This is a genomic window from Streptomyces sp. NPDC091271, from assembly GCF_044757505.1.
Taxonomy (GTDB): Bacteria; Actinomycetota; Actinomycetes; order Streptomycetales; family Streptomycetaceae; genus Streptomyces.
This window is the reverse complement of the sequence record NZ_JBIVVD010000002.1, coordinates 1-54,989: the sequence shown is the minus strand read 5'-3', so window position 1 is coordinate 54,989 and position 54,989 is coordinate 1. Positions and strand designations below refer to the sequence as shown.

The window sequence follows — 54,989 nt, the reverse complement described above, 5'->3', positions numbered from 1 at the left end:
TGAAAATTCGTGAACCCGTCCCAGTGGTTGGTCCCTCTGCAGCGGTGCGGGAAGCCAGAGCGTCGGGTATCAGGTGCAGTGGACCGGACAGGTCGGCGAGGTCCTGCGCGGCGTTGCAGTACGTACACCCTGCGACGGGAAAGGCCAGCGGCCGGGGGATTCGGGGCTGCGTACCATGGTAGGAGAGCGCGGGTGACAGCGGCCAAGAGGGATGCGGCCAGCGGACTGACCGCGCCTGCGTCAAGGTGGTGAACCGCAGTGCGCCAGATCCGTTGGAGTCGCCGGTCGCGATCCACGGTCCGCGCCCGTGCACTGCCGGCCCCGCGGGCGGGCAGTGGGGCGACCAGGCGGGCCAGGACCTTCGCTGCCGCATCGGTGTCTTCCGCGTCCGGGCGCCATTCCCCGGCGTCCAGCCACTGTCGGGCGCGGCCCGACTCTCGGGTCAACGCAAGGACCGGCAGCTGTCGGGCACCGGAGATCGCTGCTGGAGTGTCTCGCCTGCTCGACATAGCGCACGCCCCCTTCGTTCCGTCCCCGCTCTTGCCGCGTGTGTAGCGCGTGAGTCGCGAACACCACATCACATGATCACGCAGATGCCCATACGCACGCGGTTGCCTCAAGTCGGCCTGATCACTACTCGGCTCCGCCGCTCCACCTGCCAACTCGAATGCACAGCTCGACAGATCCAGCGCTCATCAAACAGATGCGGGATTCAGTCAAAAATGTGTCTGAGCGCGATAGTGGGCCCCGGATCCAGCACCGACACCGCTTCCCGAACGGTCATTACGCGGCCGTCTGAGACGCTCCTGACCTGGACCGCCATCACCGATTGGCCAGCGGGTTCCGCCAGATCGAAGTCGACTGAATCCGCATGCGACAGTCAGACTGCAGCTCCCAGCGCGGCGCGTGTGCCTATGGGCGCCACTCGGGCTGATAGTCCGGGTGGCCGGCGTGCGCCTGCGCGAGGTGTCGCACTGCCATGTCGACTGCCATGCGTTGCATGCTGGCCCCGTAGCGATTGAACGTGTCCGGAAGCCCTTCACCCGTCTCGGGTGCCGTGTACTGCTTCAGCAGGCCCCGCGCCGCCTCGACCTCACGCAACACCTGTGCCGGGTCGTGCAGGGCGATGTGTTCGGCGCGGGCGGCGTCCTCGTCGGACCCGCCGACCTCCGGGCCGGCAGTGACCAGAGGTGGGACGTCGTCGTCCAGAGAGGCCGCGGAGTAGACGCCCGTCCCCAATGCCTGCCAACCCTCACCCGTGCCGCCGACGGCAACAGCAGCTGCCTCCTGCTCGTCGAGACGGGCTTGGAGGAAGGCCACCAGATCGGCGGTCATGTAGGGCTCCCGGGCCGGTCGGTGGGTTCCTTGTCGTGCGGGTAGTCTCGGTGCTCGACGTAGGGCGCGGCAAGCAGCCGAAGCTGAAATTCGGCATTCCGGCCGACCGGCCCCGAGGTTCCCAGGTACGGCACCACGGTGTCGTCAAGCAACGCGAGGTGCGCTTCAGCGGCGGCGACGGAGAAGCGGGCGTGCTTGGCGGCGTCCTCGGGTTCGACGCCGAAGCGTTCGGGCTGTGTGACCACCACGTTGCTGGCGAAGCGGGCTTTCTCCAGCTCCTCGTTGAAACGTGCCCGGACAAAAGCCACCAGGTCGGCGGTCATGCGGAGGTCCTTGAGGGGTTGAGCCCGGCCTGCACATGGCTGACCCGCTCCATGCCGACGGTGACCTCGACGCCTAGGTCGGCGTGGATCCGCCGGTAGACGCCGTCCTCCAGTAGCGGAATCTGGATTTCGTCCGATGGGGTTGGCCCAACGAGTGGCGTGAGCGCCTTGCTGCGCTCCTTGATGTGGTCGCACTGGATGGCGCACTGGTCCCCGATAGCGCTCCGGCGGGCGTCCTGCAGGTCACCCCGCAAGTAGCCCAGCCCTTCGCGGGCGACCCGGTTGAGGTGGTCGGTCTCGATCATGCAGGACTCCTAATTGGTCGGTCATCTTCTTCGACTGTCACGGCCGCGTTACCTCTGGCCACAAGAGTGGCCGTTGTGCTGCATGGTGAGCAACTTCAGTGTGCGACGCCCCCCGACCCGCTCTGAGAGCTCAGGCGGGCTTGGTCGAGTCCCCGCATATCGGTACCGAATGTCACTCCTGCACATAATTGGCTCAGACACTACTTACTCTCGTACCACCGCCGAGGAACCAGCCGTGCATGACAACGCCGACGATGACACTTACGAGTGGCTGACCTGCGTATCCATCCCCGACTGCGGGCGGAGGCTATGGATTTCCGAGACCTGCCGATACGTCAGCCGGTCGTGGCAAGACAACGAAGCAGTTCGCCGAACTCCCCGGCCTGTTCTGCCATCTCGACGACACAGTCGCGCTCATGTGTGGAGTCGCATGAGGCGGCGCGGCGACCAGCAGGTCGAAGCGCCGTCCATCGAGGCCTGAGTCTTGTCCCTCACCGCGGCTGGCGGAGTCGCCACCTGCCTTCGAGATATCGAAGATGCCTGGCGAAAGGCAGTCTCGTGCTGAGCATGTGTTCATTGGTCGGATCACAGGCTCAGCCGAAGGCCGCCTACGGGTACGTCAGTCACCAGGCCGAGTGATCAAGCGCGACGGACCGTTCGGACCTCGAGTTCAGCCACAGGCCGACCTGCTGGGGCCTCGTCAGGCTGTTGCGGACACTCGACCTCAGCCTCGACACCAGCGGCACGCAGCCGATGGGCGAGAAGAGTCATCTCGGGCATCGTTCCTGCGAACATGCCGGCCCGGATCTGCTGGAGCGTCCTCTTCGTCTGTGCCAGATCTCCGCCAAGTTCGGCGCGAAGAACCTTCATTACGAGGATCGGACTGGCGAGAGAATCACAGAGTATGAGCCGCGCCTCGCCGTGCTCGGCCAGAAGGCGCCGGCGCAGGTCGTCCGGAACGGAGCTTCCTTCTGGCCCGCACTCGTACGAAGCGTCACCGCAGCCGGAGCAGTGGTAGCCGATGTCCCATTCAAGGCTTTGCCCAACCACTGCCTGAACGCCGACGCACTCCAGCTCCGAGCCGCAGCCCGAACACTGTGCCGGGTACCTGACAGACGCGATCAGCACGACTTGTCCCATCCAATGGCACGACCTTGACGACACAGACTCCCGGACCCTGAGGATGAAAGGCAAGTAACGGCGTACGAGTGCCGGAGTTGATCGGTGGGTTCTCCGCCGAGCGTGCGGGTACACGTGCCCGGTTCGTCATTGAACGCGTTCAGCAGAGCGCGTTAGGGTGGTGTCGAAATACTCGCGGATGCTGGAGCGCGGCGTGCGTGAGCAGTGCGGCATGTCGGGGGTCGAGATGGCGCAACTGCTGGGCAGACGTGAAGCCGACCGGGCGGGGGCTGCGCCGTCGTCGGTATCGATGGCTGTGCTCTGCGTGGTAATTGCCGCGTTGGCGCTGGCGTGGACCGGACGGCTTGCCGGTCTCCCGACGGGCGTCGCCCTGCTCCCTCTCACGCTGGTGGTCGGGGTGCCAACGCTGTTGGGTGCGAGCGCGCTGCTGACGGCCGTACACATCTTGCGACCGTGGCCCTGGGGCATTGGTTCGGGCGGCTCGCAGGGCACGGGAGAAGGTGGTGGTGGGTGGCGATCAGCACAACATGGGGCTTCTGCCCGCCGTCGTGCTGCCCACAGAGCGTAAGGCCCCCCCGGTACTGCGTGCTGAAGGCCCAGCGGGCGCCACAGACCCAACCGTCGCGAACGTCCGCGACGGTGGCGACGGCCCACTGGGCGGTGCGCTCGTCCATGCCGAGGCGGAGGGTACCGGCACAGCCAGCGAGCCGGAGACCGACTCCGGGGAGCAACTCGAACATGCGGAGATGGTCCCAATGAACGGCACTGCGCCACAAGCCGGAAACGACGATCACCTGCTGCCGACTTTTAAGGGGAGTTTCGTGTTCCTGTAGATCAGGCGGCTGCGCGAGCTGGTCCGGTCGGCTCGCCGGCGGCTCGGTGCGACCGGCTGACTTGCGGGTACGCTCGCGCTCCGAGCGGGCTCCGGACTCGGTCCGGAGCCGTGCGATTCCCTGCCGTAGGAGTCACCAGCTGGTGTGCCCCTCGCCGTGGTGGCCGGCGCCGCCTGTGCCGCCCTCGGACCAACTGCTGGAGTCAAGGTCGTGGGCGAGACCGTGGCCGCCGGTGGTGAAGTCGGAGTAGAGGTTACTGAGCTCGCCTAGGAGTTGGCGGGTGAGGGTGTCGACGCCGGTGGTCAGTGCCGCAGCGATTTCCTCGTCGGCGACCGGGGCCCCTCCTGCGGTTGGCGTTGCGGCGAGGGCGGCCATACGGCGGCGGTCGGCGATGCCGCGCAGTCCAGGGTAGGCGGCAGGAGCGAGGCCCGCTGCCTGGGCGAGCAAGGCGAGGGTGAGGTCTCGGTCAGTGGTGGGCCTTGCGGAGTCAACAGGGACCACGCTGTCGAGGCGGGTCAGTAGCGCCTGGCGGCGCGGCAGGTTACGGAGAGAATGTCGTTGCGGGTACGGCCGCTGGCATCGCGCCACCGACGGACACGGACCGCCTTCTGGTCCTCCAGCCGGGAGAGGTACTCGACGGTTAGGGAGCGCGGTGTCCGGCGCAGCCAGTCCCTGGGGCCGAGCGGGGGAGCAGCTGCGCCGAGACCTTGCAGGACATTGCTCAGGCGGCGGTCCTCGATGGGCTGGGTGTCCAGTACCTCGATCAGCCGTCGCCCGACGACGATCCGTCCGGCCAGACACAGATCCGCCAACTCCGAGGCCCGCAGCGCGTACCGAAGCCGGCTTTCGCTTCGTATTCGTATGCGGTGCCTGCCCGGGACTATCGCGAGCAGGAGCAGTTCATCCGCCGTGGCCATGCCTGCCAGGGTAGGCACGGTGGTCCGCGGAAGGGAGAGATCCGCAGGATTCTCAGCGGCCGCCCGTATCTGAAGCGTCCCCCCGGAAGGCCGAGCCCGGCCGCACAGGCCCTTCATCAGCCCTGTGCGGCCTTCACGGCATGCGGACATGGTGGAACTGCCCCTGGAGCCTGCAGCCGGGGGGACGGGATGGTCGGGCCACCGGCGGCGATCGTTGCGCATTCGAGGCCAAGTTCGACGGTTACCGCGCTGCTGTTCACCCCGCCCGAGTAGGCGGCCCCACACTCACTTCCCTGATCTGGTCGCCGCGGCCGGGCAGCTGCCGCACGGCCTGGTCCTCGATGGTGCTATGAGAGCTGCGAGGATGCCTCAGCCCTAAGGTGCCTCAGGCGGCGCAGCTCCCATCGACGAGACGAGACGAGACGGGCGTCGCGGCCATGTGCCGCAGCGGACACTCAGAGGTGGCCGTCCAGGAACTTCCGTACCTCGGCGGTGGTCATAGGCCCCCTGCCATGCGCCACCGCCTCTCCCTCCTTCAGCAGGACGCAGGACGGGGCTCCGGTGATCCCGTATCGCTCGGTCGCGGCCGGACAGCGCTTGATGTCGGCGCGGACGGCCGTCAGGCGGCCCGTGTAGTCGTCGGCGATGCCACCCACGACGAGGTCCATCACCCGGCAGGGCTCGATGGCCTTGGGCCATGTCCCGGTGAAGTATGCGAGGACCGGAACTCTGCTCATCCCGAGGATGAAATCGAACTCCGCGTCCTCACGGGGTCGGTGAACCCGTGTCGTCATGGAAGCTCCTGTCCTCACGTCCGTTGTTACATCCCCATCATCCCTCGCGCGGTGTGTCAGGCCGGCCCGGCCGGTTGTCCGGTTGACCTTTCGAAGGGAGGCACGGGGTCGTCGCAGAACCACAGTGGTCCCCGGCGCGAGCGGCCCGGGCCCCGCCCCTGGTGACTCGGCCTGGCCGCCCCGCCGGGCACCCAGCTGCAACCCGCCGCGCTCCCGTAGGCCAGTTCGTGCCGGCACAGCGCCTCCATGACGTCATGAAAGCTGGTTTCGAGCCATTTGATGGCAACGGAAACGAGGCAGTACTCGTCAGCCGACCCGAAGACCGACCGCCAGCGTCAGTTCAAGGACCCGGTGTGGCGATGCGAGATCCGGAAACAGCGCCCGCAGCTGCGACATCCGGTACCGGACTGTCTGGGGATGGACGAACAACGCAGCCGCCACTTCTTCCCGCCTGCCCTGGTGCAACAGCCATGCCCGCAACGTCTCCTCCAGCCGCCGCGCGGTCGCGACAGGCAAGGTCCGCAACGGTGCGAGGGCTCGGGCGCGCAGGTCCGCGAACGCCTCCACGTCGGCGCTCAGCACCAGCTCAGGCAGGTGGTCCTCGGTGTCGCGAATATCAGAGGAGAGAGAGCGCGCGCGTACGGCTCGTGCGTACGAGGCGGACGCACGAGTCCATGGCCGGGCCGGGCCGACCACGGCGGTGCGGTCGGTCAGCTGCCGCAAGAGATGTGATCGGTCGGCATCGGGGACGAGCAGCACACCGGTGGCGTCCGGCAGATCGTCGAGAACGAGGGTGCTCGGGTCGAGCGCGCGGTAGGCAGGCCGGGCCCGGTCGGCGGGCAGCAGGACCGCGGTCAGCGTAACCGGAGCCTGCCACCCGGCCCGTTGAACAGAGGCCAGCAGCACGTCCGGGCTCGCGCCGGCGAGGAGGTCGCGGGCCAGGTGTTCCAGGTGGCGCTCGTGGGCCCTGCCCCGGGCGGCAAGTTCGTCGGCGTGGCCCGCGGCGCTCGCGGCGGAGAGCTCGTCGATGTAGGCGAAGGTCAGCTCGGCGAACTTGGCGACCTCGGCGGCGGGCAGACCTGCGGGTACGGCACCCGCTGCCAGGCATCGCCAGGCCACGCGGGCGCCGACGCGGTAGGCGCTGAGTAGGGCGTCCATCGAACGGCCGGCGCGCACTTCGCCGCGGCCCAGCTCGTAGGCTGCGTCACCGGCGTCGCCGCCTGTGGCGTTCCCACTCGCGAGGTCCAGGTAGTGCCCCAGGGCGGTGCGGACGGCTCGGCGGATGGTGCCGCCCATGCGGCCCGAAAGGGCATTGGCGTAGGGAGGGACCTCGTCGATGATCGCCTGGACGACCTCGTCGGCGGTGGTCTTCAGCGCGGCCCGAAGTGCGGTGACCGTCGTCTCATTGAGGGCCAGTTCGCTGGCCCTCCGGATTGCATGACTCACGTTTTGTTCCCTGCGAACAATTCAGCCGACCAGATTTACATCCTGCGGTCAGGACTTTACGCCTTGAGGCGCAGCAAGCTGGAGTCATGACGAGTGCAGCCCTCCGCAGCAGGGCGTGGAAACTGCTGGAGATGGTCACGACGCCGCTGCTGCCGTCGGACTACCTCGACCTGGTCAGCCCGCTACGTGCCAGCGCTGACCTGCGTGGGCGCATCGAGGCCGTGCACCCCGAGACAAGTGACGCCGCGACTATCGTGATCAAGCCGGGACGGAGCTGGCGCGGCCACGCAGCCGGTCAGTACGTGCGGATCGGGGTCGACGTCGACGGGGTGCGCCTGTGGCGTGCCTACTCCATCACCTCGCCGACAAACCGCCAGGACGGCCGCTTCACGATCACCGTGAAGGCGATCCCGGACGGCAAGGTCAGCAACCACCTGGTTCGCAGGGCGAAACCGGGCAAGCTGATCCAGCTCGACCAGCCGACCGGTGACTTCGTGCTGCCGCAGGCCAGGCCCGCGAAGGCGCTCTACCTGACGGCCGGCAGCGGCATCACGCCCGTGATGTGCATGCTGCGCGACATCGAGTTCGATGACGTCGTCATGGTCCACTGCGCGCCACAGCCGCAGGACGTGATCTTCCGCAACGAACTGCACGACCTGGTCGCGGAGAAGAAGCTGCGGCTCACCGAGGTGCACACCGACACAGACGGCATGCTCGACATCGCCCGTCTCGACGAACTCGTGCCCGACTGGGCCGAGCGAGAGACCTGGGCCTGCGGGCCTGCGGGCCTGCTCGACGCCGCCGAAGAGCACTGGGCCCAGCGCGGCGTACAAGAGCGCCTGCACACCGAACGCTTTCGCCCCAGCATCGTCGTCGCCGGCGACGGCGGCGAGGTCACGTTCAGCGCCACCGGCAAGGCCGTCGACGCGGACGGCGCCACGCCGTTGCTGGACATCGGCGAGGAAGCCGGCGTGCTCATGCCCTCCGGGTGCCGCATGGGCATTTGCTTCGGCTGCGTTACGCCGCTCAAGGCGGGCGCCGTCCGCGACCTGCGCACCGGCGAGATCACCGAGGCCGAGCCGGGCGTCCTCATCCAGACATGCGTGTCCGCCGCGGCGGGCCCCTGCGACATCGAACGGTAGGAGCACCTTGACCGCCATCGACCCCACCGCCCACCTGACAGCGGAGCAGATCGAAGAGCTTGGCCGCGAGCTGGACGCGATCCGCGACGAGGTGATCGCCAGCCGCGGAGAGAAAGACGCCGCCTACATCCGTAAGGTCATCTCGGCGCAGCGCAAGCTCGAGCTGGTCAGCAGGGGCGTGCTGCTGTTCTCGATCTTCCCGCCCGCGTGGCTGGTCGGCACCGCCGGTCTGTCCGTGGCGAAGATCATGGACAACATGGAGATCGGCCACAACGTCCTGCACGGCCAGTGGGACTGGATGCGAGACCCGAAGATCCACTCCACCACCTGGGAGTGGGATCACGTCTCGCCGTCCGAGCAGTGGAAGCACTCGCACAACGAGTTGCACCACACGTACACCAACGTGATCGGCAAGGACAACGACCTCGGCTACGGCATCATGCGCGTCGACGAAGACCAGAAGTGGCACCCGTTCCACCTCGGCCAGCCGCTGTGGAACTTCATCAACGCCTGCTTCTTCGAGTACGGCATCGCAGCGTACGACCTGGAGCTCGGCAAGAACCTGCAAAAGCGCCGCCGCAAGAACCCGGAGTTCCGTGCACAGGCCAAGGCCGTGGGCCGCAAGATCCGCAAGCAGGTGCTCAAGGACTACGTGATCCACCCGCTGCTGTCGGGCCCGTCGTTCCTCACCACGCTCGCCGCCACGTTCACCGCGAACCTGGTCCGCAACATCTGGTCCCACTCGGTGATCATGTGTGGGCACTTCCCCGAGGGCGTGCAGGTCTTCGAGCGCCGGTCGATCAAGGGCGAGACGCGCGGCCAGTGGTACCTGCGCCAGATGATGGGCTCCGCGAACATCAGCGGCAGCAGGGCCATGCACTTCATGACCGGCAACCTGTCGCACCAGATCGAGCACCACCTGTTCCCGGACCTGCCGAGCAACCGGTACGCAGAGGTCGCGGTGAAGGTGCGCGCGCTGTTCGAAAAGTACGAACTGGAGTACGTCAGCGGGCCGCTGCCCAAGCAGGTGGTCTCCGCTTGGCACAAGGTCTTCCGACTCTCGCTGCCGAACAAGAAGCCCAAGGTCAAGACGCCGGACCGCGAGCAGGAGCTCGTCGCGGCCTGATTCCCGGTATTGGTTCAAGCCGGAATCCTTCCTGTTCGTCGGGATCGGTCCGCGCGACCAGGCACACCATCTCCTCGGCACCGCCGTTCACCGGCAGGTGCGGGGTGTCGGCGGGGATGTGGATGTAGTCGCCCGGGTGCAGGACCACGTGCTCGGTCAGCTCGGGCCCGTGCCAGACCTCGACCTGGCCGGACTGGATGAAGATGGCTGACTCGTGTGCCTCGTGAAGGTGAGGGCGGCCGCGGGTGCCCGCAGACATCACCAGCCGGTGCAGACACAACCGCTCGGCCCCGGCGGACTGCGCACTCACGCCCGCCCCGAACACGCCGCCTTGGACGCCTTGGTAGTGCCCGGTCCGGCCCACGGTGCACTGCTTGAGTGTGTGCCGATGCAGCGCGGTGGCGGACAGCACGGAGGTCGGGTCGACAGTGAGCGCGCGGCCCGCGTGCTGCTGTTGCAGACGCTGCGCGGGGCGCTGGTCCAGGACCGCTTCACCGCCCTGCGCCGCCGGGCAACCGCCGGCCGCAACACCAAGACCCTGGCGGGCTCGACGCCGAGGTGGCAGAAGCCCCGAAGTACACGGTGCCGGCCCTTCTCCCAGAGCGAGTCGAAGCAAGCAACCTGTCTGCGTGCACTGCCTGGAAAGAGGTTATGAGGCCCGTGCCGCCTTTTTGAGGACTTCCATGGTTCCCACGTCGCTGGGGATGGCCCCCAATCGGGTATGCCCAGGTGTCGGCCGGCGGGCAGTCCATCACGCGCCGGGCTGGCCCGAAAGAGGAGTCGCGTGAGCACGGGGCGGTCCAGATTTCTGGGCACTCTCGCGAGCCGAGCTGTCGGAGGCGCCTTGTACCCTGCACTCATCCGACGATCGGATGATCACAGGTACGGAATGCGGGCACGGGGCGGGCATCCAGGGGCGGGAGCGCGGGGATTTCGATGAGTGACGCACATCTGATTCGAAGCCGCAGAACGGGTCTTTCGGCCGGTGTGTGGATCATCGTGGGGGTCGTCCTCGCCGCGATCGGGGCTGTCGGTGGCCGGCTCCAGCACGACGCTCCCGGCCGGAGCGCGGAGCCGCGTACGGAGTTCACCGCGAACAACCCACCCGCCGGTCTGCCCACCGCGCTCACCACCGGCCAGCACCTCCAGTGGTCACGCTGCACCTCGCCGCCCTCCGCGCGCACGGGCTACGACTGCGCTGTCTTGAAGGCCCCCATCGACTACCGGAAACCAGACGGCAGGACGATCGAGGTCGCCTTGATCCGCCACAAGGCCACCGGCCCGAACGCCCGGCGCATCGGCTCGCTCGTCCTCAACTTCGGCGGCCCCGGCATCTCCGGCGTCAGCGGACTGCCCGAATTTCTCAACCAGTACGCGCCGCTCCTCGACCGCTACGACCTGGTCTCCTTCGACCCGCGCGGCGTCGGCGCGACCATCCCCGTGCGCTGCGGGAAGACCGCGGACGACACCGGCTATGACGGGGCCGACGCCTGCGCCGAGCACTCCGGGGCGCTCCTGCCGTACATCGGCACCTCGCACACCGCGCACGACCTCGACCTGATGCGCTACCTCCTCGGCGACGAGCGGCTGCACTACTTCGGCGTCTCGTACGGAACGGCGCTCGGCGCGGTCTACGCCCACCTGTACCCGTCACACGTCGGACGGCTCGTCCTCGAAGCGCCCGTCGATCCGACCGAGGACCGCGACGAAAAGCAGGTGTCGCAGGTCAAGGCGGTCCAGGCGGCGTTCGACCGGTTCGCTGCGCACTGCGCAGCCCGTATCCGCCACTGCCCGACCGGCGACGGGCCCGAGGAGGCCACGCGACGCATGGCAGGTCTGGCCGACCGCCTGAAGAAGAAGCCCGCCCAGGCCGGCGGCGGAAGGAACCTCGACGCCGACGACCTCGCGTACGCAGTCAGCGGCCATCTCGACCTCGGTACAGACGGCTGGTCACCGCTCGCCAAGGCCCTCACCGCGCTGATCGACCACAACGACGGCCGTCCGCTGAGCAAAGGCGCGGACGACATCGGCTCCGCCGACCGTACGGAGACCCCGCGCGACAACAGCCGCGCCGCCCAAACCGCAATCACCTGCGCGGACTCCAGCCTGCGACCCGGCTTCGAACGCCTCGACAGGGACGAGGCCCGCATCAAAGCCGCCTCACCCGTCTTCGGTGCGACATGGTCCACCAGCGTCTACCTCTGTTACGACTGGCCGTTCGACGGCGAGCGCACCACGCCCCAGGTGAACGCCGACGGCGCCGCCCCCGTTCTCGTGGTCGGCGGCACCGGCGACCCGAACACCCCATACCTCGGCGCCCGCCACATGGCCCGCGCCCTGGGCGACGGTGTCGGCGTGCTCCTGACGGCCGAGGAGGAGGGCCACGGCACCTACCCGCAGAACCGCTGTGTCACGGAGACGGTCAACGAATACCTCCGCACGGGCCGCACCCCGGCGCTGGGGACGGTGTGCCGGGGCAGCATGTCCTGAGGCCCGTACGGACCACCACACCGCCCGGCCCGAGACCGCCTTCGGGTGGCACCCGTGACCTCGAAGAGGGTGGGCTGGCCTCGACGAGGACCGAGCCCGCACCCGATCCGCCTGCTGGTCGTCTCGGGTCGGCTCGGGATGACTTGCACCTACACGGGCAGCCCTCGACGACACCGGCTCAGTCCGGGGTGGGCAGATGGACCGAGGCGAGTTTGGCCGGGTCGACGACGATGTGGATGCCGGTGATCCGGCCTTCGGTGACGCTGAAGGCGATGATGGAGAGAGGGCTTCCGTCGGGGCTCCAGGACATGTGGCCGGGGACGCCGTTGACCAGCACGGGTCGTTGGCGGGCAACCTCGCCGGAGAACATGCGGGCGCCGGCGGCGACCCTGGTGGCGCCGAGGGTGACGACCGCACCATCGGAGGTGTCCACGGTCAGCTTCACGTTCGGGTCGAGAACACGCAGGAGCGCTTCGAAGTCGCCGCTGAGGGCGGCGTCGCCGAATGCCTGGACGACCTCTCGGTGCTCGCGACCGGTGCCCGCCGGGCGGTCCGTTGCTTGGACCTTGCGGCGGGCACGGCTGGCGACCATCTTGGTGGCGGCGGTGGATTTGCCCAGGATCTGGCCGATTTCTTGGAACGGGACCGCGAACATGTCATGCAGGACGAACGCCAGGCGTTCGCTCGGGGTGAGCGAGTCGAGCACGACGAGCAGGGCGAGGCCGACCGAATCGGCCATCAGTACCTGTTCGTCGGGCGTGAGGCCGTCGGCGGGCGTCACCACGAGGTCCGCGGACTCCTGCCCGTAGGCGGATTCGGGGTGGACCCGGCGGGATCTCAGGAGGTCGAAGCTGATTCGGCCGACCACGGTGGTCAGCCAGCCGGCCAGATTGCCGATAGTCGACGCGTCCTGGCGGGCGAGACGCATCCAGGCCTCTTGGACCGCGTCCTCGGCATCGGCGTGCGAGCCCAGCACGCGGTACGCGACAGCGTGCAGCCGGTCGCGCTGGGCTTCGAACGCTTCGGCCACGAGGCCGGACGGGTGGGCGGTCACGGCTTTCGCTGCTGACGGAGCGAGACCCGGTTGCCGTCCGGGTCCACCGCCTCGACGCGGACCCCGAACGGGTAGTCCACGGGTTCGGACTCTTCGAAGACGACGCCGCGTCGGCGCATGGCCTCGAAATCCTCTCGCAAGTCCTCGGATTCGAGAATCAGTGGACCGGGCGCGTCCGAGCTGCCCGGCTGTCCCGCGGCCGGCGCATGCGACCACAGGATGATCTGCACTGGGCTGCCGGGCACGCCGACGGTGAGGAAGCGTCCGTCGGGCCCCGGGAAGTCGAGGCGCTTTTCCAGACCGAGTTGCTCTGTGTAGAACTTCAGTGCGCGGTCCTGATCGGTGACGTAGACCGTCACGTACATGATGTTGGTCAGCATCCGGTTCTCGATCCACTCGTAGGTGTGACGACCATTCGTATCCGGTCGTCACACTCATGACGCACGCCGACGGGCGAAGGTAACAGGACGGTCCGCTGCGGCGGACACCGGCGGCTGTGGTGGGGCTCGGCAACACGCGTGCAGCCCGGCACGCCAAGGACGATCACCCAAGGATGAGGAGATCAACTGAGCAGGCTTGGTCCCAACAAGAGTGCCCCTTGAGGAGATCCAAAGAGCGCCACCAAGCGTGGCTGCACAGGGGATCCGCTCCGTCTGCAAGGCTCGGCCGAGTTCGCCCCAGTCCCATATCTACATATCGCCTTTAATGCGGTCGATGTCCACGCGCCCTCAGCTGGTGCGGCAATGTGCCGCAGCTGTGTGCGGGACCTCCAGGCGGCCCCGGAACCGGTGGCAGGCCAGAGAAGCGGACCCTTGCGCGGCTGCCCCGCTGACCTGCCGTGCTCGTGTTTCCCGCAAAGCCGCCGGGCCGGCGGCCCGCGACACTCGGAATGCCAGCAGCCTCACCCTCTCGGCCGGTGCACAGGATGTGGGCTCGCGGTTGTCGGCGTACACCTCGAAGAGCGCAGGCGGATACAGCCGAACGTGCACAGTGGTGGTACCCGAGCCCGTCGCGTTTTGGCTCTGGCGGGCGGGCCTGTCCAGAGGCGAGGCGGGCCGCGGGGGAGGCGAGGTGGCGTCGCTCCGGTGTGCTGCTGGTGCGCCGGGCCGCCTCGCGGTAGGCGTGGGCCGCTGCGTCGTGGTCGCCGAGTTGTTCCAGCGGCCCGCCCGAACGATCAACCCACCCGGCGCCCTCCGCCCAGGCCCAGCCACCTGCACTGGTGCACGTTCGCGCGTACCCGCCTGTGCAGATTGACCCGTACGCCGACACGGGTGCTCGCTCAGCGTGCAGGACCTCTACGAACCGGCTCTGACGGATTCGGCCTGGCCCCGCGTGGTTCCGGCCCGGTATCGCCGCGCCCACACCGCACCGCACCGTTGATGGATCAACCACCCACGGCACCGGAGCCCAACGGAGACTGATCCAGGAAGGTCCTCGACCACCACCGGCAGCTCAGCTTCGCTGCCGCCCCGCGTCAACTCGGTACAAGCACGATCCAGACCTGGCCGGTCGCGAACGTCATCTGCTTGCCGTCCTTGGTGGTGAAGCGGGTCGCTGACTCGGCGGTGTTCCGCTCCCATGCCACGTCGTATGACTTGCCGTCACGTAGGACGTCCGCAGAGCCGGACCCCACGGTCGCGCTGAACGGCGATGTGTTGCCCCCTCGGTCCCGGAAGCGGGAAGGCTGCACGTTCACCTCCTGCAGGATTACCGTTGCTGCTCCGAGCCGGTTCCCGGAGGCCGTACGGGCCGGGGTTTCGTCCATGCTCACCAGCCACTGGTCCCGGTCCGCGGCCCAGGTGAAGGTGAACCGTGCCGACGGGTACGCCACGGTGCGCTCGTTGACGGGGGTGCCGCCCGGAGGCGGCGCGGCGAAGCGGAGCCCGATGTCCTCGGCCGCGTTCACCCCCGTGGAGGCGTGCGGGATCTTCCCCGGGCGCACATACAGATTGTGCGGTGCGGCGCGGTCCCCGCTGCGGAAATAGGCGTCCGGTGCCTTCGACGGTGGCAGCGCGTCGAGGGGGGCCGCTTCGATCAACGGCCGGAGGGCGGACTGCGCGCCCGAGTACGCGAGCGTGGGATCGTCGAACTGCCGGAGCAGCTCCAGGTCCGTTTCGCGGGCGCTGCGTACGGGGCCGAGGACGGGCGGCAGGTCGGAGGAGTAGGCGGCGAGTATGCGACTGAGGCCTGCCTCTACCTGCTCCACGTAGACGATGTCGGCCTTCTCGAGTCCGGTCGGCGGCCGGGCCGCGGCTACGTTGTCGATCTTCACGGCGAGAACCTCGGCGCGTGGCGCGGATGTTGTCTTCTCTCCGCCCGAGCTGCCGCAGGCCGCGGTGATGACGAGCGTGAGCGCGGCGAGTGCGGCGGCGGCCGATCTCTTCGTTCTGGAGGTAGGCATGGCTGCCGCCCCTTTCGAGCCGACTCTGCGGTATCGGATCATGTCTGCTGCGGCGATGACTCTCTCGTCAATCATCACGCAGAAGGCCGGCCGGAGCGCCTCAGGCGCGGTGTCGGACCACTCCGGGCTGCCCGATTCCGCCACAGGCCCCTCCACGCGGCCTGGAACGGAAAATTCGCGAGAACGCGACCGAACGGCCCAGCGCGCGGACCGTGGCCCAGCGCTCACCCGGAGCGCTCCGACGGAGAGCCGCCGTGTCCACGCTCGCCCTGCTCGTCCTGCTGCTCCCGGTCCTCGTCGCCGGCCTGCTTATGGGCGCCCTGGAACACCGTCACCCGGCGGCCGCGACGCCGCTGGTGGTTGCTACGGCCGCGCGGCGCTCATGGGATGTCGGCTGCATGGTGTGAACGTGGGGAAGGCGCCCCACTCCGGAGAGTGGGGCGCCTTCGCTTCCTTCTCGTCAGAGGAGTTGCGTTACGAAATCGTCTACGGCACCGCCCTGATCTCCTTCTCGGAGAGGGCCCCCTCCCATGTGCGCACCTCGTCGATGTCACCGTCGAGGAAGTGGGAACCCACGCCGTCGGCGGCGGAGTCCCGTCCCGCCTGGAGGAAGCGATCGGCTTGCCAGGCGTCGGCCTCCGCGTAGGGTGCGCTGTCGGCGAGCACTCCGTCGACGTACAGCTGCACCTGACCGGCCTTCTCGTCGTACTGGAGCAGCAGGTTCTGCGCCCCGCCCGGTGCCGGTGCGCTGAGCTGTGTGGTGTCCGCGTCCGCAGAGTCGGCGTGGGCGAGGACGGCGCGTCAGGTCTGGTCCGCCGCGTGGAACCGGAAGGGTGAAGGCGTCCGCCTGCCAGCCGGTCTGCGACAGGACGGCCATGTCATGGTCGAGAGCGCCGTGCAGCCGGACCTTCGTGGAGACGGCCCAGCTCTGGCCGGTGTAGAGCGGCGGGATGTCGCTGACGAGGTAGTCGCCGTTGCCGTGGCCGTCGCCGTCGAGCGTGACGCCGGCGCTCCCCGTCTGTCCACTTACCGGGATGTTGCCACCAGGCCCGCCTCATACGCCAGGATCACCAGCTGTACCCGGTCGCGGGCATTGAGCTTGGCGAGCAAGCGGGTCAGGTAGGTCTTGGCGGTGGCGACGCTGATGGAAAGCTCGCCTGCGATCTCCGTATTGGACAGACCCCTGCCGACGAGGGTCAGCACCTCGCGTTCCCGGTCGGTGATGCCGCCGAGCTCCACCCGCCGCGGCGGTGACGCTGCGGGTCGGGCGGTGAACTCTTTGATCAGCCGGCGTGTGACAGCCGGTGCGATCAGAGCGTCCCCGGCTGCAACGATCCGGACTGCGGCGAGGATGTCGTCCAGGGCCATGTCCTTGACGAGGAATCCGGAGGCACCTGCGTGCAGCGCCCCGTAGACGTAGTCGTCGTCGTCGAAGGTCGTCAGGACGACGACGCGTGTGGAGCCGGTGCCCGTCGTGATCAGCCGGGTGGCCTCGATGCCGTCCATGCCAGGCATCCGGAGGTCCATCACCACGACGTCGGGGGCGAGTTCCTCTGTCAGCCGTACCGCTTCCGCGCCGTCTCCTGCCTCGCCCACCACCTCGATGTCCGCGGTGTCGGTGATGACCATCTGCAAGGCGGCGCGGACCAGGGGCTGGTCGTCGGTGAGCACGACACGAATGGTCATCTGGTTCCTGCCTTCGCTTCTGCCGCGGTCCCTGCCGGTACCGGGAGTCTGGCCGCTACCAGGAAGCCGCCCCCCGGACGTGGCCCGGCAGTGAAATCACCGTGCAACAGGGCGGCCCGCTCGCGCATGCCGATCAGACCGTACCCGGTGTCCGTGCTGGTGCCGCCCCCTTTCCCTCGGTCCGAGACCTCGACGGCGAGTTCGTCCGCGCGGTAATCGAGGCGCACCTGGCAGGAATCGGCACCCGAGTGCCGCACGGCATTGGTCACCGACTCCTGGACGATCCGGAACGCCGCGAGGTCGATGTCGGCCGGCAGAGGGCGGCGCCTGCCCTGCCACCGCACCTCCACGCGGACTCCGGCGGCCGTGGTCGTCGCGGCCAGCTGTTCCACGTTCGCCAGGCCGACGGCCGGTCGCAGGGGCGCCGTCGCGTGGCCTTGGCCCTCCTCATCCTGATCGGCCTGGCGCAGCGCGCCGAGCATCCTTCGCAGCCCGGACAGCGTCTCGCGGCCGGCCATCTCCACGGTGAGCATCGCCTCGCGGGCTTTGGCCGGCTGGGTTTCGATGACCCGGGCCGCAGCGCCGGCCTGCAAGGCGATGATGCCGATGCTGTGGGCGACGGTGTCGTGCATCTCGCGGGCAATGCGCAGCCGTTCGGCGGTGACGGCCTCGGCGGCGGCCCGGGAGTGCAACTCCGCGGTGTGGGCACGGGCCTGATGCGACGAATTGCCGATGAGCCAGGCGATGACCACGGTCAGGGCCACGAACGGCTCCTGCGCGACGCTGGAATCGTCGCCCGTGAACAACCGCAGGACGAGGTAGCCGGCGAGTGTGCCGAGCGCTGCGGCGGCCGCGGTGAGCGAGCTCCGACGGGGCCGGGTGGCTGCGATGTAGCAGAGGGCGACATCCACGGCCAGGAATTGCGTGGGCGGGATCTCATCCTGACGCCAGGCCGCCGTCGAGATGACCGTACCGACGATCACCAGACCGTATGCCGCAGAGGTCCTGCGGCGCAGCACCGCGCTGCCGGCCAGGATCAGCGCGAAGGAGACGGCGAGCAGCGCCTGGGCTCCGAGCGAGTCGAGCCCGTCCCGGGGGTAGTTGAGCGAGTACGTCGGCGTTTGCGGCATCGCTACGTACTCGACGATGGGTTGCACTGCTGCCGCATACCACGCCAGTGCCGTCCACAGGCCCGGCGGTATGCGTTTGAGCAGCGGCAAGGGCAGCGGCGGTGAGGCGTACATGCACTGATCGTAGGCACCTGCATCTGACGGCACATCCGACCCTGGCCGTACAACCAGGGTTGACACCCGTTCTCTCCGATTGTCATCGGTGGTCCGATGACGGGCGGGGTCGCCCACCGGCAGCGTTGTCCCCGTGATCGAAGTCAACGAGCTCACGAAGCGATACGGCGGCACGACGGCCGTCAAAGATATGACCTTCACCGTGCGGCCCGGCCAGGTGACCGGGTTTCTCGGTCCGAACGGCGCCGGCAAGAGCACCACGCTGCGGATGATCCTCGGCCTCCACGAGCCCACCAGCGGCACCGTCACCGTCGACGGCCGCCCTTTCCGCGACCGGCCCCGCGGCCTGCGTCATGTCGGCTCCCTTCTCGACGCGCACGATGTGCACGGCGGGCGCAGCGCGGTGGCGCAGCTGTCCGCCCTGGCCCGCAGCAACCGCATCCCTCAGCGCCGGGTGGAGGAGGTTCTGCGCGAGGTCGGCCTCGCCGAGGTCGCCCGACGCCGCATCGGCGGATTCTCGCTCGGCATGAAGCAACGGCTCGGCATCGCTGCCGCCCTGCTCGGCGAACCACCGGTACTGCTCTTCGACGAGCCGCTCAACGGCCTCGACCCGGAAGGCGTGAAGTGGGTGCGTGACCTGTTCAGGCGGCTCGCCGCCGAGGGCCGCACGGTGTTCGTCTCCAGCCATCTCATGTCCGAGATGGAGCACACCGCCGACCAGCTGATCGTCATCGGCCGCGGCGAGCTGATCGCGGCGGAGAGCCTCACGGAGTTCTCCGCGCGTGGCACCCGGCAGCGAGTCACGGTGGGTACGCCCGCCGCTGACGTCCTGAGAGATCTGCTGACGGCCGAGGGCGCGGCCGTGGACACGGCGGGCGACCTGCTTGCTGTGACTGGTATGACCGCGGTCCGGATCGGTGAGATCGCCATGGAGCACCGCATTCCGCTGCATCACCTCAGCACCCGGTCCGCCTCCCTGGAAGAGGCGTTCATGGAGCTCACCGCCGACAGCGTGCAATACCTCGCAGGAGACCCCCAGTGACCACGACATACGCTCCCGTCGGCGGACTTGGCGCCGACGAACCCCGCGCCCGCTTTCACGACCTGGTGGCCGCCGAGTGGATCAAGCTTCGGTCGCTGCGCTCGACCTGGATCGCGTACGGGGCCACGGCCCTGGCCGTCATCGCGTTCAACGCGGGGACCGCCTATGACACCTACAACTACTGGCCGGCGCGGAGCGCGGCGGACCGGGCTGACTACGTCCGGGCCGGGATTCCGCTGCAGGAGGCGTTCACGGCGAACGCTGCCATGGTCATGATGCTCGCCCTCGGCGCCATCGGTGCCGTCGCGATCATCGGCGAGTACAGCACGGGCACCATTCGTACGACGTTCGCGGCCGTTCCCGCCCGTCGTTCGGTGATGGCCGCCAAAACGGTGGTCGTCACGGCGGTCACGACCGTCTTCGGCTCGATCGTCGCGGGGGCCTCGTTCGGCCTGACGCAGGCGATCCTCGACGGCCGGGACGCAGGCGTCTCGACCAGCTACCCGGGTGCCCTGCGTGTCGTAGTGGCATCCGCCCTCCTTGCGCCGGTGTGCGCGGTCGTCGGCATGGCCATCGGCTCCGTCATCAGGCACACCTCGGCCACCATGATCGCCTCGGTGGCGGTCATCCTCGTGCTGCCCCTCGTCTTCACTGACGGCCGCCACTGGTCGGCGGTCGCCGGGCACGCCACGCTCTACCAGGCGTGGTTGCGGCTCGTGGAGGTCGGCTCCCCGCAGACCGACTTTCCGTGGACGACCGGCGGAGCCTGGACCGTCTACGCGGCATGGGCGCTCACCGCAGCCGTGCTCGCCGTCAGCAGCGCACACCGGCGCGACCAGTGAGAGGGCCGGTCGGCCAACGCCCGACTACGGACGCCCGGCGAAGGCGGCAGCTTAGGATGACGGGTTGACAACCGTTGTTCCTCATCGACGACATCGGGGTCACGCAGGGACCGCGGGCCACCAGACAGAAGGGGATCGCTGGGGGAAGACCAGGCCGATCCGGTGTTGAGGAAACGGGCGGTCCGGCTGGAGGAAGTGGTCGGGTCGGCGAGTGTCTGGGACGTTCCCGCGGCGGATTCACCACCAAGATCCACCTTGCCGCCGACGGGTGACGCCGGCCCCTCGCCCTCGTCCTGACACCCGGACACTACGGTGACGGCCCCCAGTTCGACCAAGGGTGTCGGTGGCAGTCACGAGGGGGATGCGCCGCCTCTGCCAGCCGCGGTGGCGCTTCGGACGCAGTCGCGGAGCAGGGCGCGGCGCTGGTCATGTACGTCATCGGGTTCTTGGCTGCTGGCCGCGTATACGTTGCTGACCGGTGACCAGGCCATGGACATGGCGATGACCATGGCCATGATGTCGAACGGGTCACCTGCACGAACCCGCCCGGCGTCCTGGGCCTCGGTGATGGCCCTGAGCTTGCGGTCGTCGTAGTGCTGGTGGGTCTCGACGAGGTGCCCGGCAGGCCGGCGCTCCAGTCGTGTCCAGGTCGCCAGTCGGATGAGGTCGGGGCGGCGCAGGTATTCGTCGTAAAGACGTACAGCCCAGTCCGCGAGATCGTCGGCGTCGATGGGCACGACGTTGGTGATGCGCTCCAGCGAGCTGAGGAAGATCGCGTCGAAGAGTCGTTCCTTATCGCCGAAGTAGGCGTAGAGCTGTGCTTTGTTGGTGCGCGCTGCCGTCACGATGCGTTCGATGCGCGCCCCGGCAATGCCGTGCTGGGCGAACTCTTCGGTGGCGGCGTCCAGGATGCGCTGGTAGGTCGCGGCGCCTCGCGAGGTCTGGGGCTGTTCCGGCATGCCCGCACTCTACCAAACAGAACAGTTGGTTTGCCTTGGCATGCGGTTGCACTTACGCTGCAACAGACAGAACAGTCTGTTTAAGGAGTCAGGCATGCGAACGACCACCGGATGGCAGGCGGCCGGTCCGACGGCGCTGCGGCGCACGTCGCTGGAGCGCCGTGACCTGCGCCCGGATGACATCGCGGTGCAGGTCGACTACTGCGGCGTGTGCCACACCGACCTGCACGCCCTGCGCGCTCACGACCAGCACGCGAAAGTGCCCCTCGTGCCCGGTCACGAATTCACCGGCGTGGTGGCCGCGATCGGCCCCAAGGTGACCACCTTCTCGGTCGGCGACCGCGTCGCGGTGGGCAACATCGTCGACTCCTGCGGCGTGTGCGGTATGTGCGAAGCAGGGCAGGAGAATTTCTGCCGCTCCTTCCCGACTCTGACCTACGGCGGCGCCGACCGGCAGGACGGGTCGACCACCCTGGGCGGCTACTCCCGCGAGTACGTCGTGCGCGACGCCTTCGCCTACCCGCTCCCCTCCGGCCTCGACCCGGCCGCAGCCGCCCCGCTGATGTGCGCCGGAGTCACCGTCTGGGAACCCCTGCGCTCCCTCGGCGTGGGTCCCGGCAGCCGCGTCGCCGTGGCCGGCCTCGGCGGCCTGGGCCACCTCGCGGTCAAGATGGCCCTGGCACTCGGCGCCACCGCGACCGTCATCAGTCGCACCCAGGACAAGCGCGACGACGCCCGCAAGCTCGGTGCTGACGACCTCATCGTGTCCACCGACACTCAGCAGATGGCCACGGCGCGCGACACCTTCGACGTCGTCATCGACACCATCTCAGCCCCTCACGACCTCGCCCCGTATCTGAAGCTGGTGGCGATGGACGGCACCCTCAGCCTCCTCGGGTATCTGGGTCCCGTCACTGTCGAGGCCGCGGACCTGCTCATCGGCCGAAAGAAGCTCAGTTCCGCGGGCAGCGGAGGCCGCCTGGCGACAGCCGAGATGCTGCAATTCTGCGCTGACAACGGCATCGCCGCCGACATCGAGGTACTCCCGTCGTCACAGGTGGACATGGCACTCGACCGCCTCCGGCGAAACGACGTCCGCTACCGCTTCGTGCTCGACATGTCCGACCTGGACTGAGTAGACGTTGGGCCCGGCCGCGGCGTGCGGTCCATACCTCCCTACCTATCGATGGGCGATGGGTTACTATCGAATCTCGATAGAAGGAGATGTGATGGGGAAGTTGACCGTGCTCGCACTACGTGCCGTGATCGTGGTGTTGCTCACCGGTTCCGTGTTCGTGCAGGCGGTACTGGTGCCGCTGCTCGCCCGCGACCTGGACGGACTGGACAAGGATGTTGCGGACCTGCCTCGTATTCCGATCCTGCTCATCGTCGTGCTGGGCATTCTGTGCGCCGAGGTCGTCCTCGCCTGCGTGTGGCAGCTCGTGACGAAGGTTCGCCACGGGACGGTGTTCTCCCCGTCCGCCTTTCGGCAGGTGGACATCGTGACCGGCGCCTTCACGGCAGCTGCGCTCCTGCTGTGGGCGCTCGGTGCCGTCCTGGCTCCGGGTGAAGCCGTCGCGCCAGGCGTCGTCCTCCTGATCGGCGGTGCCGGCCTGGCCGTGCTTGGAGTCGCACTCGTGGTCCTCGTGCTGCGCACGCTGCTTGCCCAGGCTGTCGCACGCGACGTCGAAGCGGCGCAGATGCAAGCCGAGTTGAACGAGGTGATCTGATGCCGATTGCTGTCGACATCGACGTGATGCTGGCCAGGCGAAAGATGTCCGTGGGTGAGCTCGCCGAACGTGTCGGGATCACCCCGGCCAACCTGGCGGTTCTCAAGAACGGGCGCGCCAAGGCAGTGCGCTTCTCGACGCTCGCCGCGCTCTGTGAAGTACTCGACTGCCAGCCGGGGGACCTGCTGCGCTGGGAGGCGTCCGACGAGCCGGACGGACAGCCCACTCCGGACGCTCCGGTCGTGACCTGACAGCCGGACCAGGGGGGCGGCTGAGACGCTGCGCCGACAATGGTTCGCTCCGGCCATTGCCCTCAGCTTCACCTCCGAGGCCAAACGGCTCCGCCATGCCCGTGCCCACCTGCGCCACCTCTTCCCCCTACCTGCCCAGCAGCCCGGCTACAACAAGCGGCTGCGCAAGGCCGCCGGTCTTCTGCGAAGCGTCAACCGGATCCTGGCCTGCGCCTGCACCTGGTCTGCACCCTTCAGGGCCTGCCCATCGCCTTCGCGCTGGCCCCAAGGCCGGCGAACGCGAGACCCTCCTTGACCTCCTGGCTGCCGAATGCGAACTTCTGCGAGAACGCCCCCGACAGACTCTCATCGGCGACAAGAACTACTTCGGTCGTGGCTTCGAACACGAACTGTCCCAGCTTGGACTGCAGTTGCTGCGGCCTGCCCGTAAAGGTGAACGGGAACGGCCTGGCGCAGCACTGTTCAAGCCTCTGCGACAGGTCATCGAATCGATCAACGAGAACTTCAAGGGGCAGCTTGACCTCGAACGGCACCGGGGGCGCACACACGGAGGTGTGACAGCCCGCGTCATGCAACGCATCCTCGCGCTGACCGCCGCGATCCGCCACAACGACGCCACCGGGCCAACCCTACGATCACTGACCCCTTGGAATAGATCATCTAGGGTGGTGCGCCAGCACCAGCCGGGCCACGCTGACCACCTCCGTCGACCGCACCATCGGCGGTGCGTGCGGCGTCTGCCGGTTCTCCTCCTCTTCAGCGGAGGAGAACCGCTGGGTGAGGTGGAGCAGGCTCGGCGGGCAGAGCCGAGCCGCCGCATGTCGGCGAAGTCCTACGAATAGTGCCCTGTCAGCCCTTCAGCGGTTCCTTCGCGGTCTCGGGCAGGACCAGGTAGAAGCAGGCGGATACGAGGCACAGTCCTGCCACGTACCAGGGAAACCCTCCGGCGTTACCGGCTTCCTTGAACCAGGTGCCGACATAGGGAGCCGTGCCGCCGAACAGGGCCACAGTCAGCGAATAGGGAAAGCCGATCCCCGCGGCCCGTACGCGCGCGGGAAAGATCTCGGCGTTCACGGCCGCTGCCACAGAGGTGTAGCCGGTGAGCAGGACCATGCCCGCGCACTGCACCAGAAGCAGGGAGACAAACGTGTCGGTGACTGAGTCGAGCAGGGGAACGACGAGCGCAGCGAAGCCGATCGCGAAGAAGAGCAGGAGCGGCTTGCGGCCGATCCGGTCGGACAGTATGCCCCCCAGGGGCTGGAGCAGCGCGAAGAAGGCGAGGGAGATGGTGCTGACGACAAGCGCGTCCCCCTTGTCGAAGTTCGCGTTCACCTGGGCGAAGGTGGGCAGGTAAGTCGTCCACGTGTAGTAGGCGATGGTGCCACCCGCGGTGATGCCACAGATCAGGAGAGACTCGCGGGGGTGGCGTCGCAGGGCCTCGAAGAGACCGGGGCGGGCACCGTCTCGTTCTTCTGCGGGGCGGGTCTCCTGGGCTCCTCGGCGGATCCAGAGGCCGACGAGGCTGAAGAGCGCGCCGAGCAGGAAAGGAACGCGCCAGCCCCAGTCGTTCATCCGGTCGTTGGCGAGGAGAAGCACGAGAAGAGCCGCGACGCCGGATGCGATGAGCTGGCCGATGGTGGTGGAAATGTACTGGAAGCTGGAGAAGAGTCCGCGCCTGCCAGGACCGGCCGATTCGACGAGAAAGGTCGTCGAGGCGGCGAACTCGCCGCCCACCGACAGTCCCTGGACCAGCCGTGCGATGACGAGAACGATGGGAGCAAGGACGCCGACGTCGTGGTAGGTGGGGGTCAGGGCGACGAGAAGGCTGCCGGCGCCCATCAGCAGAATAGTCGCGGTGAGAGCAGCGCGCCGGCCATGGCGGTCGGCTACGGCTCCCATGATCAGGCCGCCGATGGGCCGCATGAAGAACCCGACGGCGAATACGGCGAAGGTGGCAAGCAGGGGGACCAGGGAGTTGCTCGCGCTCTTTGGAAAGACCTGGTCAGCGATGTAGACGGCGAGGAACGAGTAGGCGTACCAGTCGTACCATTCAACCGCGTTGCCGACGGAGGCGGCGGCCAGCTGACGGGCCGACGAGACTGGTGGCGTTCCTGGGGGCTTGTTGGGACCGTTCGCGACATGATCGGTACTCGTCATGATCCGCTATTCCCCCGACGCAGCGTTTCGCTAACCCGACAAGTCGTGGACGACACGAGGACGAAGCATTTTTCTTGAGTCGACGGGCCGCCTGTCCCAACGCCGTGCAGGTGGCGCCGCGTTCGCCCTCCATCTCCTAGCCGGCAGCGGCCTTCGTTTGAGCCGGGAGTCAGGCGGCGGCCGCGACGCCCATGCCGATGGCGATGAACAGCCAACCGGTAGTCAGCTCCCAGCGGTGCTGGATCTTCGGGCGAGCCAGTAGAGCACGCAGCCGGGTAGCGACGGCTACTACAGCGAACCAGTAGACGATCCCGATCAGGACGTCCAGGAGACCGAGGAAGAAAATCTGCCGCGTCATCGATCCGCCGTCGTTGACGAACTGCGGCAGGATGCTGAGGAAGAACAGTGCTGCCTTGGGATTGAGCACATTGGTGAGAAACCCCTGGGCGAAGCCGGAACACCAGCGCGCGTCGGCGGACCGCGGCTCTGCAGGCGGCGGGTCGTCGTCCTTCGCCCCCCGTGCGGTGGCACGCTCCCGGGCGGCTCGCCGGGCTGCGAGCACTGCCCGAACCCCGAGATAGACCAGGTAGAAGGCGCCCAGGAGCTTGATGGCGTCGTAGATCACCGGGGAGCCGGCGGCGACCACCGCCAGCCCGATGGCAGCGGCGAGCATGTGCACGCACAGTCCTGCCTGGGCGCCCAGTCCCGCCGCCCGCCCCTTGGACGGATGCTCGATCGCCGACCGGAACACCACCAGGAAGTCCGGACCGGGGACGACGTACGCCACAAACACCACCCCGAGGAAGCCCATGAGGTCAACCGACATTCGCTCTCCGTTCATCCACCCCAGGTATTCGAACCGGGGTCGTGCGCTGCTTCGGACAGGTCTCGGTCAGGCCGCGAGGGCTCGAGCGCGCCGATCACAGTTGCGACGGCGTCGTCGAGTATCGCCAGGCCCCGCTCCAACTGCCCGTCCGTCACCGTGAGCGGCGGGTAGGAGCTTCACCACTTCGTCCCTGGGGCCCGCCGTCTCCAGCAGCAGACCCGCCCGGTAGGCGGCGTCGCACACTTCACGGGCCGAGCCCGGGCGTTCGAGGGGCAGCCCCCAGGCCAGGCCACGCCCCGCGGACCGGGGAGCTCGGAGCGGTCGGCCGTTCCGGAGAGGGAGCGGCACACCCGTTCGCGCGGTGCGGCGGTCCTGGACCGGAGTACACGGCCGGACCGGAAGACCTCCAACACCCGGGTGACGGTGACGAACGCCGGGTTGCAGCCCCGAAAGGTGCCGTTGTGCTCGCCGGGCTGCCACACGTCGAACTCGGGGCGCATCAAAGTGAGGGCCATGGGCATCCCGTACCCGCTGATTGCCTTGGGCAGGCAGACGATGTCGGGGTGATACCGGACGTTTCGAGGGAGAAGGGCGGGCCGGTGCGCCCGCCGCCCATCTGGATGTCGTCGACCACCAGCAGGGTGCCATGGGCGCGGGTCCAGGAGGCGAACGCAGTCAGCCAGGCCGGACGCGACTGGTTGACCCCGCCCTCGCCCTGCACGGTCTCCACCACGACGGCGGCAAGCGGTTGGTCGACGGAGGCGGCATCGAGGGACTGGACGAGCCCTGATACGCCCGGGCGGGACACGGGCGCGTCCCGCCCCACCGCGTGACCGCCCCATCCTGAGCCGCCACCTGCCGGCCGCAGTCCCACCGGTGACCGGTGCTGTGTCCACCGACTGGTGGACACGGAGTTCAACCTGTCGAGCCTGTCGGCGCCCGTACCTCGGCGACCAACATGAACACCATGAAAGAGACACGGAAGCAGCACGCGGAGCCGGTCGTCCGCCTCGATTCGGTGAGCAGGCTCTACGGCGCGCCGAAGCATCGGGTCACCGCGCTCGACGATGTGAGCATCGGCCTCGAACAGGGCACCTTCACCGCGGTGATGGGCCCCTCCGGTTCGGGCAAGACCACCCTCCTGCACTGCGCGGCGGTAGGTCGGCTTCCGGGGCACGTAGTGCTCTTCCAGGGCTTCGTCTCGTCGTCGGCGAGGGCGCTGTGAACGCGACGGCGGTTGCGGGTTCCTTCGGCGCGCCGACGATGGGGGGCGTTGCCCACCGGGTTCCTGAGAGCCCAGGCCAGGGCGATCCTGTCCATGGAGGCGTCCCGGTCGTACGCGATGCGTTCGCCGGCGTCAGTGGTCGGCTTGTCGCCGTCTTGCCTCAGCGGCCGACCGTCGAAGTTGGTGCGGGGCTCTCCCGCACCTGTCCCCGCGTCGGGTCAGCGGTCGATGGAGGCCATGTTCGCTTCGTCGTAGGCGCTCGCCCGCGGCCGGCGTGAGGTTGTTCAGGCGCTCCGGCTGGGCCGGGGTGAGCTCGAGGCCGTCGGCCGCGGTGTTCTCCTCGACGCGTGCGACCCGTCGGGTGCCGGGGATGGGGGCGATGCCGTTGCCGCGCGTGAGCAGCCCAGCCAGCGCAGTCTGTGCCGGCGTCGCGCCGTTCTCGCCGCCGATCGCCTGCACCTCGTCGACGACTGCCAGGTTGCGCTGGAAGTTCTCGCCGATGAAGCGCGCGGATCGGTCTTAAGTCAGTCGTCATCGGCGAAGTCGTCCACCGTGCGGATCTGTCCGGTCAGCAGGCCGTGTCCGAGCGGCGAGTAGGGCACGAAGCCGATGCCGAGCTCGCGCAGCAGCGGGAGGATCTCGTCCTCGACGTCGCGAGTGCACAGCGAGTACTCGGTCTGTAGGTGCATCCTGCGAGGGTGAGGCCGGGCTCGGCTGTGTAGGCCAGGAGGATCTGACCCGAGCTGTCCTTCGACGACTACGCCCCGCGATCCGCTCGAGGATCGAGGGCATGAAGAGCATGAACGGCCGGCAGGCTGGCGACCCCGTCGAACTCGCCCGCGCACTGGTCACCATCGTCGGGCAGGACAAGCCTCTGCAGCGCTTCGTCGCTGGCGCGGACGCCATCGAGTTCGCCGAGAATAGGGCGCAGGAGCTCCTTGCCCAAGCCGACGCCTCCCGCGAACTGGGCGGCGCCTTGGACTACGACGACCTCCACGTTTGAGCCGCACCTCGAACGAGGCGAAGGACCGCCACCGGAGCACCTCCATGCCGTGCCGCCGCCACGGGCGGTGTGCTCGGGCTGATTGCTCTCCCGGGGTGAGAACTAAAGATCGTCGCGAAATCGGGTGACTCGGGGGCGGTCGGTAGAGTGCCGGGGGTGCTGGCCATCCGGTCGGTGCCTTCTTGGGGGGATGAGCGAGACGAGGAACATGCCGGAACAAGCGAGCGTGCCTGCGATAGCACCGAACGATCCCCTGGTCGCATCGGTCGAGGCGGCGCGGATGGCGGCGGTGCGCCGTTACGACATCCTCGACACCCCACCGGACGGCGCATACGACCGAGTCGCGGCGCTGGCCGCGCGGCTGTTCGAGGTGCCGGTGGCCACGGTGACGATCGTGGACGAGGACCGGATCTGGTTCAAGGCCACCCACGGCCTGGAAGGCGTCACCGAGATCGGCCGCGATCCCGGGCTGTGCGCTTCGGCGGTGCTGACCGATGACACCACCGTCATCCCTGACACGTTGCTGGATCCGGTCGCCTGCTCCAATCCGCTGGTCGCCGGCCCGATGGGGGTGCGGTTCTACGCCGCCGCTCCCATCACGACCGCGGACGGGTACCGGCTGGGCACGGTCAACATCCTCGACACCCGCCCCCGCGAGATCAGTGAGGCCGATGCCTCCGCCCTCGGGGACCTGGCCGCCGTGGTGTGTGACCAACTGGAGTTGAGGCTCTCGGCGTTGCACGTGGTGCGCGTCGAGCAGGAGCGCCGCAAGGTCGAGCAGGACAAACGCCAGGCGGAGGAAGAGGCCAGGCAGCGTGCGGAGCGGGACAGGGCGGCCATCGCCGCGTTCGCCTCGACCCTGCAGCGCACCCTGGTGCCTCCCGCACTGCCCGCGGTACCGGGGCTGGAGCTGGCCTGCCATTACAAGACCGCTTCCCCGCAGGAGGTGGGCGGCGACTTCTACGACGTCTTCCCCGTCGGCGGGGGCCGGTGGGCTTTCTTCCTGGGCGATGTGTGCGGGAAAGGCGCTGAAGCCGCCTCGGTCACCTCACTGACCCGCTACACGCTGCGGGCTGCAGCCCTAGTCGACGCGGATCCCACAGCCGCGCTGAAGGCACTGAACACGGCGCTGCTGCTGGACGCGGCGGTTGGCACCCGCTTCTGCACCGCCGTCTTCGGCCTGCTGGACCCCGCCGGGGACGGAGGTTTCACGGTCACGCTGGCCACCGGCGGTCACCCGCCCGCCTATCACCTGCGCCCCACCGAGGGCGGCGGTGTGCGGGTCGAAGCGGCCCGCGCCAAGGGCGGTATGCTGGTAGGCGCGTTCGCCGAAGCCGTCTTCGCCTCACGCACCCTGCACCTGGCACCCGGCGAGGGACTGCTGCTGTACACCGACGGGCTGACCGAGGCGCGAACCTCTGATGGCCACATGCTCGCCGATACGGGCCTGACCGACTTCCTGGCCCGGCTGGCGGGACCGGTGAGCGCCGGCGTCCTGATCGACGACACCGTCGCACTGCTGGACACACTCCCTGACACCGAACGCGACGACGTGGCCCTACTGGCCCTGTCCGTTCCCACCCCCGATGCCGCTCCCGCAGGCATCACCACCACCGCTCACAGCGCCGCCGCCCCGACCGCCGACGTCGCCGGGCAGGAGAACCGACGCCCATGACCGACGTATTCCACATCGACGTCCCGTACACCGACGGCGCCCTGGCGGTGATCGCGTTGTCCGGCGAATTCGACATCACCACCGCACCTGCTGTACGGTCCCGCGCCCTGGACCTCATCGCGGCCGGACATCCCGACCTGGTCGCCGACCTGACGGGCGTCACCTTCTGTGACTCCTCGGGGCTGGGAGTCCTCATCGGTATCTGGCGCTGCGCCAAGGACGCCGACGGCTCCCTGACCCTGGCGGCCATTCCCGAACGGCTGGGCCGCCTGCTCAGCGTCACCGGGATGGACACCTTGCTGCCCGCCTACCCCAGCACCGAGGCCGCGCTCGTGGCACGCCGGGGCAACCGCTCCACCGCCTGAAATCCCCTCACGCGCACAACCGGTTTCAGCGAATTCGCCTGGCACGGCACAGCGTCACGGCCAAGCGCGCGGGGGCATGACCAAGCGCGCGCCGCGACCTACGTACTGATCGCGACGCGCGCTCGGCCGCTCTGTCAGAGCGCCACACATCGGCGCGGCGGCTTCAACCGAGCCACCCCGCACCCCCGGATCAACGCCCTGCCCGAGGCGGCAGTTCAGTCCGCGAACGCGGCCACGTACGACGCCACGCACGGCTCCGGGGTGGCCAGTGAGGTGACGACGTGGCCATCGACGGTCACCGGCGGGTCGAGCGGCATCTGGAGCAGCCGCTCGGAGCGGGACACGTCGAGCTGCTCGGCCGGCATCAGCGTCCAGCCCTCGGTGTCCCGGCCCACCTCGAACAGGACGTTGAGCATGTCCCCGGCAGGAGGCCGCAGCGGGGCCATGGGCAGGGCGGCGAGGATCGCGTCATGCATCGGCGGGTCACTGTCTCGGGCGGGAAGCCGCAGACCGTAGGGGTCGAGGTCGTGCAGGCTGACCATGGGCTTGCGGGCGGCGGGGTGTTCACGCGCGAGCACCGCGTGCAGCGGCTCGGACCAGGCGCGCACCACCGTCACTGCCGCGGAGGTGAGCGCGCCCCGCACCAATGCCAGGTCCAGCTCTCCGTCGCGGACGGCGTCGAGTCGCGCGGCAGTCGGCAGGTCGACCAATCTCGGCTCGGTGGGGCGTTCGCTGTCGCTCAGGCGGCCCACCGCCCGGTCGAGCCGTCGGGTGGCGCAGGACGCCACCCCGATCCGCAGGACGGCCGCCGGTTCTCCGGCAACCACCCGCACCCGGGCCGCTGCGGCGAGGGTCCCACGGGCTGCTGCGAGCACTCGTTTGCCGGCCGGGGTGAGCCGTACCCGGCGCGAGGTGCGGTCGAGCAGGCGCACGCCGAGCTCGCGTTCGAGCCGGGCGATCTGCTGGCTGACCGCCGGCTGCACTATGCCCAGCCGTTGCGCCGCGCGCCCGAAGTGCAGCTCCTCGGCTACGGCTACGAAGTACTGCAGTGCCCTCAGTTCCATCTGCCTGATCTATCACATGATGTGATCGCTGCCGGGTGTTTCTGGTCATTGTTCGCGCAGGTCACTCCGGCTGTGATGGGTACGAGCCCGCCGGGGCGGCCCTGCCCGCCGGATGCCGCGACGCGGGACATGCGAACGGACAACAGAGTGAGCGCAATAACCCTCGGCGTCATCGGCACCGGCATGGTCGGCCTCGGGGCCGCCCGCCGCGCCGTCGACGCCGGCCTGAACGTCGTCCTGAGCAACTCACGCGGCCCCGAAACGCTGGCCGGTCTCGTTTCGGAGCTCGGCGAGCGGGCCCGCGCGGCCACCCCGGCCGAAGCAGCAAGAGCCGGCAATTTTGTCATCGCGTCCGTGCCGCTGGCCGCCTACGAGCAGTTGCCGCGGGCGGAGCTTGCCGGCAAGACCGTGATCGACCCGATGAACTACGCGCCACATAGCGAATTCGAAGTACCGGAACTCGACAACGACGTGCTGACCTCCAGCCAACTGGTGCAGCGCCACCTCGCAGATGCCCAGGTGGTAAAGGCATTGCACAACATCGGCCCCAAGCAGTTGTTGGAGCTGTTCCGCCCGGCCGGAGCCCCCGACCGCACCGCGCTGCCACTTTCCGGCGACGACCCGGACGCCAGGAAGGAGGTGGCCGACCTGCTGAATGTCCTCGGCTTCGATGCGGTGGACCTCGGCACACTGGCCGACAGCTGGCGCAGCGAACCGAATACCCCTCTCTACGCCATCCCGTACGTGGGGCAGCCGCCGTCCGACCTCACCATCATGGAATTCGTGGCCTGGGTCCAGCAGGCCCCCGGTGTGCCCGTACCCGTCGCCCGGATCAAGGAGCTCGCCGCCGCCGCAGTGCGAGGGCCCGCGGGTTTCCGGATGTAACAGCGGGCGATCAGCCCCCCGGTTGCTCGCGAAACCAATGCGCCCGCCCGCCCCGCCACTCCACCCACTCCGACCGGCGTCGGTGACGTGCTCCCGCCAGTCGACGTCGTCGCCTTCCCACAGTGCGATGTGCGCCATGAACCGATCCGGGGCCGCACCGTGCCAGTGCTCCTCACCGGCCGGGGTGAAGATCACCTCACCGGGGTGGGCCTCGACGATCTCACCGCCGCGGGACTGGATGAGGGCGATGCCCTCGACGATGTAAAGGGTCTGCCCAGGCCGTGGGAGTGCCAGGCGGTGCGGGCGCCGGGCGAGAAGCGCACCATGTTCACCCTCGCGCGGGAGGGGGCCTCACCGCGGTAGATCACATCCGCCCACGCATCCCCGGTAGACATTTCCACCGGCAAATTCGCCGTGCCGGAGGCTGAATGATCTCCACGATGGTTCTCCTTGCTTGCGTACGGACGTGACCTGGTCACGCACGGGTGGAGGGTGCAAAAGGGGATCGGTAGGCACAGCCGCCTGTCACCGATGGTCCCCAGCCGGGCGCCTGGTTCCGGACCTTCTCGGACTTACGCCCGCCCTCGGGTTTCCCGGGGTGAGGACAGTGAGGGCGGACATCGCCTTGGGCCATCCGGCGCAGAACGCCAGGTGCGTGACCGTCGCGATCAGCTCGGTGTCGCTGACCCTGTTCTCCCGGGCCTTGCCCAATTGGAAGGCGAGCTGCTCGTTGCTGCCGCTGGTGATCAGACTGGCCACCGTGACCAGACTGCGGTCCCGAGCGGGCAGGTGTGGGTCCTCCCACACCTGCCCGAACAGCACGTCCTCGCTGTATCCGGCCAATGCCGGGGCGATGTCTCCGAACTGCTGGCGCGGTCCCTTAGGTTTCTCGCTCTCCGTCATCATCGGGTCCTTCCGCGTGCACGGCCCGGGTGCATCCGTTCCCGCAGTAGAACTGCCGCGAGGAGGTCGCGATGCTCGCCGGGGTCAGTGCCGAGTACTACGCCCGCATGGAGCGCGGCAACCTCTCCGGTACCTCCGAAGCCGTCCTGGACTCCCTGGCCCGCGCTGCAGCTCGACGAATCCGAGCGCTCCCACCTCCTGGACCTGGCCCGCACCGCCAGTACGACCCGCAGGCCCGAGCGCCGCCGTGCTGCGCAGCCGGTCCGGCCCGCCCTGCAGCAACTGCTGGACGCGATGACCGAGGCGCCCGCCTTCGTCCGCAACGGCCGTCTCGACATCCTGGCGACCAACCGCCTGGGCGAAGCCCTGTACTGGCCTCTGTTCCAGGACCCGGCACGGCCGGCCTATCTCGCACGGTTCCAGTTCCTCAACCCCGGTGCAGTCGAGTTCATGCCGGAAGTGGACTATCCACGGGCCGCGTCCGCGGCCCTGCTGCGCACCGAGGCCGGACAGGACCCCTGTAACCGTGATCTCAGCGACCTGATCGGTGAACTCTTCACCCGGAGCGAGGACTTCCGAAGGCTGTGGGGCGCACACGACATGCGCCTGCACCGCACCGGCATCAAGCGCCTTCGCCATCCCGCCGTCGGTGACCTCACCCTCGCCTTCGAGGGCCTGCCCACCCCGAACGCCCCGGGCCTCACACTCACCGCGATGAGCGCCGCGCCCGGCACCGCATCGCACGACGGACTCCGCCTCCTGGCGAGCTGGGCCGCCACTCTCGACCAGATCGAGCAGCCGAGCAACGGGGTCTCCAGCGACGAGCAGCCCCAGCGCCGCTCCTGAGGCAACGCTCACCCAGGCAGGCAGCCACGTGAGCTTTGGCGAGCTCGTCAGCAACCGCGTTCGCCGAACGGGGCCGGCGCCGAGCGCGCCCCGGCCATCGGCCCAGGCCGGTCCCTCAAGCGTTCCAGCCTCGAAACCGGCCGGGCTGAGATGCAGGTCCGGCAGCACGGGGAACGTAACCCTTGCATGTTCTATGCCATAGACCATAAGTTACTAGCTGGTACCTCACGTGGGCGAATTCCGCCCGGCGGTGCCAGGAAGGCCATCGCATGCCCCACAACTTTCTCCTCACGCAGGACGCTGCCGGGACGGTGAACACGTGAGCCCTCGCAAGAGCGACAGCCGCGAGCGGATGATCGTCAGTGCCGCCTCGCTCCTGCGCGAGTACGGTGCCGGCGCCACCAGCATCGACCGCGTCCTGGAGCACAGCGGCGCACCCCGCGGGTCGGTGTACCACCACTTCCCCGGCGGCCGGACGCAGCTGATCGACGAGGCGGTGACACTCGCCGGCGACTTCATCTCCGCACTGATCGACGCCGCGGTGGAGGCCGACGACCCGCTGGTTGCCGTCGACGCCTTCTTCGCGTTGTGGCGTGAGCGGCTGATCGAGAGCGATTTCCGGTCCGGGTGTCCCATCGTCGCGGTGGCCGTGGAGACCAATGACAACGCCCCGGAGCTGGCCCGCTCGGCAGCCGTGGTCTTCGCCCGCTGGCAGGAGGCGCTCGCCGGACTGTTCACCCGGCACGGCCTGCCCGAGGAGCGCAGCAGGCGGCTGGCCGCGTTTGTCATCGCCGCGGTCGAAGGCGCGGTGATCATGTGCCGGGCCGAGCAGAGCACCGCTGCGCTGGAAGCCGCCGCCGCCGAAATCCATGACCTGCTGGCCTACGCACTGCACCACCGCCCCGACCAGGGCGACAAGACGCAGCACTGACCTGCACGAATCTGTTCCGACCCGTCTGAAGGAGCCGTCATGCCCACGCTCGACCGCCAGGAAAACGTCTTCGTGCTCGACCTCGGGGACGGCGAGAACCGATTCCACCCCGACTGGCTTGCCTCCGTCGGCGCAGCGCTGGACGAGGTGGAGAAGGCGGAGGGGCCACGCGCCCTGGTGACGGCTGCGACGGGGAAGTTCTACTCCAACGGGCTGGACCTGGACTGGCTGTTCGCCCACGCCGACCAGCACCAGGACTACGTCGCCACGGTCCACGGATTGTTTGCCCGGATGCTGTCGCTGCCGGTGATCACCGTCGCCGCGCTGCAGGGGCACACCTTCGCGGCCGGCGCGATGTTCTCCCTGGCCCACGACTTCCGCGTGATGCGCGCCGACCGTGGCTACTGGTGCCTGCCCGAGGCGGACATCAACATCCCCTTCACCCCCGGCATGGCGGCCCTCATCCAGGCCCGGCTGGCCCCGCAGACCGCGCACCGGGCCATGCTCACCGCCCACCGCTATGGCGGCAGCGACGCCGAGACAGCTGGCATCGTCGACCAGGCGGTCGCCGAAGAAGCCGTCCGCGCCACGGCCGTCGAGCTCGCCCAGACGCAGGTCAGCAAGGCCGGCGACACCCTCGGCACGATCAAGGCCCGCATGTACGCCCCCGCCCTGGCCGTCCTGCACGACACGACCAACCCCCTGGGCTGACCCCACCCCGGCAGACGGGCCGGACAGCCGAGCTCCGGTGTCCGGCCCGCCTGCCCGCACCGAGGTCAGTCAGCACCCGCAGGCCGCCGCAGCCCACCAGCAGCGCAGGAGAGTCGAGGACAAGCAGATGACGCACCTGGCAGAGGCACCCTGGCACAAGACCGCCTGCATCCTGTGTGAGAACAACTGCGGGATCCAGATCCAGCTCGACGGCCGCCGCTTCGCGAAAATCCGCGGCGACAAGCAACACGTCCTGACCGACGGCTACACCTGCAACAAAGCACTGCGCCTGGACCACTACCAAAACGGCGGCACCCGGCTGACCACCCCGCTGCGCCGCGAGGCCGACGGCAGCTTCACCCCCATCGACTGGGACACCGCCATCGCGGAGATAGCCGCCCGCCTGAAGACGGTGCGCGACACCCACGGCGGAAAGTCGATCTTCTACTACGGCGGCGGCGGACAGGGAAACCACCTCGGCGGCTCCTACAGCGGCGCCCTGATGCGCGCCCTGGGCGCCGGCTACCGCTCCAACGCCCTCGCCCAGGAGAAGACCGGCGAAGGCTGGGTGGACGCCCACCTTACCGGCGGACACACCACAGGCGAGTTCGAGCATGCCGAAGTCGCCCTCTTCATCGGCAAGAACCCCTGGCAGACCCACGGCGTCCCGCGCGCCCGCACCGTCCTCAAGGAGATCGCCAAGGACCCCGCCCGCACCATGATCGTCATCGATCCGGTGCGCACCGAGTCCGCCGACCTCGCCGACATCCACCTGCAGCTGCGACCCGGCACCGACGCCTGGTGCCTGTCCGCCATCCTCGGCATCCTGGTCCAGGAAGACCTGATCGACCACGCCTTCCTCAACACCCGCACCACCCAGGCCCCGGAGGTACTGCCCCACCTGGCCGCCGTCGACGTCGCCCGGTGCGCCGAGGTGTCCGGCCTGGACGAGGACCTGCTGCGCACCACCGCACGCCGGATCGCCAGGGCCTCCAGCCTGTCGACGTACGAGGACCTCGGCGTGCAGCAGGGACCCAACAGCACCCTCGTCTCCTACCTCAACAAGCTGATCTGGCTGCTGACCGGGAACTTCGCCAAGCCGGGCGCCATGCAGCCGCACTCCTGGAGCGCCCCGCTGGCGCAGTACTCCACGCGCGTGCGCCACACCCCGGTGACCGGTGCCCGCATGCTCGGCGGCCTGGTGCCGGCCAACGTCATCGCCGAAGAGATCCTCACCCACCATCCCGACCGGTTCCGGGCGATGGTCATCGAGTCGTCCAACCCCGCCCACTCCCTGGCCGACTCCGCGACCTTCCGCAAGGCGCTCGCCGCCCTCGACCTGGTCGTCGTCATCGACATCGCCCACACCGAAACCGGGCGCCTGGCCGACTACGTCCTGCCCGCCTCATCCCAGTTCGAGAAGTGGGAAGCCACCTTCTTCAACGTCGAGTTCCCCCGCAACAACTTCCACCTGCGCGCCCCGCTCCTCGACGCACTGCCCGGCACCCTGCCCGAACCGGAAATCTACGCACGGCTCATCCGCGAACTCGACCTGGTGCCCCGCACCCACCTGACGGTGCTCCGCACGGCGGCCCGCCTGGGCCGCACCCCCTTCAAGCTCGCCTTCGCGGCCCTCGCGGCGGTGGACAAGAAGGTCCTCGGCCTGGCGCCCCACCTGCTCTACGAAACCCTCGGCCCCACCCTCCCCGACGGCGCCCGCTCGGCCGCCGTGCTGTGGGGACTCGCCCAGCGCATCGGCCGCGCCTACCCCAAAGCCATGCGCCGGGCCGGGCACAAGACCGCCGACGCCCTGTTCGACGCGATGCTCGCCGGCCGCTCCGGGATCACGTTCACCGAGGACGAGTACGAGGACGCCTGGCGGTACGTCCCCCACCCAGGCCACCGCATCCCGCTGCCCATCCCCGAACTCCTCGACCTCCTCGACGCCCTGGACACCACCCCGTCCGTGCACACCACCGACGAGTTCCCCATCGTCCTGGCGGCCGGGCAGCGCAGGGCGTTCACCGCGAACACGATCTTCCGCGACAACACCTGGCGCAAGCGCGACCCGGACGGAGCCCTGCGCATCAGCCCGCACGACGCCCAGCAGTTCGGCCTGGCCGACGGCGCCCGCGCACAGATCACCACCCGCAGCGGCACCGCCCAGGCCACCGTCGAGATCGACGACCGCATGCAGGCCGGCCACGCCGCCCTGCCCAACGGCTTCGGCCTCGACCTGCCCACCGAGGCCGGCACCACCGAGCGCACCGGCGTGGCCGTGAACACCCTCACCGACCTTCACTGGCGCGACCCCATCGCCGGAACCCCCTGGCACAAGCACGTGCCCGCGCGCATCGAACCGCTTCCCGGCTGACGGGCGCCCCACCGACCTCTTCGCCCCCGAGGCGAAGGAAGGCCCCGCACTCGAGTGCGGCCTCATCATCAGCACGACAGCAAGGAACACCCCGTGACGACCACAGACTTCACCGCCCTGACCGGCCTCGAGCTCATGCGCTGGGTCCAGACCGAACTCCCCACCGACGTCCCCTCCATCGGCCGGCTGCTCGGCATGCGCTTCGACGAGGTCGAACACGGACGCATCGTCGTCTCCCTCGACACCCGCCCCGACTTCTCCAACCCCCTGGGCACCGTCCACGGCGGCATCGCGGCCACCCTGCTCGACTCGGCGATGGGCTGTGCGGTACACACGACGCTCCCGGCGGGCGTCGGCTACACCACCCTCGAACTCAAAGTGAACTACATCCGCGCCGCACAGACCGATGGACGCACCCTCACCGCCGAGGGCACCGTCATCCACGCCGGCCGCCGCACCGCCACCGCCGAAGGCAAGGTCCTGGACAGCGACGGAAAACTGATTGCGCACGCCACCACCACCTGCCTGATCCTCCAGGGCTGACAGCAGGGCTGCCGTGTCCGAGGCCCCGCCGGGCCTCGGGCCGGGAGCCCGTCGGCCCTCCCTCCAAGGAGGCCCCGGCACCGCTCTGGGCCCTTCACTGCAAGCCGGCGACAAGGCCAGCGGCACCCGCCGAGGCGACGACCTTCGCCGACGCCGTGAACCAGCACCACTTGATCGACCGTATCCAGGAATCGTCCCAAGCGTTCCCTGCGTAACCAGGCCCTGCGGCTCCCCGCATATGCCGACCGCTGCCGCTCACGCACGTTGTCCGGACCGCTTCAGCGTTCCGGGGCCCTCGACCCGCGCTCCGGCAGGGCCCGCAACCGGGGCATCACGCGCCGGGGCCGAAGGCGGCATCACCGGCTCCCTGCGACGCCCTTGGGATCCAGGAGCAGTGGGACGTCGTACGCGTACGAAGCCGGTTCGCGACGAGAGCTTCCACGTACGCCACGATGCGCGGCGCGGGGGGCACGACGACATCGTCCGACTCCAGATAGCGCTCGTATAGCTCGTCATACATCGAGCTCGCAGCACGGTTGTCAGATGGACGGTCGCCGCCCCATACAACAAGGTCGTAGCTCACAGGCGCATCGTCGCAGGCAACAGTTTCGTCGCCACCATCAGGTCCTGAGATCTCTCTGCCGGTGATCCGTAAGAGAGCTCCTAGCAGGCCGCGAGGACAACGCACAGGCCCGGCGCCTCACCTGGTCCGCGGCCTTCTTTGCCCGCCGCTCACTCCTGCCGACCGCCATCCGCAAGTACCGCGCCAACCGGCCCCGCTACGCCCAGCAGGTAGCAGATACCGCCGGCCTGGGCGTCGAAGTCGTACGACTCCGCAGCCCGCGCGAGGTCCAGCGCTTGGCTGCGTCAGTGACAACTGACTCCAGACGTAGGACAGTTTTGACTCCGCTCAGGGGCGCCAGGAGCAAAATCCGAATGTGAGAAGTGACTCCGCAGGTATTCTGCACGACATGATCAACTCATACGCGGGCCTTGACGATGCCGGGGTTGCGATAGCTGCGGCACGTGCCGGCGCGGATGTGGTGCGCAACATGTACGGCCAGCGGCTCACCCGCATCGATAAGGGCGCCGGGGACTTCGCCACCGCCGCCGATGTCGAGGCCGAGAAGGCGATCCTCGGTGTCATCCGTTCCGCTCGACCCCATGATGCGGTCCTCGGGGAGGAAGGCGGGCAGCAGGGTGCCGCCGAGGCTGTGCGCCAGTGGTTGGTGGATCCCTTGTGCGGCACACTGAACTACGCCGTCGGCAACATGCTGGTGGCCGTCAACGTGGCGCTGCGCGACGGTGCGGCGACAGTGGCCGACCCGTTCAGTGGCGAGGTCTTCTTCACTGACGGTGAGACCGCCTGGGTGCGGCACGATGGGGCTGATGTGCAGCTGTCGCCCACGTCCGTCACCCAGCTGGTGGACGTCAACCTGGATCCGCCGTTCCCGAGCGCGCCCGGCTTCCGGGCGGTGGACCTGCTGGCCAACCCCGGGTTCGTCGAGCGGTTCCGGCCACGAGTGGTGTCCACGACGCTGGCGTTGGCCTGGGTCGCAGCTGGCAAGCGCGCCGCGTACGTCACCGATGGCGGCGACCTCTCCGCGAGCGTGCATTTCGCCGCTGGCATCGCTCTGTGCCAGGCTGCTGGCTGTGTAGCCACTGGGATCGACGGCGCCCCGATCGGGCAGGCAGGCCACGGACTTGTCGTGGCCGCCGACGCCGAAACCCACGGGCTGCTGATGTCGATGATCGGCAGCCGAAGCTAAGACTGCACTTGGAAAGCAGCCCTCGCTTCGGCCGTGGCGTGGGTGGGGGTGCCGGGTCAACTCGCCGCTGCTGCTTCCGTACGGGCCCGGGATGGCCAGCCGGTAGGAGTCTGTGCCGGTCTCGATGATGTTGCCGGCGAAGGTGAGGCGGTCGACGATGGCCGCGCAGAGCCTGGGGTCGGTGAAGGTCTTGGTCCATCCTCCAAACGATTCGTTGGAGGCTATCGCCACAGAGCTCTCCTCGCGCTCGGTTAAAACTTGGAAGAGGAGTTCGGCTCCGCGTCGGTCCAGTTCCATATAGCCGAGCTCATCATTACAGAGAGGGTCGACGCGGCCGTAGCGGGCGGTGGCTTCGTTGATGTCTAGTGGTTCTGGCTCAGGTTTTGTGGTGCCGACACGGTGGGTGACAGCTGGGAATGAGTGGGGCGGCGTGCACCGAGGCCGAGGGGGCGGGCCGTGGTGTTACAGGGCGATCAGCCCTGCTGCTGTCTCCCGGAAGCCACAGGCGTCGAAATAGAACGTACGCAGATGTTCCTCAAAGTCGACGTGGAGCCACTCGCACTTCGCGGCGCGAGCTTCTTTGGCTGCCACTGCGACAAGCGCGGCACCAACACCTCTCGACCGAAGATGCCGCGCGACCACCGTGTCCAGAATGAAGGCGTGTGCTCCTCCGTCCCAGACAACGTTGACGAATCCGATCACAGCGCCGTTTTCCCACGCGCAGACCCAGCCAAGGCTGTGGCGCTCAAGCCGTGCTTGCCAGTCGGTCTGAGCGACCGGGGAGCCGAAACCGTCGGCGTGCAATCTGTTGAGGGATGCGTTGTCGAAGTCGCCTTGCCACTCATACTTGATCGCCACGTCCAGATCCTAGTGCCCAGACGGTACTTGGTCCGCATCGACTACTGGGCGAGGAGAACCCGCTTCCGGAGGAGGTGGAAGCCGGCACGGCCGAACATCTGGCGCTTGAGCATCTTGATCCGGTTGACATGGCCTTCGACGACACCCGAGCTCCAGGGGAGGGTCAGGCCGGCGGTGACGGCGTCACGGTCGCGGTCGATGCCCGCGGCGAGGGTGTGGAGGCTGGGGAGATCGTCTTGTCTCACGGCGGTGAGCCAGTCCGGCAGGAGCTCGCCCTGGCGCTCGGTAAGCATGGTCGCGAAGGACCGGACGTGCCGGGTGAGTGCATCGATTTCGGGACAGTTGGTTCGGACGTGCTTCAAGCGGAGTTGTTCGGTCTCGGAGAGGTATTCCGGTCGGCGGAGGACCCACCCGGCGACGATCCGGGGCAAAGGCGGACGGGCCGTCACCGGCCGTGGTGAAGTGCGTTTCTGGCGGAGGTAGGCGCGAACCCGCTGGTAGCTGCCCGTGTAGCCGAGTGGAGCGATCTCCTCCCACAGCTTCCATGCGTTCGTTGCGCCCTCGTTCCAGCGGTCGTCGAGATAGGGCTTGTACTCGTCGAGAACCGAGCGCCTTGCTTGCCACTGACCAATGAAAAGATCTTCTGGCCTGCCAGCGTCCGCGTACCGTTTGACGGTTCGGCTGGTCATGCCGAGCTGCCGCTGGATCGCGCGACGGCTGTGTCCGGCCTCCACCAGGGCGTGGACCGTGGCGTGAACGGTCCGGGTTCGGTCGGCGAACCGCTGGCCGGTCGGCCAAGGCGAGCCGGAGGACTCCTGCACAGGTCCTGGCTCCGTCTCGGGCGTTTCAGGTGTCTCGGGCACCAGGACACGCAGGCATCGGCGGTGCTGGGCGATGCTCCGCTCGGCTGCCTCACTGAGGTTGTGCCAGAGGTGCCACCGGTCTGCGACCTGCACAGCCTGCGGGGCGCCGACGGCGGCGCCTTCGGCGAAGAACGGGGCGCGGTCCCGGCAGACCACCTCGATTCCGGGCCGCTGGGCCAGCCACGCAGCCAGGGTCGACGACTCCCGGTCAGGCAGCAGGTCGATGGGCCGACGGGTCTCGACGTCCACAAGAACGGTCCCGTAGTGGCGGCCCTTGCGGGTGGCGTACTCGTCGACGCCGACCACCCGCGGAGCGGGCACCTCCGGCTCGGGAAGCGCGTTGACCAACCGCAGGACCGTGCTGCGGCTGACCGCCCCGCCCACGATGGCAGCCAGGCGGGCACCGGCCCAGCCGGCCAGGGCAAGACCGATTGAGGCCAGGGTCGAGCGGAGCCGCTCGGCACGCTGACCGTTTCTCCGAGTCAGGCCGGGTATCTGCTCGACGAACGTGCGACGTCCGCACTCAACGTTCTCGCAGGTGAACCGGCGGACCCGCAACTGGAGAACCACGCTTCGTCCCGCGCTCGGAACAGCAGCGGGAAACCGCAGGTACGAGCCGTGCACCTTGGCTGACCATGCCCCACAACCCGGACACGAGGCACCAGCTGCGGTGCACCGCACATCAACACGCACTATCGCGATGTTCACGTCTACCGACAGCACCGCGACGTCCGCGATCGACGGGAACAACAGCTCCTCCAGCCGGAACAAGATCTCATTCACAGCCACGAACTGTCGGCCCAGCCACGCGTGCCACTGGTCGTTTTGAGGCAACTTACCTGGCTGTCCCTGTGAGTTCAGTCGTTACTCACAGTGCACGGACCACACAACCTGAGCCAGAACCACTACTGCTCGACAAAGCCACGGGCGGTCTTGGCAAGGTGCTTCTCATCAGCGGCTTCAACGAGTTCGTTGACGGGTTTCGTCGCGAGAACGTATTTGACTGGCTACCCGTGCATCGCGGCCTCGGTGCCGAGCGCGATCAGCAAGTGTGATTTCCTGGCCCCGGAGTCGCCGATCAGGCACAGCGGCATGCTCTTCTTGACCCAGTTGCAGGAGGCCAGGGTGTGGATGGCGGCCGGGTCGATGGCCGGATTCGCATCGAAATCAAACGACCTCGGCCCGGTCGTCGCACTCCGACATCAGCAGTTCTGCCAGATACCGGCTGTAGGTCATCTGGTCTTGCGCGGCAGCCGAAGCGAGCTCTGGATATTGGGCCCGGATGGTGGGCAGCCGGAGCATCCGGCAGGCCTGGTCCACCGCCGCGTCCGCAGCTTCCTCGATCAGTCCCCGGTTGCGCTTTGCGGTCATGATTCCCCCTGTTGGGCAGATGGTCCGGCGTGCCGGCGGCGCAGCCGTAGCAGTTCGTCGTAGGCGGCCACTGACGGCAGCGGCCTCGGGTCAGGCGGCAGCGGAGCGAGCCGTGTGGCACCGTTCGGGGCCGTCGATGCGGGCACCGTCACAGCGACGTTCTACAACTTCAACCACGAGCATGTGCAGCGGTACATCCCCGCCGCGTGAACTTTCACCACACCGCAGGCGGTGCTCACGGCACGCCTGTACGGCGCGGACCGGACGCCGCAGCGGCTGCTCGGGAAGGAGGCCCTCGTCTGCGCAGAGGTGACCGGGGTGGCTGCACGTCATCGAAGTCTGCTGTCGGGAAGGGCGTCCGCTGTACGCCGCCAACGCCGATCTCCCCGTACCCGAAGCACCGCACCTGGCCCTGTGGCACGCTGCGACGCTGTTGCGCGAGCGCCGGGGTGACGGCCACCTCGCCGCCCTGGCGACAGCCGGCCTGTCCGGCATCGAGGCGCTGGTCCTGCACAATGCCACCGGTACGGCGCGGACATCGGCAGTGTTCATGCGGGCCCGTGGGTGGTCCGCGTAGCAGTGGGACGCCGCCCGGGACCAGGTGCGCGAGCGCGGCCTGCTGGACGGGGCGGGCAACCTCACGCAGGCGGGCACGGCCCTGCACGGCGAGACCGAGGTGCTCACCGACCGCCTCGATGCCGCCCCGTACGACCCCCTCGGCCTGGCTGCCACCGCGCGCCTCACCGTACTGGCCGGCGCGTTTTCCGGAACCCTCCGAGCAGCGGGCGCCTTCCCCTCGGTGCACTTCGGCAAGGGCTGAGAGCTTGGTCGAAGGCATTTACACGTAAGGGCGGGCCATTGACTGCTGTCGATCTGGCGGCGGTCTGATGCTTCTGCAAGGGTGTCGGGTCCTGTTGTCGGCTGGAGAGGGCCGGCGCCCCGTTGCCCTGTGGGTCCGGTACAGCGGCCGCCGGTCAGTGGATCCTGCTCACCCCGCCGCCTACATCAGTCCTCGGCGTCGATGTCGCCTCAGGGTGCCTCTCTCGGGCCCCAGCACCCGCTCGACCACTACGCCGGAGAGGCAGAGGAGGGCCGCGAGCACGGAGAAGACGGGGAAGATCGCGGTGTCGTTCCAGACGGTTGCGCCGATGCCCAGACATGACGGCCCCGTGCCGCTCGGCGGGGAGGTGTGCGGTCCGGTGGCGCAGGGCGAGTTTGTAGGCACCGCCCTGGAGTGCGACGGTGGCAATGATGACGGCGGCGTTGCCGGTCGCGAGGCCGCCTGCTCCGGCCAGTATGAGCTCGGCGAGTGCCGTGTCGCCGACGAGCGCGACTGTGCACCCTGGGTAGCGGGCACTGGCGATCTGGGTGGCCGCGGTGGTGAGGGTCACAGCCGCGATGACGACGCCGCCGAAGAACGGGCCGTCGGCGTGCGCGGCGATGGAGGGTTCCAGCGGTAAACAGACCCCGAGCACGGCCCAGGTGGCGCCGGCGCCGATCACCGAGGAGATGAAGCGCCCGCGGATCTCCTTGGCCGCCTGGGGGCGTGGGATCCCGATGGTTGCGGCACCGGCCGATGGGTGAGGTTCACGCATCACCAGGAGGAGGACGAGCAGGACCAGGGCGATGAGCGCGTGGGCGGGATAGGGCAGGAGCAGGGGGTGGCGGGGGGTCTGGGCGCGAGGGTGGCGGTGCCGAGTGCGGCGATGGCGATGCCGACGTTGAACGCGATGGCGGTGAGTGTCCCGCTCCGTGCCGCCCGCTGCGGGTGCACGTCCAGCAGGGCGGCCCCGCCGACAACAACGATCGCGCCGATCCCCACCGTTGAGGATCCGCCACGACGAGATACTCGGGTCCCGCGGCGAAGATGAAAACGGCGAGCCCGGCGAGCAGCAGCAGGACGTGCGACGAGGAGTACGGGCCGACGGCCGTACCGGTCGGACAGGGCACCGGAGACGAGGATCGCGAGGACCGCCACTGTCCCGTACGCGGCGAAGATGACAGTGGTCAGAAGGGGGCGGGTAGTCCCACTTCTCGGCGTACAGGGAGTAGAGCGGGCAGGGGATGGCGGAGGTTGCCTGCCCCGGCATGGCCGCCCTCATCCAGTCCCGGCTGGTCCCGCAGACCGCCCAGGAGGCGATGCTCACCGCTCACCGCTACGGCGGCACCGACGCCGCGGCCATCGGCACGTCGATCAGGCGGTCACCGAGGGCGCCGTGCGCTCCACCGCCATCGAGATCGCCCAGGCACAGGTGAATCCGCCGCGGGGACTCCACCGAAGCGCTCATCGGGGGCGTCACGGGTTTCCTGCACCGCCCCCAGGTTCTGCTGCTGGGCCGCTACGACATCGCTGGCCGCCTACGCCTGGTGGGCAAGACCGTCCCGCTGAGGCCCGGCCCGGCAAGGCCTGGCCCGGCCCGTCCCGTCCCGGCCCGGCCCGGGCCTTGCCGACCACCTCACCGCATCCGGCCCAGGACCACCCGCGGACCGGTGTCCGCTTCACCGCGCCTGGAACAGCCGCACCCCGCTGGAGCCGGGAGCCGTTGAAATGCGTGCTGGCGGCTTCGACACACGCCTTTGCCCTGTCTTTGAGGATGTTGTGCCGCGCGTCGAACTTTGCGCTCGCGGTAGACGCGACGGGGCCCTCGGCTTGCTGGAGTTCCAGCGCGGCGCCGTAGACGTGATTCGAGGCGAGCTCGATTCCGTGGGCCAGAACAGCGAGGTGCGCCGGCCCTTCCAGGCGGACTGCTGCGGCGGCGAAGACAAGGGCTTCGTTGTCCTGCGTGGTGAGAGTGCCGTTCCAGTGGCGCCGCAGCCGTGGGGTCGAGGATGCCGAGGTACACCCGGAACATGTGGCTCTCGCACGGGGCGGTCGGGGCGACGAAAGCGGCGTATGCCTCGCGCTGGTGTTGCCGGCGGACGGCGTCCACGGGGCCGCAGCGGGCGGCTGCTCACGCTTGTGCGCGGCCTGCGGCGTAGGCAGTTGCGGCCGCGAGGACAGCCGTGGGCGTGGTGATGAGCGCAGCTATGACGGCGGAATCCATGGCAGGTGATCCTGCCAAGCTTCGACGCAGTCGACACCGGGACCTGAACACTCGCGTTCGCGGCCTCGGATACAGCCGCTGGCTCTGAGAATGATCAAGGGCTCGGCCGAATGACTCCTGCGGCCCCGGGCATGCCTCGCCAGAGCTGCCTAGGGAACACCTGACCCCTGTCAACGATGATCACGCTGTGCAACGATGAGAGTCAGCCCGGCCAGGGCGGAGAGCCAGATACAAGGGCTCACTGATCGCCACGGAAGTGCTCACGGAGTTCGTCACGGCAGTCGTTCTCGGCACCGACCTGGACTCGCGAGAAGCCCAGCACTGCATCGTTGCCTTCCTGCTTGGTCTTGGCCAACTGTGTCTCGAGATCCGCTATGCGCTCGGCGCACTCGGCGCTGACGGGCATTTCGGTCTGCGGGTCCGGTGACGAGGAGGCGTTCAGACCGGCAGCGGCGCCGAGGCCGGCCGCGCACAGCACCGCCCAGGTGGCAACCCACGCGCGGCGGCTCATTCGTATCGGCTCAGGCATTCAGGCATCCTACGAGCACCGTTGAGGGCTGTCACCGAATCGCGGCTACCGTCAGCCACGATCCCGTTGGCGCTCGGGGATCATCTGGGCGAAGGACCGGGCGTGGCCGGCCAGGGCGGCGAGTTCAGGGAAGTTGGCCGGGACGGCCCTGAGCCGGAGCTGTTCGATCTCCGTCGGCGTCTCGGGTCGGCCACCTCGTCCCCACGTGGGGTGCAGGCGGCTGTGCAGGCTCCGGCCGCGGTGACGTGCGCTTCTTCCGCCTGTCCTCGTCCACCGCGGGCAGCTCAGCTTCACCGCCCTGCAACGCCGCGCGACTGCCGGGCGCAACACCAAGGCCCTGGCGGCTGAGATGCCCGCCCATGGCATCGCGTTCGACGTCCTGCAGAGCGACGGCCAGGAGCTTTTGGACGAGCCGTTCGCGCGCCGCCGCGACATTCCGGAGGCCCTGTTCGCCGGCCACCGGCTAACACCGCGTCCACGCTGTGCCCGTCGACCACCGACCGGCGATCGCCGGGGGAGTGGCTGTACGAGTGGACTGACGTCACCGGCGTCGAAGGCGTGGTGGCCAAAGCTTGACGGGAAGCTACCGCAGGGGCGTGCGCGGCTGGACCAAGGGTCCGCCGCGGGGACTCCACCGAAGCACTCATCGGCGCCGTCACCGGCTCCCTGCACCGCCCCCAGGTCCTGCTCCTGGGCCGCTACGACACCACCGGACGCCTGCGGCTGGTGGGCAAGACCACCCCGCTGAAACCCAGCTATGCCCAGGACATCGCCACCCATCTCACCGCAGCCGATCCCGGCCACCCCTGAACCGGCGTCCGCTTCACCGCGTCCTGGACCAGCCGCACCCCCTTGGAGCCGCTCCTCGTCGTTCCCGTCCTGGTCGCGGAGATCAGCGCGAACGTGTCACAGGACCACGGCGTGTGGCGCCACCCGCTGCGCTACGAACAGCTACGCCTGGACGCCCTCGAAGCTGATGTGTTCCGCTGTTCGGATAGACGCAGTTGCTGCACAGAGGGGGGACCTGCTCAGGGGCACGCTGAGGATGCTTCGCACAGCCGCCGGCATCTGCCTCCCTTCAACCGTCGACCTATCCAGTCGTCTCTCGGCTTCGAGGACACGCGGGTGATCAGCCGCTGGCCGACCCGTCGCGCGCGGCCACCGCGTCAGCCCCCTCCTGCACGAAACCCACGACCGCCGGGACCTTCTTCGCGACCCCGGTCCGTTCCGCCACTCCATGAGCGGCTGTGCCCGTCCGCTCTCCGGCGGTGCCGGCGGTGAGAACGGTGTTGGTCAGTGCCGGAGCGAAATTGTCAGCCTGGGCAGTGGGGGCGGCGGCCAGCACAAAGCATCCGGCCGCGGCGACGGAGAAGGTTCGGCATACGTTCATGGCCGGTACAACGCGCCGCCCTCCCGCAGGGCACGCCTGCGCCCCGATGCTCACCCTTCGTCCGCTCCATTCACCCGTGGGGCGACCGGCCCTGTCTGGTGGCGCTACGGACACCCCGCCTGGGAAACCGTCGAGCACGCCCTCGACAACCCGACGACTCCCGCGCATACCGTCTCCGCGAGGAAGAACGCCGCACCGAGCAGAGCACCCGGAAGGAAGGCGAACGTCAGCAGGAGATAGAGGCCCAGCGCCGGCCGAAGGCCGCCGCGTGGCCGTGTCCGACTTGCGGCCGCGAGCTCTGGCCCGCGACGGCTGGGAGGACCAGACCTCAGGGCAGCGACTGCAGCGTCTGCACCAGCATCAAGAGGCGCGACGGGAGGCAGCCGAGGCTCGCGCGGCCGAGGAGGGCCGAAGGCCGGGAGGAAGCCAAAAACGGTCTCTTCGGCTACCTCCACTGAACGCCGGGGCTCCGCCATGGGCCACGGGGCGGGCGGGTGGGAGTAGTGCTCGGGCCGGTGTCGCTTGAACAGGGGGCCGGGTCAGCAGGAGGTGGAGGACGCGACGGGCATCGGCGCGCCGGGCGGGGTCGTGGGCCAGAACCGCGACGGCGGTGGCCGTAAGCGGACCAAGTACCGCCTAGTACGAGGCCGACGAGCAGCAGAATGAGGACCATCACGAGGGTGCCTTCCAGTGGCGCGGATCGGTCTGACGCCACTCATTGAGGCAGCCCTGGCGTGTTCGGTGGGGCGGGCCGAAGGACGGCGAACGACACCGAACAGCGAAGAGAGCAGGAGATACAGATGGGCCCGGTCGAAGAGTTCGCCGCACGACTGCGCCACCTGCACCGGGAAACGAAGGCCCGGCCTGCCACGCCGCCAAGCGATCCATGAGAAGCCACGACCAGCCCGGCGTGGTTCGTCAGGTGGGGATGTAACCGGATGGATGCGAGTGGCAGTCGGAGCCAGCAGGGGCGCTAGCATCAGTCCGCCCGCCGAGGTCTGATCGAGAAGGCGAATCCGCGCGATGTCCGATGACGCATACCTGTTCCTTCTTCCTGACCGCCACCCTCGGCGGGGGGCGGCCCTGGCTGCCGTCGGTTTCCTGGAGTGTGCGGACACACCAGCCGTTCTGGGATGGCTGCAGGCTCACGGAGTCTCGGCCCTTTCGGAGCAGGTCAGGATCCTCCCGGCCGAAGCCCAGGGGTTCATCCCAGACAACGCGGAGCGCCTGCCTGTTCCACTGAGCGAGGACGAAGCGCTGCGGGTGCAGCAGGAGTGTGCGCCCCAGACCGTCACGGACATGGAGAGCGAACTGCTGGATTTCCGGGAGACGACTCAGGACTGGGAAGCCCTCGTCCATCGGGCCCTGACGGCGGGCGTTCCGGCTCCGCGCATCGCCCAGTTGACCGGTCTCGACCCTCAGGACATCGGCCGCCTGACGGTGTGAACGTTCGGCGACACCGCCCATCGGCCCAGGGCCTTTCTTATGGATCTAGGCGCTGACGAGACCGGCGTGTGCTGGGGACAGCCAGCCTGACTACGTGACCGAGACCGAACCGCCACTGCTTGCGGATGTCTATCCGCGCCGGTGTCGTTCCTGGGTGCGGCTCTGCTCCTGCGGTGGCCGGCTCACTGACCGCGTGACCTGGGCAGCCGGATGCCTACCGGGGGAGGGCGGTGGGCCACAGCCGCAGTATCGCCGTGATGTGCTCGAGCACGGCGCCGACATCCGGTGACGATAGGTCCGGCTTCTCACGGGCCGCAGCGTGTCAGCTCCGGCGGCGGGCCGAGGGCACCCGCCGCCCCGGCCGCACGGCGCGGGACCGGCCCGCCCCGGCCGCACGGCGCGGGACCGGCCCGCCCTCAACCTGCGAGGGCGGGTACCTCGTCGACCGCGGGCCGGGCGCTGGCCATCCCGCCACCGGGTGACGGCCATCCACGCGAGCGTGAGCACGGCGGCGAGCAGGCAGAACCGCCCAGTCGCCGGCCAGCTGCCGAGCGCTCCCTGCAGGAGTTGGAGTACGTCCGATGCGATGGCCATCTGATGCCTCTGCTTGATCAAGCCGGCGAGTTCCGGCGATCACAGCGAACGGCATCAACAGGACCTGGTTCCACCACCGTTGGCCGGGCTGGACACTCCTGGACACCCCAGACCGGCATTCCGGCGTCCCCGCCAATGCTCTGCTCGATAGCCTCGCTGGCATGGTGATGGAATCGGGGCGAGAGCTCGACATTCAGGCAGATCCGCAGTGGTTCATCGGTCAGCTCCGGCAGCTAATGACCTCCTGCGGAGCCGGGACGGCGACCAAGCTCGGGGGCAGGAAGAAGAACCAGCCGAGCGAGAAGGAACAGCTGCCGCACGCGACGATCAGCCGGGCCTTGAGCCCGTCGATCCAGAGCCTGCCGACCGCCGACTTCGTCCAGCGATTCGTGAAGCGGTGCATCGAGTATGCGGACCAGCACGAGGGCGAAGGCAGGCTCACGGCGGCTGACCGCGATGTCGAGGGCTGGCTGGATCTCCTGGCCGCGGTCGATGAGGAGATCAGCGAGACCGCCCGCCTGGCTGCAGTCGACCTCGCGATGCGCTGGTCCGAGCTGGCCGGCCTCGACACCTGGCGCAAAGCCTCCGAAGCGTCGCTGACCCCGCCGCTCGGCATGCCCTTCACGGTCCAGGACCGCCTGAAGGAGCTGCGGCTCTGGATGGTCGACGCTCAGTGGCCGAAGCCGTTCACCAAGGTCACCAACGCGATGGGCAACTTCCAGCACGCCCTGTCGGACCTGCTGGACTTCTTCACCCACGCCAGCACGTTTTCCCGGAAGGCCGACGACTTCTACGAGCTCTGGGACCACTCGCTCGTTCTTGACTACGATCCCGAGCGCCGCCGGGCTGAGCGCGACTACCTGCAGAACATCGAACTGGTCATGGACTTGTGGTTCGAGCTGACCGCAGCGGGACATCACGTCTGCGACGCGGTCCGCGACGAGCTCGACGGTGCTTTCCGGCTCGGCGCGGGCAGGCTCTCCACCCTTCACAACCCGGACTATCTGGGACACTGCCAGGTCACGTGCTGGGTCTACTGTGCTGAGACTCGCCGCAGCGCGCACCCCTATCCGGGGATCGACGCACTGCGGGAGGCGCTGACCAGGCCGTCGGGCGATGGCCGTTCCAGCGTCGCCGGGGGGCACGGACGGCTGGTGGACGAGCCCGACGATGACTCGCTCAAGACCGGCGGGTGCAGGACAGCAACCGGTCGATCTCCAGCAGGCCCGCGCGGTCATACATGCGATTGGCGGCCGCCCGGCTCCGCACCGGATCGTCCGTTAGGGCGTCCTCCTCGACGAAGAGGATCACCTCGCCGGCCCCCAGACCCTGCAGCAGGTCCAGGCTGGAGCCGAAGTGCGCGCCACCAACCGCGCCCGCCTCTACGCAGACGAGCTCGTCCGCCTCACCCGGCAGCCGCCAGCACCGCGTGCACCTTCATCCGTTGACCGCCATCGCCTGGTAATCGCCCACCCGCTGCCGCAGATCAACACGGACCACCTGTCAGCCCACTCCCTGCTCGCCCGTGGTCATCACGCCACCGCCTCGGTCGCCGCCCACTCCAGCCCGAGTGAGGCGAGCACCTGGAGCTTGTCGGCGGTCAGCTTGTCCCGGCGGCTCTTGCTGTTGCTGAGGAACACCCCGAGCTTCACCTCGCTCCCGTCCTCAAGTCGCTCCACGTGGGCCCTGGGGACCTTCACTGAGCCTTCGCGGGCCTTGTACTGCTCCAGGGCCGCCACGCCCTTCTCGAAGGCGCTCACAGCCTTCCTGGGGGCCTTGGCGGGCTCTGCCTGCTCCGGGGACAGCAGCACGACGCCGACCGCCTCCAGGAGCTCGCGCTGCTCCTCCATCAGCCCCACCCAGACCGTGTGCTGACGCTGCTTCGCCAGCCACTTCCCCACGTCCATGCCGTGGACGGTGAAGCCGGGCAGGACGTCGGAGTGGTCGTCCTCGTCCGTCAGCAGCTCCCGCAGCGCGGCGTAGTGCCTCTGCCACTCCGCCGGCCACGCCGGATCCCAGTGCTCATCCACGGCCTCCAGAGCGGTCTTCCACTCGGGGTGCCCCTCCAGCGCACCGGCCCGGCGCAGGTTGGACAGCCACTGCCCCACCGGCCTGTCCAGGGCCACGGCGGACCTCGGAGCGCAGAGAGTCCAGTGCTCCGCGTAGTACGCCTTGGCGGCCTCCAAGTTCTCCTGGAACCGCTCATCGGCCGGGTTCCAGACCATGCCGAGTTTCTCCAGCCTTTGGGCGCGCAGGCCGGTCATCTGCCCCGCCCCATACGCCCGCCGCTGCTCCGCGACCCACTGCCCCAGCGGGTACGCGCCCTCCTTGTGCCCGTACGGAACCCGGGCGTGAAGCTCACGCTCCGCGAATTTCTTGAACGCCGCCCAGCCGCGACCCCAGTCCTGGCGCTCCGTGTCGATCACGTTGAAGGAAATCCAGTCCGCGACCATCACCGGGTCGCGCGGAGCGGCAAAACGCAGCAGCAGACGGGATTCGTCCTCGCCTTCCTCGGGCGGCGAACCGATGTACTCGGACGGCTGCGCGACGTCCTTCTGAGGCTCCTGCGGAATCGCGAGCAATTCGATTGCCTCTTCGTCGTGAGCGCGCAGACCCTCCAACACCTTCACCAAAGGCTTATACGATCCGGAGGTGAACATGTCTTCCGGCTGCTCTCCGGGCTGGAGAAATACCGGCACGATCAAAGAGGCCACCTTGCCCTGTCCGGGCTTCTGACGCAGCGCCCGGCCAATCGCCTGGACGATGTCGTGCGGAGCGCCCTTGGGGTCCAGGAGCGCCACGGAGTCCACGGCTCGGATGTCGACGCCCTCACCCAGGACCCGGCAGTTCGAGAGCACGGCCCGCAGCGCGGTGGACCCGAAGCCGCCCAGGACGCCCCGCCGGCGCTCGGGCACGTGCTCACCGCACAGCCAGTCCGCCCAGATCTGCGCCGGGTACTTCTCCGGCTGGTCAGCGTGCAGCTTCGCTGCCACACGCTCCAGGCCCTCCGCGTACGCCTGCGCCTCTATCGTCCGGTGGTGGAAGGTGATGCAGGTCGACAGGTCGTGCTGCGCCATCGTGTGCAGCAGCGCCGCCTGTAGCGCCCCGAGGCGCTCACCACGCACCTTCTCGCTGTGCCGCTCCTCACCCATCAGCCGCTCGGGCGTGACGACCGGGTCCTGGAGCTCCAGGACGATGATCTGGTAGCGCGCCAGCAGCCCGCGCGACACGGCCGACGCCAGCGAAAGCTTGTAGAGGACGGGCCCAAAGACAGCCTCGTCGTCCATGGAGGCCGCCATCTCCTGCGGCAGCGGGTCACGCACCCCCTCTGCCACCTCGCGGTTCAGGCGCTCTTGCCAGATCCGCGGCGTGGCCGTCAGGTACAGCCGACGCTGCGCCGGGATGACGCTCTGGTCGTGAATGTCCGCCCACGCCTTACCCATCGACCCGGAAGTCCTGTGGGCCTCATCGACCACCGCGAGGTCCATCGGGGCCAACTGCTGCCCGTAGACGCCCTCGAAAGCCTCCGCCAGGACACCCAGGGACGCGTAGGTGGCGTACACGGTCACGGGCCCCGTGCTGTGCCACAGCGCCAGCTGTACAGGGTTCGTGGTGGAGCGCACCTTCATGCCCCACAGCTCCGGGTCGTCCTGCAGCGAACACACGGCAACCGCCGGCCCCTTGTGCCCGGCGTCGCGCCACGCCTTCACCGTCTGTGCCAGCAGGTCCAACGTCGGCACCAGCACGAGAGTGCGTCCCTTTGGCACAAGCCGCTTAGTGGAAGCCGCCGCAATGATCGTCTTTCCCGTGCCACACGCGGCGTGCACCTGCCCGCGCAAGCCATTGAAAGGGATACCGCCCGGCGGGACATCGAAGCCGCGCACGATGGCAGCAACGGCCTCGGTCTGATGGTCACGCAGTTTCACGGCCATGCCCCGTGTCCCCCTTATCGCAGAATGCAGCACGTAATCATAAAGGAAAGAAGCCCCGGCGCGAGATGCGCGGCGCTAGCGGGTGTGACTCCAGATCCCAAACGCTACACAGCGCTGACTCATGATGCATAACCCACTCCCCATCTTCGCTCCCCAACATGCCACGCGACTCGTTATCGCCCATGAACAGCTGACCGAACAGTACACTGATGGGGCATCAGCAAGATTGCCCAAACCACCTTTGAGGTTGGGGGAGAGGTCAGGGTGGAGCGCAGCGGAACCCGTCACCACAACAGTGAGGGCCGGCGCGCCGTCAGGCCAACGACCCATCACCTCCACTACGGGGATCAGCTGAGGATCCTAAAACCTACACAGGCCACAACGTGATACCCACTCACACTGCTGCAGCGGCGAAGCCGGTGGGCGGGAGCGCAGCGGACGCTCCCGCATGGAGCGCAGCGGAATGCGGTCATGCTTTTTGCGAAGCGAAAAGCCAATTCACGCGAAGCGTGAATTAAAGAAAAGCGCGAAGCGCTTTTCCTAAAGGCGCGAAGCGCCTTTAGGAATTCGCTAAGCGAATTCCGTCACTTTCAGGCGCGCAGCGCCTGTATACCCGCTCCGCGGG

At 68.5% G+C, this 54,989-nt stretch carries 55 protein-coding genes and 7 pseudogenes (1 of these 62 running past the window's edge); 29 read left to right on the top strand and 33 right to left on the bottom strand.

Annotated elements, in window-relative coordinates:
- A protein-coding gene (locus tag ACIQM3_RS07625) for a DedA family protein (protein WP_401620225.1) crosses the window boundary here: on the top strand, positions 1-13 show its 3' portion. Its footprint begins 470 nt before the window's first position; only the last 13 of its 483 coding nucleotides appear in the window; its start codon lies off the left edge, out of view; it ends in the stop codon at positions 11-13.
- Positions 14-912: 899 nt separating this feature from the next.
- On the opposite strand, the gene ACIQM3_RS07620 is transcribed toward ACIQM3_RS07625, so the two are convergent.
- The 4 genes from ACIQM3_RS07620 to ACIQM3_RS07605 all read right to left on the bottom strand — a co-directional run bounded on the left by ACIQM3_RS07620 (position 913) and on the right by ACIQM3_RS07605 (position 3,103).
- Positions 913-1,335 (bottom strand): DUF6221 family protein, encoded by a 423-nt coding sequence (locus ACIQM3_RS07620; RefSeq protein ID WP_401620222.1) that lies wholly within the window; start codon positions 1,333-1,335, stop codon positions 913-915.
- Positions 1,332-1,658, bottom strand: coding sequence for a DUF6221 family protein (locus tag ACIQM3_RS07615; RefSeq protein WP_401620219.1), 327 nt, complete (start codon positions 1,656-1,658; stop codon positions 1,332-1,334). The genes ACIQM3_RS07620 and ACIQM3_RS07615 overlap by 4 nt, the downstream gene beginning before the upstream one ends.
- The gene (locus ACIQM3_RS07610) at positions 1,655-1,963 is read right to left on the bottom strand and encodes a hypothetical protein (RefSeq protein WP_401620216.1); all 309 of its coding nucleotides are present in this window, start codon (positions 1,961-1,963) and stop codon (positions 1,655-1,657) included. Before ACIQM3_RS07610 ends, ACIQM3_RS07615 begins: the two co-directional genes overlap by 4 nt.
- Before the next feature lie 639 nt (positions 1,964-2,602).
- Positions 2,603-3,103 carry a hypothetical protein gene (locus ACIQM3_RS07605; protein ID WP_401620214.1) on the bottom strand — a complete coding sequence of 167 codons (501 nt, stop codon included), beginning with the start codon at positions 3,101-3,103 and terminating at the stop codon, positions 2,603-2,605.
- A gap of 506 nt (positions 3,104-3,609) precedes the next feature.
- Between ACIQM3_RS07605 and ACIQM3_RS07600 the strand changes: the two genes are divergently transcribed.
- Positions 3,610-3,936, top strand: a complete 327-nt coding sequence (locus tag ACIQM3_RS07600) for a hypothetical protein (protein ID WP_401620211.1) — start codon at positions 3,610-3,612, stop codon at positions 3,934-3,936.
- A gap of 132 nt (positions 3,937-4,068) precedes the next feature.
- On the opposite strand, the gene ACIQM3_RS07595 is transcribed toward ACIQM3_RS07600, so the two are convergent.
- The 4 genes from ACIQM3_RS07595 to ACIQM3_RS07580 all read right to left on the bottom strand — a co-directional run bounded on the left by ACIQM3_RS07595 (position 4,069) and on the right by ACIQM3_RS07580 (position 7,093).
- Positions 4,069-4,383 carry a hypothetical protein gene (locus tag ACIQM3_RS07595; protein WP_401620208.1) on the bottom strand — a complete coding sequence of 105 codons (315 nt, stop codon included), beginning with the start codon at positions 4,381-4,383 and terminating at the stop codon, positions 4,069-4,071.
- Positions 4,384-4,451: 68 nt separating this feature from the next.
- Complete coding sequence (locus ACIQM3_RS07590; RefSeq protein ID WP_401620205.1) at positions 4,452-4,853, bottom strand: GPP34 family phosphoprotein; 402 nt, start codon at positions 4,851-4,853, stop codon at positions 4,452-4,454.
- Positions 4,854-5,308: 455 nt separating this feature from the next.
- A complete protein-coding gene (locus ACIQM3_RS07585) occupies positions 5,309-5,647 on the bottom strand; it encodes a thioredoxin family protein (protein WP_401620202.1) in 339 nt (112 codons plus the stop codon).
- A 306-nt stretch (positions 5,648-5,953) separates the two neighbouring features.
- Positions 5,954-7,093: a PucR family transcriptional regulator gene (locus ACIQM3_RS07580; RefSeq protein WP_401620199.1), complete on the bottom strand. Its 1,140-nt coding sequence runs from the start codon at positions 7,091-7,093 to the stop codon at positions 5,954-5,956.
- Positions 7,094-7,179: 86 nt separating this feature from the next.
- Between ACIQM3_RS07580 and ACIQM3_RS07575 the strand changes: the two genes are divergently transcribed.
- Complete coding sequence (locus ACIQM3_RS07575) at positions 7,180-8,235, top strand: ferredoxin reductase (RefSeq protein ID WP_401620196.1); 1,056 nt, start codon at positions 7,180-7,182, stop codon at positions 8,233-8,235.
- Between the two features lie 7 nt (positions 8,236-8,242).
- A complete protein-coding gene (locus tag ACIQM3_RS07570; protein WP_401620193.1) occupies positions 8,243-9,361 on the top strand; it encodes a fatty acid desaturase family protein in 1,119 nt (372 codons plus the stop codon).
- Here the strand turns inward: ACIQM3_RS07570 and ACIQM3_RS07565 are convergent.
- Positions 9,321-9,773 carry a cupin domain-containing protein gene (locus ACIQM3_RS07565; RefSeq protein ID WP_401620190.1) on the bottom strand — a complete coding sequence of 151 codons (453 nt, stop codon included), beginning with the start codon at positions 9,771-9,773 and terminating at the stop codon, positions 9,321-9,323. The genes ACIQM3_RS07570 and ACIQM3_RS07565 overlap by 41 nt on opposite strands.
- Positions 9,774-10,297: 524 nt before the next feature.
- On the opposite strand from ACIQM3_RS07565, the gene ACIQM3_RS07560 reads away from it, so the two are divergent.
- Positions 10,298-11,851 carry an alpha/beta hydrolase gene (locus ACIQM3_RS07560; RefSeq protein ID WP_401620187.1) on the top strand — a complete coding sequence of 518 codons (1,554 nt, stop codon included), beginning with the start codon at positions 10,298-10,300 and terminating at the stop codon, positions 11,849-11,851.
- Positions 11,852-12,029: 178 nt separating this feature from the next.
- On the opposite strand, the gene ACIQM3_RS07555 is transcribed toward ACIQM3_RS07560, so the two are convergent.
- The 3 genes from ACIQM3_RS07555 to ACIQM3_RS07545 all read right to left on the bottom strand — a co-directional run bounded on the left by ACIQM3_RS07555 (position 12,030) and on the right by ACIQM3_RS07545 (position 15,306).
- Positions 12,030-12,905 (bottom strand): sigma-70 family RNA polymerase sigma factor, encoded by an 876-nt coding sequence (locus ACIQM3_RS07555; protein WP_401620185.1) that lies wholly within the window; start codon positions 12,903-12,905, stop codon positions 12,030-12,032.
- Positions 12,902-13,285 carry a VOC family protein gene (locus ACIQM3_RS07550; RefSeq protein ID WP_401620182.1) on the bottom strand — a complete coding sequence of 128 codons (384 nt, stop codon included), beginning with the start codon at positions 13,283-13,285 and terminating at the stop codon, positions 12,902-12,904. Before ACIQM3_RS07550 ends, ACIQM3_RS07555 begins: the two co-directional genes overlap by 4 nt.
- Positions 13,286-14,379: 1,094 nt before the next feature.
- A complete protein-coding gene (locus ACIQM3_RS07545) occupies positions 14,380-15,306 on the bottom strand; it encodes a DUF3048 domain-containing protein (RefSeq protein WP_401620179.1) in 927 nt (308 codons plus the stop codon).
- A 254-nt stretch (positions 15,307-15,560) separates the two neighbouring features.
- Between ACIQM3_RS07545 and ACIQM3_RS07540 the strand changes: the two genes are divergently transcribed.
- Complete coding sequence (locus ACIQM3_RS07540) at positions 15,561-15,713, top strand: hypothetical protein (RefSeq protein WP_401620177.1); 153 nt, start codon at positions 15,561-15,563, stop codon at positions 15,711-15,713.
- A gap of 79 nt (positions 15,714-15,792) precedes the next feature.
- Here ACIQM3_RS07540 and ACIQM3_RS07535 read toward each other — a convergent pair.
- The 3 genes and pseudogenes from ACIQM3_RS07535 to ACIQM3_RS07525 all read right to left on the bottom strand — a co-directional run.
- Positions 15,793-16,068 (bottom strand): annotated as a pseudogene (locus ACIQM3_RS07535) (LamG-like jellyroll fold domain-containing protein); the annotation flags it as partial.
- 264 nt (positions 16,069-16,332) lie between these two features.
- Positions 16,333-16,992 (bottom strand): response regulator, encoded by a 660-nt coding sequence (locus ACIQM3_RS07530; RefSeq protein WP_401620174.1) that lies wholly within the window; start codon positions 16,990-16,992, stop codon positions 16,333-16,335.
- Entirely contained in the window at positions 16,989-18,236 is a 1,248-nt protein-coding gene (locus ACIQM3_RS07525; protein WP_401620172.1) for a sensor histidine kinase, read from the bottom strand. Before ACIQM3_RS07525 ends, ACIQM3_RS07530 begins: the two co-directional genes overlap by 4 nt.
- 133 nt (positions 18,237-18,369) lie before the next feature.
- On the opposite strand from ACIQM3_RS07525, the gene ACIQM3_RS07520 reads away from it, so the two are divergent.
- The 3 genes and pseudogenes from ACIQM3_RS07520 to ACIQM3_RS07510 form a co-directional block, all read left to right on the top strand.
- Positions 18,370-19,278, top strand: a complete 909-nt coding sequence (locus ACIQM3_RS07520) for an ABC transporter ATP-binding protein (protein WP_401620169.1) — start codon at positions 18,370-18,372, stop codon at positions 19,276-19,278.
- Complete coding sequence (locus ACIQM3_RS07515) at positions 19,275-20,120, top strand: ABC transporter permease (protein WP_401620166.1); 846 nt, start codon at positions 19,275-19,277, stop codon at positions 20,118-20,120. The genes ACIQM3_RS07520 and ACIQM3_RS07515 overlap by 4 nt, the downstream gene beginning before the upstream one ends.
- 137 nt (positions 20,121-20,257) lie before the next feature.
- A pseudogene (locus tag ACIQM3_RS07510) lies at positions 20,258-20,389 on the top strand (IS5/IS1182 family transposase); the annotation flags it as partial.
- Between the two features lie 81 nt (positions 20,390-20,470).
- Here the strand turns inward: ACIQM3_RS07510 and ACIQM3_RS07505 are convergent.
- Positions 20,471-21,079, bottom strand: a complete 609-nt coding sequence (locus ACIQM3_RS07505) for a TetR family transcriptional regulator (protein ID WP_401620163.1) — start codon at positions 21,077-21,079, stop codon at positions 20,471-20,473.
- 94 nt (positions 21,080-21,173) lie between these two features.
- On the opposite strand from ACIQM3_RS07505, the gene ACIQM3_RS07500 reads away from it, so the two are divergent.
- The 3 genes from ACIQM3_RS07500 to ACIQM3_RS07490 all read left to right on the top strand — a co-directional run bounded on the left by ACIQM3_RS07500 (position 21,174) and on the right by ACIQM3_RS07490 (position 23,060).
- Positions 21,174-22,214 (top strand): NAD(P)-dependent alcohol dehydrogenase, encoded by a 1,041-nt coding sequence (locus tag ACIQM3_RS07500; RefSeq protein ID WP_401620160.1) that lies wholly within the window; start codon positions 21,174-21,176, stop codon positions 22,212-22,214.
- A gap of 94 nt (positions 22,215-22,308) precedes the next feature.
- Entirely contained in the window at positions 22,309-22,809 is a 501-nt protein-coding gene (locus ACIQM3_RS07495) for a DUF2975 domain-containing protein (RefSeq protein ID WP_401620157.1), read from the top strand.
- A complete protein-coding gene (locus tag ACIQM3_RS07490) occupies positions 22,809-23,060 on the top strand; it encodes a helix-turn-helix domain-containing protein (protein WP_401620155.1) in 252 nt (83 codons plus the stop codon). Before ACIQM3_RS07495 ends, ACIQM3_RS07490 begins: the two co-directional genes overlap by 1 nt.
- 233 nt (positions 23,061-23,293) lie before the next feature.
- On the opposite strand, the gene ACIQM3_RS07485 is transcribed toward ACIQM3_RS07490, so the two are convergent.
- The 4 genes from ACIQM3_RS07485 to ACIQM3_RS07470 all read right to left on the bottom strand — a co-directional run bounded on the left by ACIQM3_RS07485 (position 23,294) and on the right by ACIQM3_RS07470 (position 27,091).
- Positions 23,294-23,668, bottom strand: coding sequence for a hypothetical protein (locus ACIQM3_RS07485; protein ID WP_401620153.1), 375 nt, complete (start codon positions 23,666-23,668; stop codon positions 23,294-23,296).
- 241 nt (positions 23,669-23,909) lie between these two features.
- Positions 23,910-25,217, bottom strand: coding sequence for an MFS transporter (locus ACIQM3_RS07480; protein ID WP_401620151.1), 1,308 nt, complete (start codon positions 25,215-25,217; stop codon positions 23,910-23,912).
- Positions 25,218-25,386: 169 nt separating this feature from the next.
- Entirely contained in the window at positions 25,387-26,043 is a 657-nt protein-coding gene (locus tag ACIQM3_RS07475) for a LysE family translocator (RefSeq protein ID WP_401620148.1), read from the bottom strand.
- Between the two features lie 499 nt (positions 26,044-26,542).
- Positions 26,543-27,091 (bottom strand): aminotransferase class III-fold pyridoxal phosphate-dependent enzyme, encoded by a 549-nt coding sequence (locus tag ACIQM3_RS07470; RefSeq protein WP_401620146.1) that lies wholly within the window; start codon positions 27,089-27,091, stop codon positions 26,543-26,545.
- Between ACIQM3_RS07470 and ACIQM3_RS07465 the strand changes: the two genes are divergently transcribed.
- Positions 27,011-27,268: an ATP-binding cassette domain-containing protein gene (locus ACIQM3_RS07465; RefSeq protein ID WP_401620143.1), complete on the top strand. Its 258-nt coding sequence runs from the start codon at positions 27,011-27,013 to the stop codon at positions 27,266-27,268. The two genes, ACIQM3_RS07470 and ACIQM3_RS07465, sit on opposite strands and share 81 nt — an antisense overlap.
- 218 nt (positions 27,269-27,486) lie before the next feature.
- Here ACIQM3_RS07465 and ACIQM3_RS07460 read toward each other — a convergent pair.
- Positions 27,487-27,951: pseudogene (locus tag ACIQM3_RS07460) on the bottom strand (aldo/keto reductase); the annotation flags it as partial.
- Positions 27,952-28,058: 107 nt separating this feature from the next.
- Between ACIQM3_RS07460 and ACIQM3_RS07455 the strand changes: the two are divergent.
- The 3 genes from ACIQM3_RS07455 to ACIQM3_RS07445 all read left to right on the top strand — a co-directional run bounded on the left by ACIQM3_RS07455 (position 28,059) and on the right by ACIQM3_RS07445 (position 30,311).
- Positions 28,059-28,271, top strand: coding sequence for a hypothetical protein (locus ACIQM3_RS07455; protein WP_401620140.1), 213 nt, complete (start codon positions 28,059-28,061; stop codon positions 28,269-28,271).
- Positions 28,272-28,497: 226 nt separating this feature from the next.
- Entirely contained in the window at positions 28,498-29,946 is a 1,449-nt protein-coding gene (locus tag ACIQM3_RS07450; protein WP_401620137.1) for a PP2C family protein-serine/threonine phosphatase, read from the top strand.
- The gene (locus tag ACIQM3_RS07445; protein WP_401620134.1) at positions 29,943-30,311 is read left to right on the top strand and encodes an STAS domain-containing protein; all 369 of its coding nucleotides are present in this window, start codon (positions 29,943-29,945) and stop codon (positions 30,309-30,311) included. Before ACIQM3_RS07450 ends, ACIQM3_RS07445 begins: the two co-directional genes overlap by 4 nt.
- Before the next feature lie 215 nt (positions 30,312-30,526).
- On the opposite strand, the gene ACIQM3_RS07440 is transcribed toward ACIQM3_RS07445, so the two are convergent.
- Positions 30,527-31,375: a LysR family transcriptional regulator gene (locus ACIQM3_RS07440; protein WP_401620131.1), complete on the bottom strand. Its 849-nt coding sequence runs from the start codon at positions 31,373-31,375 to the stop codon at positions 30,527-30,529.
- Positions 31,376-31,522: 147 nt separating this feature from the next.
- On the opposite strand from ACIQM3_RS07440, the gene ACIQM3_RS07435 reads away from it, so the two are divergent.
- Both ACIQM3_RS07435 and ACIQM3_RS07430 read left to right on the top strand, forming a co-directional pair.
- Positions 31,523-32,260, top strand: a complete 738-nt coding sequence (locus ACIQM3_RS07435) for an NADPH-dependent F420 reductase (RefSeq protein ID WP_401620128.1) — start codon at positions 31,523-31,525, stop codon at positions 32,258-32,260.
- Positions 32,261-32,419: 159 nt separating this feature from the next.
- On the top strand, positions 32,420-32,623 hold the full coding sequence (locus tag ACIQM3_RS07430; protein ID WP_401620125.1) for a hypothetical protein: 204 nt from the start codon (positions 32,420-32,422) through the stop codon (positions 32,621-32,623).
- Positions 32,624-32,785: 162 nt separating this feature from the next.
- Here the strand turns inward: ACIQM3_RS07430 and ACIQM3_RS07425 are convergent, their stop codons facing one another.
- Positions 32,786-33,163, bottom strand: a complete 378-nt coding sequence (locus tag ACIQM3_RS07425; RefSeq protein ID WP_401620122.1) for a carboxymuconolactone decarboxylase family protein — start codon at positions 33,161-33,163, stop codon at positions 32,786-32,788.
- Between the two features lie 87 nt (positions 33,164-33,250).
- Here ACIQM3_RS07425 and ACIQM3_RS07420 point away from each other — a divergent pair, with 87 nt between their 5' ends.
- The 5 genes from ACIQM3_RS07420 to ACIQM3_RS07400 all read left to right on the top strand — a co-directional run bounded on the left by ACIQM3_RS07420 (position 33,251) and on the right by ACIQM3_RS07400 (position 38,568).
- The gene (locus tag ACIQM3_RS07420; RefSeq protein ID WP_401620120.1) at positions 33,251-34,009 is read left to right on the top strand and encodes a transcriptional regulator; all 759 of its coding nucleotides are present in this window, start codon (positions 33,251-33,253) and stop codon (positions 34,007-34,009) included.
- 319 nt (positions 34,010-34,328) lie between these two features.
- Positions 34,329-34,940: a TetR/AcrR family transcriptional regulator gene (locus ACIQM3_RS07415; protein ID WP_401620117.1), complete on the top strand. Its 612-nt coding sequence runs from the start codon at positions 34,329-34,331 to the stop codon at positions 34,938-34,940.
- 39 nt (positions 34,941-34,979) lie between these two features.
- Positions 34,980-35,651, top strand: coding sequence for an enoyl-CoA hydratase-related protein (locus tag ACIQM3_RS07410; RefSeq protein ID WP_401620114.1), 672 nt, complete (start codon positions 34,980-34,982; stop codon positions 35,649-35,651).
- Between the two features lie 37 nt (positions 35,652-35,688).
- Positions 35,689-38,025, top strand: coding sequence for a molybdopterin-dependent oxidoreductase (locus tag ACIQM3_RS07405; protein WP_401620112.1), 2,337 nt, complete (start codon positions 35,689-35,691; stop codon positions 38,023-38,025).
- 93 nt (positions 38,026-38,118) lie between these two features.
- Positions 38,119-38,568 (top strand): PaaI family thioesterase, encoded by a 450-nt coding sequence (locus ACIQM3_RS07400; protein WP_401620109.1) that lies wholly within the window; start codon positions 38,119-38,121, stop codon positions 38,566-38,568.
- Positions 38,569-38,899: 331 nt separating this feature from the next.
- On the opposite strand, the gene ACIQM3_RS07395 is transcribed toward ACIQM3_RS07400, so the two are convergent.
- A complete protein-coding gene (locus ACIQM3_RS07395; RefSeq protein ID WP_401620106.1) occupies positions 38,900-39,088 on the bottom strand; it encodes a hypothetical protein in 189 nt (62 codons plus the stop codon).
- 451 nt (positions 39,089-39,539) lie between these two features.
- Between ACIQM3_RS07395 and ACIQM3_RS07390 the strand changes: the two genes are divergently transcribed.
- The gene (locus ACIQM3_RS07390) at positions 39,540-40,337 is read left to right on the top strand and encodes an inositol monophosphatase family protein (protein ID WP_401620103.1); all 798 of its coding nucleotides are present in this window, start codon (positions 39,540-39,542) and stop codon (positions 40,335-40,337) included.
- A 93-nt stretch (positions 40,338-40,430) separates the two neighbouring features.
- On the opposite strand, the pseudogene ACIQM3_RS07385 reads toward ACIQM3_RS07390, so the two are convergent.
- The 4 genes and pseudogenes from ACIQM3_RS07385 to ACIQM3_RS07370 all read right to left on the bottom strand — a co-directional run.
- Positions 40,431-40,682 (bottom strand): annotated as a pseudogene (locus ACIQM3_RS07385) (ATP-binding protein); the annotation flags it as partial.
- A 117-nt stretch (positions 40,683-40,799) separates the two neighbouring features.
- Complete coding sequence (locus ACIQM3_RS07380; protein WP_401620100.1) at positions 40,800-41,195, bottom strand: GNAT family N-acetyltransferase; 396 nt, start codon at positions 41,193-41,195, stop codon at positions 40,800-40,802.
- Between the two features lie 41 nt (positions 41,196-41,236).
- Positions 41,237-42,841 (bottom strand): ISL3 family transposase, encoded by a 1,605-nt coding sequence (locus tag ACIQM3_RS07375; protein WP_401620097.1) that lies wholly within the window; start codon positions 42,839-42,841, stop codon positions 41,237-41,239.
- A 146-nt stretch (positions 42,842-42,987) separates the two neighbouring features.
- A pseudogene (locus tag ACIQM3_RS07370) lies at positions 42,988-43,429 on the bottom strand (ATP-binding protein); the annotation flags it as partial.
- A gap of 114 nt (positions 43,430-43,543) precedes the next feature.
- Between ACIQM3_RS07370 and ACIQM3_RS07365 the strand changes: the two are divergent.
- Both ACIQM3_RS07365 and ACIQM3_RS07360 read left to right on the top strand, forming a co-directional pair.
- Positions 43,544-43,639, top strand: a complete 96-nt coding sequence (locus ACIQM3_RS07365; RefSeq protein WP_401620094.1) for a hypothetical protein — start codon at positions 43,544-43,546, stop codon at positions 43,637-43,639.
- Positions 43,640-43,751: 112 nt separating this feature from the next.
- Positions 43,752-44,249: pseudogene (locus tag ACIQM3_RS07360) on the top strand (hypothetical protein).
- Positions 44,250-44,403: 154 nt separating this feature from the next.
- Here the strand turns inward: ACIQM3_RS07360 and ACIQM3_RS07355 are convergent.
- The 3 genes from ACIQM3_RS07355 to ACIQM3_RS07345 form a co-directional block, all read right to left on the bottom strand.
- The gene (locus tag ACIQM3_RS07355; protein WP_401620091.1) at positions 44,404-45,024 is read right to left on the bottom strand and encodes a hypothetical protein; all 621 of its coding nucleotides are present in this window, start codon (positions 45,022-45,024) and stop codon (positions 44,404-44,406) included.
- A complete protein-coding gene (locus ACIQM3_RS07350) occupies positions 45,024-45,251 on the bottom strand; it encodes a hypothetical protein (protein WP_401620088.1) in 228 nt (75 codons plus the stop codon). The genes ACIQM3_RS07355 and ACIQM3_RS07350 overlap by 1 nt, the downstream gene beginning before the upstream one ends.
- Before the next feature lie 1,460 nt (positions 45,252-46,711).
- The gene (locus ACIQM3_RS07345) at positions 46,712-47,002 is read right to left on the bottom strand and encodes a hypothetical protein (RefSeq protein ID WP_401620085.1); all 291 of its coding nucleotides are present in this window, start codon (positions 47,000-47,002) and stop codon (positions 46,712-46,714) included.
- Between the two features lie 292 nt (positions 47,003-47,294).
- Between ACIQM3_RS07345 and ACIQM3_RS07340 the strand changes: the two are divergent.
- Positions 47,295-47,750: pseudogene (locus ACIQM3_RS07340) on the top strand (hypothetical protein); the annotation flags it as partial.
- A gap of 381 nt (positions 47,751-48,131) precedes the next feature.
- Here ACIQM3_RS07340 and ACIQM3_RS07335 read toward each other — a convergent pair.
- The gene (locus ACIQM3_RS07335) at positions 48,132-48,392 is read right to left on the bottom strand and encodes a hypothetical protein (RefSeq protein ID WP_401620082.1); all 261 of its coding nucleotides are present in this window, start codon (positions 48,390-48,392) and stop codon (positions 48,132-48,134) included.
- Between the two features lie 1,023 nt (positions 48,393-49,415).
- Here ACIQM3_RS07335 and ACIQM3_RS07330 point away from each other — a divergent pair.
- Positions 49,416-49,838, top strand: coding sequence for a DUF6003 family protein (locus ACIQM3_RS07330; protein ID WP_401620079.1), 423 nt, complete (start codon positions 49,416-49,418; stop codon positions 49,836-49,838).
- Between the two features lie 755 nt (positions 49,839-50,593).
- Positions 50,594-51,880 carry a hypothetical protein gene (locus ACIQM3_RS07325; protein WP_401620076.1) on the top strand — a complete coding sequence of 429 codons (1,287 nt, stop codon included), beginning with the start codon at positions 50,594-50,596 and terminating at the stop codon, positions 51,878-51,880.
- An 84-nt stretch (positions 51,881-51,964) separates the two neighbouring features.
- Here the strand turns inward: ACIQM3_RS07325 and ACIQM3_RS07320 are convergent, their stop codons facing one another.
- Complete coding sequence (locus tag ACIQM3_RS07320; RefSeq protein ID WP_401620073.1) at positions 51,965-54,364, bottom strand: Helicase associated domain protein; 2,400 nt, start codon at positions 54,362-54,364, stop codon at positions 51,965-51,967.
- Positions 54,365-54,989 lie beyond the last annotated feature (625 nt).

Coding starts and splice junctions, on each gene's coding strand:
- ACIQM3_RS07620 (WP_401620222.1), bottom strand. CDS start 1,335: ATGACCGCCGATCTGGTGGCCTTCCTCCAAGCCCGTCTCGACGAGCAG.
- ACIQM3_RS07615 (WP_401620219.1), bottom strand. CDS start 1,658: ATGACCGCCGACCTGGTGGCTTTTGTCCGGGCACGTTTCAACGAGGAG.
- ACIQM3_RS07610 (WP_401620216.1), bottom strand. CDS start 1,963: ATGATCGAGACCGACCACCTCAACCGGGTCGCCCGCGAAGGGCTGGGC.
- ACIQM3_RS07605 (WP_401620214.1), bottom strand. CDS start 3,103: ATGGGACAAGTCGTGCTGATCGCGTCTGTCAGGTACCCGGCACAGTGT.
- ACIQM3_RS07590 (WP_401620205.1), bottom strand. CDS start 4,853: ATGGCCACGGCGGATGAACTGCTCCTGCTCGCGATAGTCCCGGGCAGG.
- ACIQM3_RS07585 (WP_401620202.1), bottom strand. CDS start 5,647: ATGACGACACGGGTTCACCGACCCCGTGAGGACGCGGAGTTCGATTTC.
- ACIQM3_RS07575 (WP_401620196.1), top strand. CDS start 7,180: ATGACGAGTGCAGCCCTCCGCAGCAGGGCGTGGAAACTGCTGGAGATG.
- ACIQM3_RS07560 (WP_401620187.1), top strand. CDS start 10,298: ATGAGTGACGCACATCTGATTCGAAGCCGCAGAACGGGTCTTTCGGCC.
- ACIQM3_RS07550 (WP_401620182.1), bottom strand. CDS start 13,285: ATGCTGACCAACATCATGTACGTGACGGTCTACGTCACCGATCAGGAC.
- ACIQM3_RS07545 (WP_401620179.1), bottom strand. CDS start 15,306: ATGCCTACCTCCAGAACGAAGAGATCGGCCGCCGCCGCACTCGCCGCG.
- ACIQM3_RS07530 (WP_401620174.1), bottom strand. CDS start 16,992: ATGACCATTCGTGTCGTGCTCACCGACGACCAGCCCCTGGTCCGCGCC.
- ACIQM3_RS07525 (WP_401620172.1), bottom strand. CDS start 18,236: ATGTACGCCTCACCGCCGCTGCCCTTGCCGCTGCTCAAACGCATACCG.
- ACIQM3_RS07505 (WP_401620163.1), bottom strand. CDS start 21,079: ATGCCGGAACAGCCCCAGACCTCGCGAGGCGCCGCGACCTACCAGCGC.
- ACIQM3_RS07500 (WP_401620160.1), top strand. CDS start 21,174: ATGCGAACGACCACCGGATGGCAGGCGGCCGGTCCGACGGCGCTGCGG.
- ACIQM3_RS07495 (WP_401620157.1), top strand. CDS start 22,309: ATGGGGAAGTTGACCGTGCTCGCACTACGTGCCGTGATCGTGGTGTTG.
- ACIQM3_RS07490 (WP_401620155.1), top strand. CDS start 22,809: ATGCCGATTGCTGTCGACATCGACGTGATGCTGGCCAGGCGAAAGATG.
- ACIQM3_RS07480 (WP_401620151.1), bottom strand. CDS start 25,217: ATGACGAGTACCGATCATGTCGCGAACGGTCCCAACAAGCCCCCAGGA.
- ACIQM3_RS07475 (WP_401620148.1), bottom strand. CDS start 26,043: ATGTCGGTTGACCTCATGGGCTTCCTCGGGGTGGTGTTTGTGGCGTAC.
- ACIQM3_RS07465 (WP_401620143.1), top strand. CDS start 27,011: ATGAAAGAGACACGGAAGCAGCACGCGGAGCCGGTCGTCCGCCTCGAT.
- ACIQM3_RS07470 (WP_401620146.1), bottom strand. CDS start 27,091: ATGCTTCGGCGCGCCGTAGAGCCTGCTCACCGAATCGAGGCGGACGAC.
- ACIQM3_RS07455 (WP_401620140.1), top strand. CDS start 28,059: ATGAAGAGCATGAACGGCCGGCAGGCTGGCGACCCCGTCGAACTCGCC.
- ACIQM3_RS07445 (WP_401620134.1), top strand. CDS start 29,943: ATGACCGACGTATTCCACATCGACGTCCCGTACACCGACGGCGCCCTG.
- ACIQM3_RS07440 (WP_401620131.1), bottom strand. CDS start 31,375: ATGGAACTGAGGGCACTGCAGTACTTCGTAGCCGTAGCCGAGGAGCTG.
- ACIQM3_RS07425 (WP_401620122.1), bottom strand. CDS start 33,163: ATGACGGAGAGCGAGAAACCTAAGGGACCGCGCCAGCAGTTCGGAGAC.
- ACIQM3_RS07410 (WP_401620114.1), top strand. CDS start 34,980: ATGCCCACGCTCGACCGCCAGGAAAACGTCTTCGTGCTCGACCTCGGG.
- ACIQM3_RS07395 (WP_401620106.1), bottom strand. CDS start 39,088: ATGTATGACGAGCTATACGAGCGCTATCTGGAGTCGGACGATGTCGTC.
- ACIQM3_RS07390 (WP_401620103.1), top strand. CDS start 39,540: ATGATCAACTCATACGCGGGCCTTGACGATGCCGGGGTTGCGATAGCT.
- ACIQM3_RS07355 (WP_401620091.1), bottom strand. CDS start 45,024: ATGCGTGAACCTCACCCATCGGCCGGTGCCGCAACCATCGGGATCCCA.
- ACIQM3_RS07345 (WP_401620085.1), bottom strand. CDS start 47,002: ATGCCTGAGCCGATACGAATGAGCCGCCGCGCGTGGGTTGCCACCTGG.
- ACIQM3_RS07335 (WP_401620082.1), bottom strand. CDS start 48,392: ATGAACGTATGCCGAACCTTCTCCGTCGCCGCGGCCGGATGCTTTGTG.
- ACIQM3_RS07330 (WP_401620079.1), top strand. CDS start 49,416: ATGTCCGATGACGCATACCTGTTCCTTCTTCCTGACCGCCACCCTCGG.
- ACIQM3_RS07325 (WP_401620076.1), top strand. CDS start 50,594: ATGGTGATGGAATCGGGGCGAGAGCTCGACATTCAGGCAGATCCGCAG.
- ACIQM3_RS07320 (WP_401620073.1), bottom strand. CDS start 54,364: ATGGCCGTGAAACTGCGTGACCATCAGACCGAGGCCGTTGCTGCCATC.